General features: G+C 70.4%; 39 protein-coding genes and 7 pseudogenes (1 of these 46 running past the window's edge). 23 read left to right on the forward strand and 23 right to left on the reverse strand.

Annotation, left to right across the window (positions count from 1 at the left end; genetic code table 11):
- The 3 genes and pseudogenes from ACWDYF_RS34455 to ACWDYF_RS34465 all read left to right on the forward strand — a co-directional run.
- Positions 1-1620, forward strand: a pseudogene (locus ACWDYF_RS34455) (hypothetical protein); the annotation flags it as partial.
- A gap of 10 nt (positions 1621-1630) precedes the next feature.
- Complete coding sequence (locus ACWDYF_RS34460; protein WP_389473504.1) at positions 1631-2482, forward strand: immunity 49 family protein; 852 nt, start codon at positions 1631-1633, stop codon at positions 2480-2482.
- Positions 2483-2607: 125 nt separating this feature from the next.
- Positions 2608-3552, forward strand: a complete 945-nt coding sequence (locus ACWDYF_RS34465; protein WP_389473506.1) for an immunity 49 family protein — start codon at positions 2608-2610, stop codon at positions 3550-3552.
- Positions 3553-3576: 24 nt separating this feature from the next.
- On the opposite strand, the gene ACWDYF_RS34470 is transcribed toward ACWDYF_RS34465, so the two are convergent.
- The gene (locus tag ACWDYF_RS34470; protein ID WP_389473508.1) at positions 3577-4797 is read right to left on the reverse strand and encodes an MFS transporter; all 1221 of its coding nucleotides are present in this window, start codon (positions 4795-4797) and stop codon (positions 3577-3579) included.
- A gap of 186 nt (positions 4798-4983) precedes the next feature.
- Positions 4984-5226, reverse strand: a complete 243-nt coding sequence (locus ACWDYF_RS34475) for a hypothetical protein (RefSeq protein ID WP_064535011.1) — start codon at positions 5224-5226, stop codon at positions 4984-4986.
- Positions 5227-5469: 243 nt separating this feature from the next.
- Here ACWDYF_RS34475 and ACWDYF_RS34480 point away from each other — a divergent pair, with 243 nt between their 5' ends.
- Entirely contained in the window at positions 5470-6129 is a 660-nt protein-coding gene (locus tag ACWDYF_RS34480; RefSeq protein ID WP_381738275.1) for a zinc ribbon domain-containing protein, read from the forward strand.
- Between the two features lie 79 nt (positions 6130-6208).
- Here ACWDYF_RS34480 and ACWDYF_RS34485 read toward each other — a convergent pair whose 3' ends face one another.
- From ACWDYF_RS34485 to ACWDYF_RS34510, 6 genes and pseudogenes are all read right to left on the reverse strand, one after another.
- Positions 6209-8989 (reverse strand): SpoIIE family protein phosphatase, encoded by a 2781-nt coding sequence (locus tag ACWDYF_RS34485; RefSeq protein ID WP_389473511.1) that lies wholly within the window; start codon positions 8987-8989, stop codon positions 6209-6211.
- 447 nt (positions 8990-9436) lie between these two features.
- Positions 9437-9870: pseudogene (locus ACWDYF_RS34490) on the reverse strand (ATP-binding protein); the annotation flags it as partial.
- Positions 9871-9989: 119 nt separating this feature from the next.
- Positions 9990-10391, reverse strand: a complete 402-nt coding sequence (locus ACWDYF_RS34495; protein ID WP_018565195.1) for an NUDIX hydrolase — start codon at positions 10389-10391, stop codon at positions 9990-9992.
- A 370-nt stretch (positions 10392-10761) separates the two neighbouring features.
- On the reverse strand, positions 10762-10935 hold the full coding sequence (locus tag ACWDYF_RS34500; RefSeq protein WP_018565194.1) for an SPOR domain-containing protein: 174 nt from the start codon (positions 10933-10935) through the stop codon (positions 10762-10764).
- Positions 10936-11422: 487 nt separating this feature from the next.
- On the reverse strand, positions 11423-12175 hold the full coding sequence (locus ACWDYF_RS34505; RefSeq protein WP_018565193.1) for a GntR family transcriptional regulator: 753 nt from the start codon (positions 12173-12175) through the stop codon (positions 11423-11425).
- Between the two features lie 328 nt (positions 12176-12503).
- Positions 12504-14057 carry an AMP-binding protein gene (locus ACWDYF_RS34510; RefSeq protein ID WP_389473514.1) on the reverse strand — a complete coding sequence of 518 codons (1554 nt, stop codon included), beginning with the start codon at positions 14055-14057 and terminating at the stop codon, positions 12504-12506.
- A gap of 243 nt (positions 14058-14300) precedes the next feature.
- Between ACWDYF_RS34510 and ACWDYF_RS34515 the strand changes: the two genes are divergently transcribed.
- Positions 14301-15407 (forward strand): pyridoxal-phosphate dependent enzyme, encoded by a 1107-nt coding sequence (locus ACWDYF_RS34515; protein WP_037888045.1) that lies wholly within the window; start codon positions 14301-14303, stop codon positions 15405-15407.
- A gap of 183 nt (positions 15408-15590) precedes the next feature.
- Here the strand turns inward: ACWDYF_RS34515 and ACWDYF_RS34520 are convergent, their stop codons facing one another.
- Positions 15591-16415 (reverse strand): DUF4232 domain-containing protein, encoded by an 825-nt coding sequence (locus ACWDYF_RS34520; RefSeq protein ID WP_389473516.1) that lies wholly within the window; start codon positions 16413-16415, stop codon positions 15591-15593.
- A gap of 101 nt (positions 16416-16516) precedes the next feature.
- Positions 16517-19609, reverse strand: coding sequence for an AfsR/SARP family transcriptional regulator (locus ACWDYF_RS34525; protein ID WP_389473518.1), 3093 nt, complete (start codon positions 19607-19609; stop codon positions 16517-16519).
- A 341-nt stretch (positions 19610-19950) separates the two neighbouring features.
- Here ACWDYF_RS34525 and ACWDYF_RS34530 point away from each other — a divergent pair, with 341 nt between their 5' ends.
- On the forward strand, positions 19951-20670 hold the full coding sequence (locus tag ACWDYF_RS34530; protein WP_381738287.1) for a S1 family peptidase: 720 nt from the start codon (positions 19951-19953) through the stop codon (positions 20668-20670).
- 99 nt (positions 20671-20769) lie between these two features.
- Here ACWDYF_RS34530 and ACWDYF_RS34535 read toward each other — a convergent pair whose 3' ends face one another.
- The gene (locus tag ACWDYF_RS34535; RefSeq protein WP_389473521.1) at positions 20770-22980 is read right to left on the reverse strand and encodes a DEAD/DEAH box helicase; all 2211 of its coding nucleotides are present in this window, start codon (positions 22978-22980) and stop codon (positions 20770-20772) included.
- 339 nt (positions 22981-23319) lie between these two features.
- On the opposite strand from ACWDYF_RS34535, the gene ACWDYF_RS34540 reads away from it, so the two are divergent.
- The 4 genes from ACWDYF_RS34540 to ACWDYF_RS34555 all read left to right on the forward strand — a co-directional run bounded on the left by ACWDYF_RS34540 (position 23320) and on the right by ACWDYF_RS34555 (position 29096).
- Positions 23320-24564 carry a helix-turn-helix domain-containing protein gene (locus ACWDYF_RS34540; protein ID WP_389473523.1) on the forward strand — a complete coding sequence of 415 codons (1245 nt, stop codon included), beginning with the start codon at positions 23320-23322 and terminating at the stop codon, positions 24562-24564.
- 310 nt (positions 24565-24874) lie between these two features.
- A complete protein-coding gene (locus tag ACWDYF_RS34545; RefSeq protein WP_389473525.1) occupies positions 24875-25669 on the forward strand; it encodes a toll/interleukin-1 receptor domain-containing protein in 795 nt (264 codons plus the stop codon).
- The gene (locus ACWDYF_RS34550) at positions 25666-27663 is read left to right on the forward strand and encodes a hypothetical protein (RefSeq protein WP_389473527.1); all 1998 of its coding nucleotides are present in this window, start codon (positions 25666-25668) and stop codon (positions 27661-27663) included. The genes ACWDYF_RS34545 and ACWDYF_RS34550 overlap by 4 nt, the downstream gene beginning before the upstream one ends.
- On the forward strand, positions 27660-29096 hold the full coding sequence (locus ACWDYF_RS34555; protein WP_389473529.1) for a hypothetical protein: 1437 nt from the start codon (positions 27660-27662) through the stop codon (positions 29094-29096). The genes ACWDYF_RS34550 and ACWDYF_RS34555 overlap by 4 nt, the downstream gene beginning before the upstream one ends.
- Before the next feature lie 419 nt (positions 29097-29515).
- Here the strand turns inward: ACWDYF_RS34555 and ACWDYF_RS34560 are convergent, their stop codons facing one another.
- Positions 29516-30172 carry a hypothetical protein gene (locus tag ACWDYF_RS34560; RefSeq protein WP_389473531.1) on the reverse strand — a complete coding sequence of 219 codons (657 nt, stop codon included), beginning with the start codon at positions 30170-30172 and terminating at the stop codon, positions 29516-29518.
- A gap of 537 nt (positions 30173-30709) precedes the next feature.
- Between ACWDYF_RS34560 and ACWDYF_RS34565 the strand changes: the two genes are divergently transcribed.
- From ACWDYF_RS34565 to ACWDYF_RS34590, 6 genes and pseudogenes are all read left to right on the forward strand, one after another.
- Positions 30710-31090: a CPCC family cysteine-rich protein gene (locus ACWDYF_RS34565; RefSeq protein ID WP_389473533.1), complete on the forward strand. Its 381-nt coding sequence runs from the start codon at positions 30710-30712 to the stop codon at positions 31088-31090.
- Positions 31087-31818 carry a HEAT repeat domain-containing protein gene (locus ACWDYF_RS34570; RefSeq protein ID WP_389473535.1) on the forward strand — a complete coding sequence of 244 codons (732 nt, stop codon included), beginning with the start codon at positions 31087-31089 and terminating at the stop codon, positions 31816-31818. Before ACWDYF_RS34565 ends, ACWDYF_RS34570 begins: the two co-directional genes overlap by 4 nt.
- 3 nt (positions 31819-31821) lie before the next feature.
- Positions 31822-32454 carry a DUF6000 family protein gene (locus tag ACWDYF_RS34575; protein WP_389473537.1) on the forward strand — a complete coding sequence of 211 codons (633 nt, stop codon included), beginning with the start codon at positions 31822-31824 and terminating at the stop codon, positions 32452-32454.
- A 224-nt stretch (positions 32455-32678) separates the two neighbouring features.
- Positions 32679-34094, forward strand: coding sequence for an AAA family ATPase (locus ACWDYF_RS34580; RefSeq protein ID WP_389473539.1), 1416 nt, complete (start codon positions 32679-32681; stop codon positions 34092-34094).
- Positions 34091-34723: a hypothetical protein gene (locus ACWDYF_RS34585; RefSeq protein ID WP_389473541.1), complete on the forward strand. Its 633-nt coding sequence runs from the start codon at positions 34091-34093 to the stop codon at positions 34721-34723. The genes ACWDYF_RS34580 and ACWDYF_RS34585 overlap by 4 nt, the downstream gene beginning before the upstream one ends.
- A 33-nt stretch (positions 34724-34756) precedes the next feature.
- Positions 34757-35547 (forward strand): annotated as a pseudogene (locus tag ACWDYF_RS34590) (transposase family protein); the annotation flags it as partial.
- 61 nt (positions 35548-35608) lie between these two features.
- On the opposite strand, the pseudogene ACWDYF_RS34595 reads toward ACWDYF_RS34590, so the two are convergent.
- Positions 35609-35834 (reverse strand): annotated as a pseudogene (locus tag ACWDYF_RS34595) (hypothetical protein); the annotation flags it as partial.
- Between the two features lie 762 nt (positions 35835-36596).
- Here ACWDYF_RS34595 and ACWDYF_RS34600 point away from each other — a divergent pair.
- Entirely contained in the window at positions 36597-37433 is an 837-nt protein-coding gene (locus tag ACWDYF_RS34600) for a DUF4158 domain-containing protein (RefSeq protein ID WP_389473544.1), read from the forward strand.
- 40 nt (positions 37434-37473) lie between these two features.
- Here ACWDYF_RS34600 and ACWDYF_RS34605 read toward each other — a convergent pair whose 3' ends face one another.
- The 6 genes from ACWDYF_RS34605 to ACWDYF_RS34630 all read right to left on the reverse strand — a co-directional run bounded on the left by ACWDYF_RS34605 (position 37474) and on the right by ACWDYF_RS34630 (position 46721).
- Positions 37474-38184 carry a M48 family metallopeptidase gene (locus ACWDYF_RS34605; RefSeq protein ID WP_389473547.1) on the reverse strand — a complete coding sequence of 237 codons (711 nt, stop codon included), beginning with the start codon at positions 38182-38184 and terminating at the stop codon, positions 37474-37476.
- Positions 38177-41533, reverse strand: a complete 3357-nt coding sequence (locus tag ACWDYF_RS34610; protein WP_389473549.1) for a type I restriction endonuclease subunit R — start codon at positions 41531-41533, stop codon at positions 38177-38179. Before ACWDYF_RS34610 ends, ACWDYF_RS34605 begins: the two co-directional genes overlap by 8 nt.
- A gap of 66 nt (positions 41534-41599) precedes the next feature.
- Positions 41600-42874, reverse strand: a complete 1275-nt coding sequence (locus tag ACWDYF_RS34615) for a restriction endonuclease subunit S (RefSeq protein ID WP_389473551.1) — start codon at positions 42872-42874, stop codon at positions 41600-41602.
- Complete coding sequence (locus ACWDYF_RS34620) at positions 42867-45326, reverse strand: type I restriction-modification system subunit M (RefSeq protein ID WP_389473553.1); 2460 nt, start codon at positions 45324-45326, stop codon at positions 42867-42869. The genes ACWDYF_RS34615 and ACWDYF_RS34620 overlap by 8 nt, the downstream gene beginning before the upstream one ends.
- A gap of 73 nt (positions 45327-45399) precedes the next feature.
- Positions 45400-46071 (reverse strand): restriction endonuclease subunit S, encoded by a 672-nt coding sequence (locus ACWDYF_RS34625; RefSeq protein WP_389473555.1) that lies wholly within the window; start codon positions 46069-46071, stop codon positions 45400-45402.
- The gene (locus ACWDYF_RS34630; RefSeq protein ID WP_389473557.1) at positions 46068-46721 is read right to left on the reverse strand and encodes a hypothetical protein; all 654 of its coding nucleotides are present in this window, start codon (positions 46719-46721) and stop codon (positions 46068-46070) included. The genes ACWDYF_RS34625 and ACWDYF_RS34630 overlap by 4 nt, the downstream gene beginning before the upstream one ends.
- 577 nt (positions 46722-47298) lie before the next feature.
- Here ACWDYF_RS34630 and ACWDYF_RS34635 point away from each other — a divergent pair.
- The 3 genes and pseudogenes from ACWDYF_RS34635 (at position 47299) to ACWDYF_RS34645 (ending at position 50859) form a co-directional block, all read left to right on the forward strand.
- Positions 47299-47430: a hypothetical protein gene (locus ACWDYF_RS34635; RefSeq protein ID WP_389473559.1), complete on the forward strand. Its 132-nt coding sequence runs from the start codon at positions 47299-47301 to the stop codon at positions 47428-47430.
- A 342-nt stretch (positions 47431-47772) separates the two neighbouring features.
- Positions 47773-48718 (forward strand): annotated as a pseudogene (brxD, locus tag ACWDYF_RS34640) (BREX system ATP-binding protein BrxD).
- Positions 48715-50859: pseudogene (locus ACWDYF_RS34645) on the forward strand (DEAD/DEAH box helicase). Before brxD ends, ACWDYF_RS34645 begins: the two co-directional pseudogenes overlap by 4 nt.
- 313 nt (positions 50860-51172) lie before the next feature.
- Here ACWDYF_RS34645 and ACWDYF_RS34650 read toward each other — a convergent pair.
- Positions 51173-51445 carry a hypothetical protein gene (locus tag ACWDYF_RS34650; RefSeq protein WP_389473561.1) on the reverse strand — a complete coding sequence of 91 codons (273 nt, stop codon included), beginning with the start codon at positions 51443-51445 and terminating at the stop codon, positions 51173-51175.
- Positions 51446-51513: 68 nt separating this feature from the next.
- Between ACWDYF_RS34650 and ACWDYF_RS34655 the strand changes: the two are divergent.
- Positions 51514-51960, forward strand: a pseudogene (locus ACWDYF_RS34655) (DUF6177 family protein); the annotation flags it as partial.
- Between the two features lie 604 nt (positions 51961-52564).
- Here ACWDYF_RS34655 and ychF read toward each other — a convergent pair.
- Positions 52565-53653, reverse strand: a complete 1089-nt coding sequence (gene ychF, locus ACWDYF_RS34660; RefSeq protein WP_018565182.1) for a redox-regulated ATPase YchF — start codon at positions 53651-53653, stop codon at positions 52565-52567.
- Between the two features lie 176 nt (positions 53654-53829).
- Between ychF and ACWDYF_RS34665 the strand changes: the two genes are divergently transcribed.
- Positions 53830-54516, forward strand: coding sequence for a DUF6542 domain-containing protein (locus tag ACWDYF_RS34665; protein WP_389473564.1), 687 nt, complete (start codon positions 53830-53832; stop codon positions 54514-54516).
- 59 nt (positions 54517-54575) lie between these two features.
- Here the strand turns inward: ACWDYF_RS34665 and ppgK are convergent, their stop codons facing one another.
- Positions 54576-55328 carry a polyphosphate--glucose phosphotransferase gene (gene ppgK / locus ACWDYF_RS34670; protein WP_018565180.1) on the reverse strand — a complete coding sequence of 251 codons (753 nt, stop codon included), beginning with the start codon at positions 55326-55328 and terminating at the stop codon, positions 54576-54578.
- A gap of 73 nt (positions 55329-55401) precedes the next feature.
- On the reverse strand, positions 55402-56418 hold the full coding sequence (locus ACWDYF_RS34675) for a 4-hydroxy-3-methylbut-2-enyl diphosphate reductase (protein WP_389473566.1): 1017 nt from the start codon (positions 56416-56418) through the stop codon (positions 55402-55404).
- A gap of 146 nt (positions 56419-56564) precedes the next feature.
- Between ACWDYF_RS34675 and xseA the strand changes: the two genes are divergently transcribed.
- Positions 56565-57671, forward strand: partial view of an exodeoxyribonuclease VII large subunit gene (xseA, locus tag ACWDYF_RS34680; RefSeq protein ID WP_389473568.1) — the 5' portion only. 162 nt of this gene lie beyond the right edge of the window; 1107 of the gene's 1269 nt are visible here — the first part of the coding sequence; the start codon lies at positions 56565-56567; its stop codon lies beyond the right edge, outside the window.

Below are 57671 nucleotides of genomic sequence, written 5' to 3' on the forward strand. Positions count from 1 at the left end.
GCCACGAAACTGCCGAACGGCACCTTCAAGCTCCCCGACGACGTCCCCGTCGTCCACGACGGCGCCCACCCCCTGCCCGCCCCCGACCACACCGGCCCCCTCTACGGACACCCCGACGGCCACATCGTCGACGGCAACGGCAAGATCCTCATCCACGCCGACGAACTCCACAAACCCCCCACCGCAGCGGGAACGGGCCCGGCAGACTCCGGCCTGCCCCACACCCCCAACCCCACCCGCGAACCCGCCCTCGTCGGCACGGCTCCCCACACCGCCACAGAAACCGCCGCCCACACCGGCGACCACCTCCACCTCGGCAACAGCCTCGACACCCACCTCGGCGACCTCGGCCGCACCGGCGACGACCTGGCTCCCCCGCACCACGGGGACACCACCCCGGACCACACCCCCGGCGGCCACGCGGGCGACCACATGCCCCGCAACGAACTCGACAACCCGCTCCACAACGGCCACGACCACACACCGGCCACGGGCGGCGGCCACCACCCCGAGAACTCGTCCGCCACCGAACACAGCGAAGGCAGCGGAGGTTCGGACGGCCACGGCACAGGCGGCGGCCACCACGAGCCCCCATCGACCGGCGACCTCCACCCCACCGGCCCCGGTCACGATGTGTTCGACCACTCCGGCGCCGCCGACGAGAACGCGGCCCGGGACGCGGCACACCACCCGGACGAGGCCGCCCGGCACCGCGCCGAGTATGAAGCGGCCCGGGAGAAGCCGGCGGACGAGCGGACGCCCGGCGAACGGGCGGCTGTCACGCGTGAACACGTCCGCTTGGCCAACGAGGACCCGGTCTGGCGCGCGGAACACTACGACAAGTGGGGCCTCGGCAAGCGCAACGACTCCTTGGAAATGGTCGACGGCCAGCTCCTCCCGAAGCTCGTGGAAAAGCCGGGTGGCGGCTGGATGGCCGCCGATCAGCTTCCCTACGCGAACCCCGAGAAGTACCACCTCGACAACCTCGTGAGAGGCCGGGACACCGTCGACCCGCATGACTTGAAGCATCTCGACGAAGTCGCAGCGAAGCGTCGGGCAGGAATGGACCTGACCCATGCGGAGAAGGCATTCCACAACGATCCGTCGGATATCACCGCTCAGGCCCTCGATGATGCGCAGAGACACTTCGACCTGACTGTAGGTGAGGGTGTCTCCAACAACACCAAGCTCGGTGAGGCGCTGGGCGAGGAGGCCGCACGCCGGCACATGCTGCTGCAAAAGGAGTTCGAAGGCGCTCACGAAATAACCGATCTCCCTGACACGCCCAACGGCTCCAAGAGATTCGATCAGCTCTGGCGCGACAAGGACGGAAATCTCGTCATCGTCGAGGCGAAGGGACCTGCCGGGACGCTGGATTGGCGCCAGGGAAACGGTTTGCACGATGCGAGCACCATGGTGAAGCAGGGCACCATCGAGTACGTACGCACAATTGTGGCCGACATGACGGAGCGCGCCACCACTTCGCCGCTCGACAGGAAGTACGCCAAGGAAATATCAAAGGCCATCAAGAACAAGACCTTGCGGTACGTACTCGTCCAAGCCACCGAGAACACCGGTCAGTATGCTGGAGCCAAGCTCAGGCACTTCAAGATCTTCTGAGGAGAGCGCGTTGGCCTCTGTCATCACCCGTCCGCCACTGCCCACAGGGAACGCGGAAGAGGGCATCGCCATGCTCCAGGAGGACACGCAGGAGCTGGTCGACGGTCTTGCGGAGGACCCGACCGATCTGGGCGAGGCCCAGCAGACCGCACTGATTCTGGCCATGTCGCGCTGCCTGCTGGATCCACGGGCGTCGAGCTTCCCCACATGGGACGCCTGGGTGACCGCGATGCAGCTCGGCTCCGCCGTGTTCGCCGCCGCCACGACGACCGAGGACGTTGTCCGGTGCCGCATCGCGCACGAGGAGCGCACGCTCAAGGCCACGGGAGCGCAGTGGTATGTGACCCCTGGTTCCTGGATCAATGCCTTCTACCTGGCCGTGGTCTGCCGGGAGAAGGAGCGGATCACCGCACTGTGCCAGGTGCCCCTGTCCCTGCTGCGCGAGAACGGCGCACGCTTCGAGGAGCACCATTACGCCTGGATCGAAACCCTTCAGACCTACTGGCTCGGCGGCCAGGACCTGGTCCAGAAGCTGGTCACCGCGGTCGACGCCACCGACCCCCAGGTGGTCGCCGATCCGGAAACTGTGAACAGGCTGCTGTACCCGCCGATGGAGATGTTCCACCGTTTCGTCCGCGGCGATCGCGAGGGTTTCAACCTTGCTCTCACCCAAGCCCTTCAGTGGCACAAGGAGTACTGGAGCGAGGAGAGCCGGGCCACCCAAGCATCGGGTTTCGTCGCCCTCGCTCCCCTCGCTGTCGCCTGCATCGCGCACGACGGCGGCATTCCGATCGAGGTCGAGTCCGAGTACCTGCCGCTCGCCCTCCTCGGACGGAACTGGTGCGGCGAATTCCCCACCTGATCCACGCGTCGGCACAACGCTCGTCGGCGCCGAGCTGCGGGCGGCGACCGAGCCACCGCGCGCGCTCCGCTCGCCCGAGCGTTCGCGCGACTCCATCCGCCGACCGACGAAGGGAATCCGACGCGATGGCCGAAGACGGCACCTGGCGGAAGCCGCCCTGTCCCCGTGGCGGTGAAGGCAACGCCCGCGTGGAGATCCCGGCCCGCCCCACCCGCATCGACCGCCATGAGTTCCGTACCGACAACGCGACGGAACTCATGGCACCGGTCATCAAGAACACCGCGGACATCCTCGACGGCATCGAGACCTCCGAGGACGACCGCTACGACGCCCTGCCCAGTGCCCTCACCCTCGCGAAGTGGCGGTGCCTGACCGATCCGCGGGCCGCCGAGTTCCCGAGCTGGGAGGCGTGGGTCACCGCGATGCAGGTCGGCAGCGCGCTGTTCGCCTCCGGTACGGCGGAGGAGGGCCCCGTGCCGTGCCGGATCGGCAGCAGGGGCGAGGCCAAGCAGCTCCCCGCGACCGGGCCACAGGACTATCTGCACGCCGGGAACTGGCTGACCTCCTTCTACCTCGCGGTGATCTGCCGGGAGAACGACCGGGTCGACCGGCTCGCCCGCGTACCGGTCTCCTTCCTGCGCGCGTCGGGCGCGGAGTTCGACGAGTACATCTATGCCTGGGTGGAGACCCTCCAGCACCTCTGGTTCGGCCGCCGGGCCGTCTGGGACACCCTCATCACCGCGGTCGACGGGACGGACCCGCAACGGGCCCCGATCGCCGGCCCCGAGCTGATGCTGAAGATCCTCTACCCGCCGCTCGACCTGTTCCAGCGCTATCTGCGCCGCGAGCCCGAGCAGTTCAACACGGCCCTGACCGACGCCCTGACCTGGCACAAGGAGTACTGGACGGCCAACGAGGCCCGTACCCTGAGCGGCGAAGGGCTCGTCGCCCTCGCTCCGCTCGCCATCGCGTGCATGGCCTACGACGCCGACATGCCCGTCGAGGCCGAGTCCGAGTACCTCCCCCGGGCCCTGCTGAGGCGGTCCTGGGTCGGGGAGTACGACACCTGAGTCGTCTGTGTCGGTGCTTCGGATTCAGCCGCGCCGCCGGGTGCGGGTCGCTCCCGCTGTCCCCGCCGCCAGAGATGCCAGGGCCGCCAGCGCCGCCGTGCAGCCGCCCAGCAGCATGAGTGTGGAGGCGGAGGTGCGGTCGAGGGTGGCTCCGCCGGTCAGGGCGCCCAGGGAGAGCGTCGCCTGGAAGGAGGCGGTGAAGAGGACCGATGCCGCCTCCGGGGTGTCCGGGGCGCTCTCGGCGAAGCAGCTCCGGGAGGCGACGGGGACGGCTCCGTAGGCGATGCCCCAGGTCAGGAGGAGGAGCACGGCGCCCGTTTCGCCGTGACCCAGGAGCGGCAGCAGGAGGGTCGACGCGGCGATCAGGGCGGCCGCGGTGCCGAGGACGGCACGGGGGTGCCGGGGTGCCCACGCGCCGCCGAGGAAGTTGCCGAGGATGCCGGCCGCCCCGTAGAGCAGCAGGAACGCGGTGACCGTGCCGTCGGCGGCACGGGTGACCTGGTGCAGGAACGGGGTCACGTAGGTGTAGGCGCCGAAGTGGGCCAGGACGACGAGGAAGGTCAGCAGGAGCGCGCGCCGGGTGCCGGTGCCGCGGAGCAGGCCGCCGAGGACGCGCAGCCGGGTCGCCCGGACCGGCGGGAGCGGCGGCAGGAGCAGGAGCAGCATCGCCAGGACGCCGCCGGACAGGACGCCCAGGGCCGTGAAGGCCGTCCGCCATCCGAAGAGGTCTCCGACGAGGGTGCCCAGGGGCACGCCGAGGACGGATCCCAGCGGGACGGCGGAGAAGATCACGGCGGTCGCCCTGCCCGCCGAGGCGGGCGGCACGAGCCGTTCCGCCAGTCCCGCCCCGATCGACCAGAAGCCGCCGATCGTGATCCCGACCATGATCCGGGAGACCAGCACGAGCCAGTAGTCGGGTGCCGCGGCGGCGAGGAAGTTCGCCAGGGCCAACAGGAGCGTGAAGGCGCAGAGCATCAGCCGCCGGTCGAGGCGTGCCGTGGCCGCGGTGACCAGCGGGGCGGCGAGCGCGGCCAGGAAGCCGGGCATGGTCATCGTCAGCCCGGCCGTGCCGTCCGAGACGGTGAAGCCGGCTCCGATCGAGGTCAGCAGGCCGATCGGCAGGATCTCGGTGGTGACGACGGCGAAGAGGCCGAGCGTCACAGCGATCACGGCCGGCCACCCCGGCAGCGGGGATCCGGGGGCCGCGGGGCGGCTGTCGGCCGGGGTGGTGGTGGTTGCCGGCATGGTGGGTGTCCCGTCCTGTGGAGGCAGCGTGATACGCCATCAGTCCAGCAGTGCTCGGGAAGGGGTGCTGGCAGCTCTGCGACAGCACCGTCCCTCTCACCCCGTCCTCCTCACCCCGTCGCCCTCACCCCGTCGCCCTCGTCGTCACTGTCGCGTTCCTGCCCGACGCCGGGCACATGGCGTGGGTCAGGGCTGCCAGGAGTCCGCGGGCGGGGCCGACGGAACCGCGGGGGCGGGGGTGTACGTGTCCCGGTCCGCGGGGCGGGCGAACGGCCCGGCGTGTTCGTGCATGAGCAGCAGCACCACACCGGCGACGAGCAGCGAGAGGACGATCAGGGCCATGCCGACAGGGTTGTCCGGGTTGTACTCGTAGCGGTTCGTGCCGAACTTGCTTCGTCTGAAGACGGGTTCGTCGTCGTCGAAAGGCATCGTCGGACCCTACCCCGGTCGTCTCGTACCCCGGTCGTCTCGTACCCCGGTCGTCTCGTACCCCGGTCGTCTCGTACCCCGGGCACTCCTGACACCCGCCCCCGCGCCGTATGGGAAAGTGTTCTGCGCCCATGCCCTGCTGAGAGCCATGGGCGCCGTCGCGGTCACGCCAAGGGGGGTGTCGGCCGGGGCGGGAGACGGCCGGGCGGGGGCCCGGCCGCAGGACGGCCGGAAAGGGCTGCCATGAGCGACGAGATCTACTTCAGCAACAACTACCGCGACCTGTGCGAGGAGCGCGGCACGGGCGCCGGATTCCAGTTCGAGTTCAGCTGCCAGCGCTGCTACGACACCTGGCGCTCGCCCTTCGAGGCCTACGCGGGCGGCAGAGCGGCCAGTTGGGTCGACAAGGGGGTCAGCGCCGCGTGGGGGCTGGTCGGACGTACCGGAAGCAGCGTGTCCAGCGCCGTCGAGGGGCTGGCGGGCGCGGGCTACGGCAAGTCGCGCGACGCCGCGTTCCAGCGGGCGATATCCACCGCCGAGGACCACTTCAACCGGTGCCCGCGCTGTACGCACTACGTCTGCGACCGCTGCTGGAACGCCGGGCAGGGCATCTGTCTCCAGTGCGCCCCCGACACGGCCGCCGAGGCGCTCGCCGCGCAGCGCCGCGGGCTCAACGACGCGGTCAGCGACCGTGCCTACGCCGCCGGTCAGCAGGCGGCTCAGCGCTTCGACGTGAACACGCCCCGGCAACTGGTGTGTCCGCAGTGCCGTACCGAGACCCACGGCTCCCCGTTCTGTCCCGGCTGCGGCCTGCGCATGGCGCAGCCGGACACCTGCGGCTCGTGCAGCGGCGAGCTGCCCGCGTCGGCGGCCTTCTGCCCGACCTGCGGCACCCGGCGCTGACCGGAGCGTTCCCGGCCGGGCGCGCGGTGCCGCGCCCGGCCACCGGGCCGGGCCCGCCCGGAAGAGGGGCAGAAGAGCATCAGAAGAGGCTCAGCAGCGCTTCCGCCGGATCGGTGAGGGGCGTGTCGCCGTCCGGGAGCGGGAGTTCGAACCAGACGGTCTTGCCGCGGGGCGTGCGGCGGGAGCCCCAGGCCGCGCTGAGCAGGCCGACGAGCTGGAGGCCGCGGCCGCCCTCGTCGGTGTCGCGGGCGCGGCGGCGGCGCGGCTGGACGAGGCCGGAGTCCCAGACCTCGCAGACCAGGGTGCGGTCCAGCAGCAGCCGCAGCCGGATCTCGCCCTCGCCGTACCGCAGCGCGTTGGTGACCAGTTCGCTGACCAGCAGTTCGGTGGTGTCGACCAGCGGCTCCAGGTCCCAGGCGAGGAGCTGGGTGCGGGCGTACTCGCGGGCGCGGCCGACGCTGCGCGGCTCGCGGGGCAGCGTCCAGTCGCCCACGGACTCGGCGGGCAGGCCCTGGACGCGGGCCATGAGCAGGGCGATGTCGTCCTCGCCGTGGTGGCTGCCGAGCGTGTGGAGGACGTGGTCGCAGACGTCCTCCAGGGGGAGGTTCGGGTCGGTGAGCGCGCCGACGAACGCCTGGAGGCCCTCGTCCAGCGGGTGATCGCGGGACTCGACCAGGCCGTCCGTGTAGAGGGCCAGCAGGGCGCCCTCGGGGAGTTCGACCTCCACCTCCTCGAAGGGCTCGCCGCCGACGCCGAGCGGCAGGCCGGGCGGTACGTCGAGCATGAGCGCCTGCTCACCCGGTTCGACCAGGACCGGCGGCAGATGGCCCGCGTTGGCGAACGTGCAGCGGCGCGTGACGGAGTCGTAGACCGCGTAGACGCAGGTCGCGAGGTAGACCTCGGAGAGGTCGGCCTCGCGGGGGCGGCGGGCCGCGCGGGTGGCCTGCTGGATCCCGCCGGGTGCGCCGAGGCCGCGGGCGATCTCGTCGAGCTGGGAGAGCACCTCGGCCGGTTCGAGGTCGAGCAGCGCCAGGGTGCGTACGGCGGTGCGCAGTTCGCCCATGGCGACGGCGGCGCGCAGCCCGCGGCCCATCACGTCGCCGACGACGAGCGCGGTGCGGTGGCCGGGCAGTTCGATGACGTCGAACCAGTCGCCGCCGACCTCGCTGGGCCGGCCGGTGGCCGCGTTGCCGGGCAGATAGCGGCAGGCGATGTCCAGGCCGGACGCCTCCGGGTCGCCGGGCGGCAGCAGGGAGCGCTGGAGTATGAGCGCGCGTTCGTGCTCGCGCCGGTAGAGGCGGGCGTTGTCGATGCAGACGGCGGCGCGCGCGGCGAGTTCCACGGCGAGGTCGCGGTCGCGGTCCCCGAACGGCTCGCTGCCCTTGGTCCGGGAGAACTGCGCGAGTCCTACGACGGTGTCGTGGGCGACCATCGGGACAGCCAGCGTGGAGTGCACCAGGCCGCCGTCCTCGCCGGGCACGACCTGCGGGCGGGCCGTGCGCAGGGCGTGCGCGCAGCGCGAGTTGAAGGCGTAGTGGTGGACGGCGCCCAGTTCGACGGGCGCGCCGGTGGCGGACAGCGGGGCGCCGGAGACCGCGCTGGCGAACGCGACCCGGCGCAGTTCGGCGCTCCCGTCGGCGAGTCCGGGCGGGGTCTCGTCGCCGGCCAGCAGGCCCTGGTACAGGTCGACGGTGGCGAGGTCGCAGAAGCCGGGGACGACGACGTCGAGGAGTTCGCGGGCGGTGGTCTCCAGGTCGAGGGAGTTGCCGATGCGGGCACCGGCCTCGTTGAGGAGGGCGAGATTGCGCCGGGCCGCGGCGGCCTCGCGGGCGGCGGCCCGGCGGGCGGTGATGTCGGTGCCGAGCCAGGCGATGCCGATGGGGCGTCCGCTGCCGCTGTGCACGCGGTAGAGGTTGATGGACCAGTGGCGGCGCTGGTCCGAGCCGGGGACGAAGCCGGTGACGTGCATGTCCGTGATGGACTCGCCGCTCGCCAGGACCCGGCGCAGGGTGGCGGAGACGCGGTCGGCCTCGGCCCGGGGCAGATAGTCGTGGACGCCCTTGCCGCGGTGGTCGTCGGGGCTGCCGCCGAAGGTGGCGGCGAAGCGCTGGTTGGCGCGGCGGATCCGCAGGTCGGGGTCGAGCAGCAGGAAACCGAACGGGGATTGACCGAAAATCGCCTGCGAGGCGGCGAGGTCGGTCTCGATGCTGCGCAGGGTGCGGACGTCGACGACGATACAGACGGCGGCCTTGTCGCCCTCGGCGGTGCGGGTCGGCATGACGTACACCTCGGCGAGGCCGCGCGTGACACGCGGCCGGTGCGCGCCGCGTGCGCCGTCGGCGCCTCCCGCCCCGCGTGCGCCGCGCGCGCCCCCGGTCCCGATCGCGCTCTCGGTCCCGACCTCGGTCCCGCTCTCGGCCCCCAGCTCGGTGAACGCGCCGTGTTCCGTACGGGAGCGGGGCGCGTCACCGGCCGGTTCGGGCAGGCGGAACGGGACGACCCCGGTCCACTCCCGGCCGTCGAGGATCTCGGCCATCTTGCGCTGGCCCTGCTCGCGCAGATCGGAGTCGATGAACGCCTCGATGGGGTCCATCCCCACGGCGCGTTCGGCCGGGATGCCGAACAACTGCTCGGCGCGCAGGCTCCACTGGTCGACGTGCCCGTCGGGGCCGATGGAGAAGGACGCCACCTTGATGTAGTCGTAGATGGAGCCGGGCGGACTGCTCTGCCACATCGCGTCCACGGGCGGCACACCCTCGACCCCCGCGGGTCCCGCGACGGCCCCGCCGCCCGCGGTCCCCGTCCTCGCGCCGTCCGACGGGTCCTCGGACTCCGTGGCCTTCGCTGGTATCTCGCTCACGCGAACCGTCCCCTCCAGCTCACCGCGTCCGGCACCGGTCACCGGGGGCGGCTGCCCGCAGTATCCAGCACTACGGCGCCGCACAACACGGTGTTCACGATCACAGGAGCATCCCGATGCATTCTGGTCCGGCCCGATCCTTCCTGTGACAACACAACCTGTCTTCTAACCAGGCAACACCCCGTCGAACCCCTCTGCGGACAACCGCCGCACACGAGTGCCGGCGAGGGGCGTCCCGGATGACCCGCTCCGCATCCGTCGTCACCCTTCGTCACGGGCGAACGTCACCGGGCCGTTCGGACCGCCGGGGCGGCCGGGGTGGCCGGGGTGGCCGGAGCCGCTGGTGTGATCGGCGTGACCGGTGTGGTTCGAGCGGCCGGACGGGGCCGATCCGTTCCGCTCCGGTGAGACGCCGTCACCGGCCGGTGCGGCCGGGTCGTGCGCCCGCACCGCCAGTTCGAACCAGACCGTCTTGCCCGACCGGTGCGGCCGGGTGCCCCAGCGGCGGGAGGAGGCCGCGACCAGTTGCAGACCACGCCCGCTCTCGTCGTCGGGGTGGGCGCGGCGTTCGCGGGGCGGGTCCGGGAGCGGGTCGGAGACCTCGACCAGCAGCACGTGAGGCAGCCCCGCCGGACGCACCAGCCGCAGCCCGATGGGGCCGTGCGCGTGCCGCAGCGAGTTGGTGACCAGTTCGCTCACCAGCAGGGCCGCGGTGTCGCCGACACTGTCCAGGGCCCAGGTGCGCAGCTGGCCGCGGACGGCGGCACGGGCCGTGCGCACCGCGCCGGGCTCCGCCGAGAAGGTCCACTCGGCGCAGTCGCCTTCGGAGTCGGTCACGCCGATCACTTCCCGGGCCAGCGAGCCCCCATGTCCGGTTTCATGGGGTTAATGGGCACATACCCGGTATCCAGCGGCCAGTACCGCACTTCCGGGAGCGGTACCCGCCCGGCCGCCCGGAAGCCCGGCCCGCCCCCTCCCGCCTCGCTCGCCGAGCACCGGCTCACCTCAATTCGCCACCGGCCCTGAGGTCGTCGAAGAGCAGCTGGTCGACCGGCGGGACCAGCGGGCGGTCCGCGTACGAGAACCAGGCCATCTCCTCGATCTCGCTGCTCACCGCCAACCTCCCCTGATAGTCAGCGGTGTAGCAGCTCATACGCACCACGGCACCGCCGGGCAGCTCGGGCACCTCGGCCTCGTACGTGCCCACGTGCAGCGCGCTCGCCGGGTCGAGGAGCACGGTCAGCTCCTCCTCGATCTCACGGAGCAGGGTCTCCAGATCACTCTCCGCGCCCTCGCGCTTGCCGCCGGGGATGTAGAAGACGTCCTTTCCCCGGGGCCTGGCGCAGAGAATCCTGCCGTTCTCCACGCGCACCCACGCCACCGTGTCGATCAGGACCGTCATCACTCCGCCTTCGCCGTCCGGAACCCGCGTCAGGCAGGACCCTACGAGACCGGCACCCGTCACGAGACCGGGGCCCGTCACGAGACCGGAGCCGGTACCGGCTCTCCGTCGCACCGGAAGAAGCTCGCCGGAGCGCCGCGGAAGGTCCGCCGACGGCCGAGCAGCAGAGGAAATCGCGGCGGGAACAGCGGAGGAAGCAAGGGAAGTTGAGGACGCCGAGGACACCGAGGAAGCCGAGGCGGGGACAGAGAGGCGAGAGCGAGGAGAGAAGTGCGGTGCGGGCCTGTGCGCCGGGGCACGCCGGGGCGCGCTCTTCACCGGCGCCCGCTCCGGAGCCGCCCGCAGTCGTGTCCCGGGACGCTGCTTCGGCTCAGCGCTCTTCGAGGCGCTCGACCCAGTAGAGCTGCTGGTGGCCGTGGCTCTGGAGGCTGCCGACGGTCTCCTCGGCCTCGTCGCGAGTGGCGTATCTGCCCACGCGGTAGCGGTTGCCGTTGTCGTCCTGCCGGACGACCAGCCAGGGAAGAGTGACCGTACTGTCGTTCATCCCGCCCCCACTGCTCCTTTCCGCCCGGCGCGTGCTCCGCGCGCGCCCGACCGCGTCCGGCTTACGGCCTTCTGCCGTGCCTCCGCCTGCCGCGGAAACCGCAGCTCGCATATGCCCGAGCCTACGCCCAACCTTCACTCAGCGGATACGGGTTTTCACAAAGAGGTATGCAACCGGCCAATCCGCAGGGGGCGCACGGGGACGAACGCGCCGCACGCGGACATGAGGGGCGCACGGTCGCAAGCCTCGCGCCGTCGGCCGGTGCGCGCGGCGACGACCTGCGAGAACGGCCGGAATCCAGCGCCGTGGGGGCAGGGCGCACACCTCGCGGGCAGGCCGGGACGGAGGCACACGCCGACCGGACCGCACCAGGGGGCGCGCACCACCCCGCCCGCGCCGCGCCGCACGCCGGTGACGTGAGCGCGCCGGTGATGCCGCAGAGGCGGCAGAGACGGCAGAGACGGCAGAGACGGGCAGAGGCAGGCTGTTACTTCACGGGCAGGTGGTACGACACCCGGTAGCGGTCGGCGGGGATCACCACGTCGGCCGTCTCCACGGCGCGGCCGGAGGCGTAGAAGGTGCGCTGGACGACCACGACGACATGGCCGGGGACGCCGCCGAGGGTGAGCAGTTCCTCGGCGAGGCCGGGGCGGGCGCCGACCTCCTCGGTGACGTTGTCCACGACGATGTCGATGGCGCGCATGCGCTCGACGACGCCCATGCCGCCGAGCGGGCCCTCCTCGGGGAGCATGACCGGGGTGCGGCCGGTGAGGGCGAGCGGTTCCCAGGAGGTGGAGAGCATCATCGGCTCGCCCGCGTCCCGGAACACGTACCTGGTGCGCATCACGCGGTCGCCGGGCTTGATGCCGAGCCGGTCGGCGATCGCGCCGCCCGCCTCCGCCTGCGCGCTGCTCGACTCCCAGGTGCCGCGCGCGTCGGCGGCCGCCTGCTCCTGCCGGAACGGGGTGGCGCCGCCGGCCGGGCGGTAGCCGGAGCGGGCGACCCGGCGCGGCGCGGGCCGCTCGCGCACATACGTCCCCGAGCCGGAGCGGCCCTCGACCAGGCCCTCGGCCATCAGCACCTTGCGCGCTTCCAGGGCGACCGTGTCCGAGACGCCGTACTCCTCGCGGATCCTGGCCTGGGAGGGCAGCCGGGTGTGCGGGGGCAGCAGACCGTCGACGATCTTCTTGCGGAGGTCGCCCGCGACGCGCAGATACGCCGGCTGCTCACCGAAAGTCACTGGCCACTCCCATCAGGTTGCACAGACAGCAACAGGGTGGCAACCGTAGGTTGTGACTTGCAAGTCGAGGCCAAGGAATCACCCGAAGTGATGAGTTGTGGGGTCGGGGGGCTTTACGCAGGCACTTTCTCCCCGGTATGGGAACCGCCGTACGGGGGCTCCGCACCGCGTGTCTCAGCCGTCCCCCCGACCGCACACCGGTCCTCGACGGCGCACCCGGCAGCCCGGACCACAGCCTTGCGCTCGGTGACGGCCACCGGGCGCAAGGGCAGAGGCCAGGGGCAGAGGGCACCGACGGCGGGCGCGTCGGCCGTGTCCGGGCCGGGATCTAGCCGCGGGACGCCAGCAGTGCCGCGCGCAGCGCCTTCTTGTCGGTCTTGCCGACGGTCGTCCGGGGCAGGGAATCGGCGACCGAGTAGGAGGCAGGCGTGTAGAGGGTGCCGAGGGCGTCGGTGATCGCGCGGGTCAGCCCGGGGAGGTCCGGAGTGCCGGCCGGATCCTCGGGCACCAGGACGACGTGCACGGTCTCCTGGTCGTCGGCGCCCGGCAGACCGACGGTGGCGGCCTCCCGGACGCCGGGCTGCGCGGCGAGGAAGTCGTCGAGGAGACGGGAGTAGACGTTGTCGGCCGTGGCGCCGGTCACGATGATGTCCCGCGCCCGGTCGACCAGGTACAGATAGCCGTTCTCGTCCGCGCGCGCGATGTCCCCGCTGCGGAACCAGCCCTCGTCGTCGAGCACCTCGGCGGTACGCTCCGGGTCCTGCCAGTAGCCCTCCATGACCGTGTCGCTGCGCACGTACAGCTCACCGGGGTGCCCCACCGGCACCGGCTTGCCGTCCTCGTCGCGCAGCTCCACCTCGACACCGGGCCCCGGGCGGCCGCAACTGGTCAGCGACTCGGGGCGGCCGGGGTCGTGCTCCTGCGAGGTGAGCTGGGTGACGAGCGCGTTCTCCGAGGCGCCGTAGATCTGGTCCAGTACTGGCCCGAAACGTTCGATCGCCTGTTCAAGGCGCGCGGGGGAAGCCGCCGCTCCGGTGTAGTGGAGTGTCGTCAGGGCGGGGAAACGGCCGGGTACGCAGTCCGGGTGGTCGAGCAGCTCGTACAGCATGGGCGTCACCACGATCACCCGGGTGACGCGCTCGCGCTCCATCATCGACAGGGCCGTACCGGCGTCGAAGGACCTCAGCAGCACGACGGTGTGGCCGCTCAGGAGGCCCACCAGGAAGGTGCCGTGGCCGCTGGTGTGCGTCACCAGCGTGCAGACCAGCAGTACGAGGCCGTCCGACGCGTCATCGGCGTACGCGCTCGCGGCCCGCACATAGGTGTCGTAGTAGCCGCTGCGGTGGACGACGAGCTTGGGCAGCCCGGTGGTGCCGCCCGTGTAGAGGAGCGTGGCGACGCTCCCCCCGTCGGCGGCCTCGTCCGGCGACAGGCCCGTACGGCCGGATGCCGACGCCAGGAAGTCCTCCGCGGTGGAGGACGGGCCGACGCCGAGGAGGTGCGGGATGCCGACCCGGCCCGCGATCTGCCGGGTCCGCTGCGCGAACACCGGGTCGAACAGCAGCATCTTGACGTCCGCGCGCCGGACGAGCGCTTCGAGTTCGCCGTTGCCCGGCTCCGGCGGCACGAAGACCAGCCGGCAGCCGGTGAAGTGGACGGCCAGCTGGAGCAGCAGCGCCTCCGGGGAGTTCTCCACGAACAACGCGACGCCGTCCCCCTCGGCCAGTCCCCTGCTCCGCAGAGCCGCGGCGAAGCGCAGCACCGTGGCGGCGGCCTCGGCGCCGCTGATCCTCCGCTCCCCGGCGACGATCGCGTCACCGTCGCCCCTCGCGGACAGCCGTCGCAGCACCGAGACCGTGTAGTTCTCGCCGACAGTGACCATGCTTCCCCGTCCCCTTCATACGTGTCATACGTGTCGCACGTGTCGCACGTGAGTTGTGCGAGTTGTGTGAGTTCGCCTCTCGGGGTGCGCCCGCCTCCGGCCGACCGCCCTTCACCAACCGTGGACGGGCGGGGAAAAGTTCACCGGGGTGGTGCGCGGACCGCCGGATCCGGCCTCGGCGGGCCCGCCGGGATCGGGGCCCGGCTCCCGGCCGATCGGCCGCACAGGCCCTAACCTGCCCCCATGAGCCCTCTGCCGGACCGCTACTGCCCCACCGACGGCGTCCGGGTGCCCAGTGACTCGCTCGCCTGGTGCTGCCCGTCCTGCCACGGCCCGCTGGATCTCGACTTCGCGCCCACCCCGGCGCCGCTGAAGTCGCTGAGCGGCCGGGTGAACTCGCTGTGGCGGTACGCGGAGACGCTGCCGCTGGCCCAGCCGACGGTGTCCCTGGGCGAGGGCCGTACGCCGCTGGTGACCCTGACGGACGAGGTGTCGGCGAAGCTGGACTACCTGATGCCCACGCTGTCCTTCAAGGACCGGGGCGCGGTGCTGCTGGCCCAGCTGGCGCAGCGCGTCGGACCGACCCGGGTGGTCGCGGACAGCAGCGGCAACGCGGGCACGTCGGTCGCCGCGTACTGCGCCCGCGCCCGCCTGCCCTGCACGGTGTACGTCCCGCTGGGCACGTCCGCGAAGAAGCTGGAGCAGATCGAGGCGCACGGCGCCCGCCCGGAGGTGGTCGACGGCGACCGGGAGGCGGCGGGCGCGGCGGCCCGGCGGGCGGCGGACGAGCCGGGCACGTTCTACGCCTCGCACGTCTACAACCCGTACTTCCTGCACGGCACCAAGACCTACGTCCACGAGCTGTGGGAGGACCTGGGCGGCCGGCTGCCCGACGTGCTCGTCCTGCCCGTGGGCAACGGCACCCTGCTGCTGGGCGCGGCGCTGGCGATCGCCGAGCTGCACGGCGCGGGCCTGCTGGACCGGCGTCCGGCGCTGTGGGCGGTGCAGGCGGCGGCGGTGGCACCGCTCGCGCACGCCTGGCAGGAGGGCGCGGACGGACTCGTCGGCGACACCACCCTCTCCCCCACGTACGCCGAGGGCATCGCCATCCCCCGGCCGCCGCGCGCCCGGCAGATCCTGCGCGCGGTACGCGGTTCGGGCGGCACCTTCCTGACCGTCTCGGAGGACCGGATCCGGCACGCGCAGCTCGACCTGGCCTCACAGGGGCTGTACGTCGAGTCGACGAGCGCGGTGTGCTGGGCGGCCGTGCGCGAGGGCGCGCTCGGCGGCAGGTCGGCGGTGGTGCCGCTGTGCGGGGCGGGCCTGAAGTCGGGCCTGGCGCGGGCCTGAGACCGGGCCCCGTCCGGGCATGGCCCTCACCCCGGCCGCAGCGGCGCCCGCTCATGCCGTTCGTACGCATATGTGCAGATACGTACGCCACGAGGGCCCGGTGCGACCCGGCCGGACGGCGGGGGTCGTACCGGGCCCTCGTGCCCGCGTGCCCTCGGGCCCGCGGGGGTGCCGACGGGCGGCTCAGAACTCGTCGGCGCCGTTGCGCAGCTCGTAGGTCCAGTAGCCGGTCTTGGCGGCCGCCACGTCGACCGCGAGGCCGCCGGACGGGGCATGCACGCCGATGCTGCCCTCGGCGGGGCCGTCGGCGGCGAAGAAGTTCACGTCGAACTCGTTGAAGACCTTGTTGTCCTCGTGCACGCCGCCGTTCGCGATCCGGACGTTGGCGTACGCCGCCTGGCCGGGCTCCAGGACGACGGGGACCAGCGACTTGCTCTTGGCGACGGCCGGGATGTCCTTGGCGGTCTGGATGGGGCCGAAGGCGAGCAGCGGGTACTTCAGCAGGTGGCAGGTGCGGGAGGACTTGTTGGTCGCGGTGAGCATGATGTGCTCGGTGGGCGTCTCGTCGGCCTTCTCCATCGTGACCTTCATGTCGCTGAAGGTGCAGGCGGGGGCGTTCGCGCCGGACTTGCCGGAACCGGAACCGGAACCGGAGCCCGAACCGGCGCCGGTGCCGGAGCCCGAGCCCGAGCCGCCCTTGTTCTTGGCGGCGGCGTCGGAGGCGTTCCCGGAGTTCGAGGAGCCGGACTTGCCGGAACCGGAGGCCGAGGAGGACGAGGAGGACGAGCCGGAGCCGGCCGTCCCGGAGGCGCCGGAGGTCGCGGCGGCGGTGGCGGAGTCCGTGGCCTGCTGCGAGGCCGCGGCCTTCCCCTCGTCCTTGGTGCCGTCGCCGCTGCCGCAGGCGGTCAGGCCCAGGGAGAGGGCGGCGAAGGCGGCGACGGCCAGGACGGTGTGCTTGCGGTGGTTGCGCATGGTGGGTTCTCCCCCGAGGCGGTGTGAAGCTGACATGGACGGCACCTGTGTCCCCGGACGTCCCGGTGCCCGGTGTCCCGCGCTCGGTGCCATGTACACAGCTTCGGCGTCCGCGCTGCCGTCCTGCTTACGTCCCGCTAACGCTTCGCTGCCAGCAGGGAGAGCAGCCGCGTCGCGCGCTCCGAGCCCTGGGTGAACCCGGCCGCCTCGGACGCCGCCGCCGCCTGCCGGAACTCGTCCGCGGCCTCGGCGGTCCGGCCCAGCCCGGCCAGGGCCTCGCCACGCAGGATCCGCAGCTGCGCCCGGCCGACGACGGCGTGCGGCGAGACCAGGTCGGTGGCGCGCAGGGTGTGGGCGAGGGCGGCCTCGTGGGCGCCGGTGCGCAGGCAGTACTGGGCCAGGTGCTGGAGGGCCAGCACCTGGGTGGCGGGGTGGCAGGTGCTGTCGGCGAGGGCGACCGCGCGGGTCATCAGCTCCCCGGCCCGCAGGCTGTCCCCGGTGGCGTCCAGGGCGGCGGCGAGGTTGACGCAGGCGATGGCCTCGCTGATGGCGTCGCCCGCGCGGGCGGCCAGCTCGGGTGCCGACTCCAGGTGGACCAGGGCCTCGGCGTCCCGGCCCTCCTCGTGCAGGATCCAGCCGAGCAGGGCCCGGGTCCGCGACTGCGCGTCCAGGTCGCCCTCGTGCTCGGCGGAGGCGAGTCCGGCCTCCAGCAGCGGGGTCCAGCCGTCGGTGATCCGCCACAGCATCAGCGGCCACTGCACCAGGGCGAGCCGCCAGGCCCGGTCGTGCAGGCCGAGGGCGGCGGCCGCGGCCACGGCGCCCTCCAGCGCGGGGCGCTCGGCCGCGTACCAGGCGAGGGCGGCGGACCGGTCGTCGAACTCCCGGGTGGCGGCGGGGCGGCGGGCATCGGCGGGCAGCGCGTAGCAGGGCTGGGACCCGGGTTCGGCGGCCGCGTCGGCGGCGAGCCCGGTGAACAGGTAGTGGTCCAGCAGGCGGCGCAGGCCCTCGGGGTCGGCCTGCGGGGCGAGGTGGCGGGCGTAGAGGTGGACCAGGTCGTGCGGGGTCCAGCGGCCGGGGACGGACTCGGTGAGCAGATGGGCGGCGGCGAGCCGGTCCAGATCGGCACCGGCCTGGGCGGGGGTGGTCCCGGCGAGCGCGCTGGCGGCGAACCGGTCCAGGTCGGAGCCGGTGTGCAGGCCGATGGCGCGGAACATGCGGGCGGCGGGCTCGGGCAGTTGCTGCACGGTGAGGTGCAGGGCTGCGGAGACGCCGGTGTCCTCGACGTCGAGCAGGGCGAGGCGGCCGTGCTCGTCGGCGAGTTCGTGGGCCATCGCGCCCAGCGTCCACTGGGGGCGTTGGGCGAGCCGGGCGGCGGTGACGCGCAGGGCGAGCGGCAGCCCGTCGCAGAGCCCGGCCAGCCGCGCGGCGGCCTCGGGTTCGGCGGCGATCCGGTCCTCGCCGAGCACGCTGGCGAGCAGCGCCTCGGCGTCGGCGGCCGGGAGGTGGGCGAGCGGCAGCGGCCGGGCGGCGTCGGAGGCGATGAGGCCGCCGAGCCGGTCCCGGCTGGTGACCAGCGTGACGCAGTGGTCGCCGCCGGGGAGCAGCGGTCTGACCTGCTCGGAGGAGCGGGCGTTGTCGAGGACGACGAGCAGCCTGCGGCCGTCGGTGAGGGTGCGGAACAGCGCGCCGCGCGCGGCGGTGGTCTCGGGCACGCGCTGCGGGGCGACGCCCAGGGCCAGCAGGAACTCCCGCAGCACCGTTCCGGCGTCGGGCGCCGGGGTGTCGCTGAAGCCGCGCAGATCGGCGAAGAGCCGCCCGTCGGGGAAGGCGGCGCCGTGCTGGTGGGCCCAGTGCAGGGCGAACGCGGTCTTGCCGACCCCGGCGGCCCCGGTGATCAGGCAGACGGGCGCGTCGGTGGCGGTGACGGCCCGGCCGAGCGCGGCCAGTTCCCGGTCCCGGCCGGTGAAGCCGCGCGGCGGCCGGGGCAGCAACTGCGGTACGGGCGGATCGGCGTGCGGCGGGGCGAGGTGGCCTGCGGCCGGGAGGGACTGGGGGGTGGCGTACTGGGGGTGGGGGACGTACGGCGGTGCGGACGGGGACCCGGACGGGAGGCCGGACGGTGGTCCGGGCGGGGAGGTGGGCTGCGGGAGGGAATCGGCGGGCGGGGCGGGCGGGGCGGTCACGGTGGCTGCGGTGGCTGGCCCGGAGGCCGGTCCGGAGGCCGGTCCGGCGGTGTGTCCGTCGACCGGTTCGGCGGCCGGTCCCGCGGTCGGCGGGGTGGCGGCCCCGGTGGCCGCTCCGGCGGTGGCTCCCTCGGCGCCCGCGGCTTCGGCGGCGCCCGGGGCGGGAGCGGCGGCGGTACCGGCCGAAGTGCCCGCCGTGGACCCTGCCCCGGCTCCCGCCGTGGATCCTGCCGCGGATCCCGCCGCAGATCCCGCCGCGGGCCCGGTGGCCGGTTCCGCGGCCGTACGGGCGGGCAGCGGCGCGGGGTCGGCGGCGCGCAGCAGGACGGCGTAGGCCTCGGTGAGCGCGTCGCCGGGGTCCACGCCGAGTTCGTCGGCGAGCAGCCGCCGGGTGCGGTGGTACCAGTTGATCGCGTCGGACTGCCGTCCCGAGCGGCCCAGGGCCAGCATCAGGGCGGCGGCCAGCGACTCCCGCAGCGGATGCGCGACGGCCTCGGTGCGCAGTACGGCGGCCGCCCTGCCGTGCTCGCCGAGCTGCCCGTACGCCTCGGCCAGCGCCTCCACCGAGGCGAGCCGCAGGTCTTCGAGACCGCCGGCCGCCGCCTCCAGCGGACCGCTGCGCACCGTGCCGGTCAGGGCGGGGCCCTGCCAGCAGGCGAGCGCCTCGCGCAGCATGCGTACGGTGTCGGCGGGCCGGCGCTGCACGCGGGAGAGGGCGACCAGTTCCTCGAAGCGGTGGGCGTCCACCAGGGACTCCGGCATCTGGAGCTCGTAGGCCGCGCCCTGGGTGGTCAGCTCGACGCCGTACTCGCGGGCGCCGTGGTCGGCGAGCAGGGCGCGCAGCCGCGAGACGTGCCCTTGCAGGACCGTCTTGAAGTGGGTGGGCGGTTCGTCCTCCCACAGCGCGGCCGTGAGCTGGTCGACGCTGACCGCGGTGTTGGGCCGCAGCAGGAGCATGGCCAGCAGACTGCACCGTTTCACGGGACCGGGGGCGAAGTCTCCGTTCTCCGTCACCACGGCGACGGATCCGAGCAGCCGGAACTCCACCCTGTGTACCTCCTGATCCGCGGCCCCGTCCCGTGCCGAGGATACGTGGGAAGCCCGCCCGTACCGTCCCCCACCTGCCGATCCCGGGCACGGGATCGGACGGGCGGCGGCGCCCCGCCGCTCCGCGTTCCCCGGCGGGCGGCCCGACCGCGGCCATATCACCGCGTTATGGCCGGATGGGAGTACCCGAGCGGCTCTCCCGTCCGGAAGGGTGTGTCATGCCCACGCCGACAATTGCCTCCGGGCGGCGTACGGCGCGGGCCCGGCCCACAAGGCCGTCGTCACCTGCTTCCCCACCCGCCCGCACACGTCCACCGACGTGTCCTCCGGATCGAGGAATCTTGCGCATATCCCGACTCGCGCCCGCACTCGCCGCAGCCGCCGTCTCCGTCCTGGCCCTGCTCGCCCCCACGGCGAGCGCCGCCCCGGCCGCGCCCCCCACCACCACCGCCCCGCAGCCCATCATCGGCGGCGGCTACGCCTCCAGCGGCCCCTGGGCGGCCCGGCTGTACGCCAACGGCCAGGAGAGCTGTTCGGCCACGATCATCGCGCCGACCTGGATCCTCACGGCCAAGCACTGCGTCTCCGGCGGCTCGCTGTCGTTCCGCGTCGGCAGCCTGGACCAGTACAGCGGCGGCACCACGGCCAACGGCGTGCAGATCTACACCCACAGCGCCGATCTGGCCCTGGTCCGCCTGGACCGCTCGGTGTCCACCACGTACGCCACCCTCGGCCAGCCCGGCACGGTACGCGTCGGCCAGAGCGTCCAGGTCTACGGCTGGGGCGCCACGTCCCAGTGCGGCTCCGAGATCAACTGCCAGTCCCGCTACCTCAAGGTCGCCAATGTGACCGTGAGCGGCGGCTGCACCGACGCCTACGGCGGCTCGGCGATCTGCGCCTCCCGCGGCAACGGCATCACCGCCGGCGGCGACTCCGGCGGCCCCATGATGGCCGGCGGCGTCCAGGTCGGCGTCGCCTCCACCAGCGACCGCCAGTCCACCACGGCGTACGCCAACGTCACGGCGTACCGGTCGTGGATCCAGTCGATCGCGGGGGTCTGAGGGCCCGTCGGCGACACGTTCGGCCCGGCGCCGGGCCCCTTCCCGTCGTCCGTACGGGGCCCGGCGCCGGGCGCATGACCGCGGCGCTCCGGCGACTGCCTACGCCCGGCCGCTGCCGCCGCTGCCGGTGACCGGCTCCTGCTCCAGGCCCAGACGCTCCTGTTCCTCCTCGACGATCCGGCGGGCCAGCTCCGTGTCGGACACGTCGACGGCGTCCGGCGTGGCCTCGGCCACGGCGCTGCGGCGGGCGTAGGCGTCGAACAGGCGGGACTTGCGCTCCAGCATCCGCACCAGGCGTTCGTCGACGCCGCCGGTGGCCAGGAGCCGGTGCACGCGGACCGGCCTGACCTGGCCCATGCGGTGGGCCCGAGCCACCGCCTGGTGCTCGACGGTCGGCTTGATCTGGGGTTCGCACAGGACGACGACGGAGGCGGCTTGCAGGTTGAGGCCGACGCCCGCCGCCTGGATCTGCGCGAGGAGCACCGCCGGGCCGGTCGCGGCGGCGAAGTCGTCGACGATCCGCTGCCGCCGGCCGGCCGGGACGCTCCCGGTCAGCGGACCGGACAGCGGACCGGACAGCGGACCGGACAGCGGTGCGCCGCCGGTGTCGGCGAGCGCCTGCTCCACCACGGCCAGCACATCCTTGAAGTGGGAGAAGACGACGGTCTTCTGCCCGTTCGCCGCGGCCTCGTGCACGATCTCCCGCAGCCGTTCCAGCTTGGCCGACTTCTCGGGGCGCAGATACGCGGCCCGGCGCATCGCCATGAAGTTCCCGGCGCGCACGGCCTCGCGGTACGCCTCCTGGTCCGACGCGCTCAGATCCTCCCACTCGTCGGTGTGCTGGAGGCTGGGCAGTTCCGTGAGCACGTCCTCCTGGTTGCGCCGCAGGTAGACCGGCGCGACGGCCTTGCGGAAGGCGACCGATCCGGCCAGCGCGTCGCCCTCGCCCAGGGAGTCCGCGAGGCGCGGTTCGAGCATGCCGACCAGGTTGCGGAACTCCGCGACCCGGTTCTCCATCGGTGTCCCGGTCATCAGCAGCGCGCGCTCGCACCGCCCGGCCCACAGGGCGACCGCCTGCGAGCGCTTGGCCCGCGGGTTCTTCACACTGTGCGCCTCGTCCACGACGAGCAGGGCGACCGTGTCCCCATCGGGCGCGGGAAAGCCGCGCAGGGCGTCGAACGTGGTCACCCCGACCCCGCCGCGCGCCTGCCAGTCGGCGAACGCCTCGCGCCGGTCGGGGCCGTGCAGCACCCGGACGGCGAGGGTGCTGCGGGCCTCGATCTCCCGCGTCCAGTTCACCAGGACGCTCGCCGGGCAGACCACCATGAAGTGGTCCCGCCCCTCGGCGGCCAGATGGGCCAGCACGGCGATCGCCTGCACGGTCTTCCCGAGCCCCATCTCGTCACCGAGGACCACCTTGCGCTGCGCGAGCACGAACCGGGCGCCGAACGCCTGGTAGCCGCGCAGGGACACCCGTCGGCGGGAGTCGTCCAGGGGCTGGTTCCGAACCCGTTCGACGACCTCCTCCGGCAGGAAGCCCTCGGCGGCGGCCGCGTCGGGCTGCCGCCCGGAGACCTCGGCGAGCAGGCTGTAGTACTCGGCGGAGCGCAGTTCGAAATCGGCCCAGGCCGCGAGGTCGGCCGGGGGCCGCAGCAGATCCACCGAGGTCTGCGCGAACAGCTCCGCGAGCCCCGCCTGCTCCGCCTCCTCCACCCGCGCCCGCACCTCGGCGACCGCGGCCAGCGCACGGGCCCGCTTCTCCCGGCCCGCCAGCACCATGCGCAGCCGTCCGCCGACGGGCCGCGCGTCGGCCAGCAGCGGCCCGAGCCGCTCCGCGAGGGCGGCGGCCCGGTCGACGGCGCGCCGCGCGTCCGGCCCGGCCTCCACCAGGACGTGCAGCGCCATGACCAGCGCCGTGGTGCCCGGCTCCGGCCGGTCCACGTCGATGCGGACGGCCACGGTCTCGTGCACGGCCTCTGCCAGCCGGTGCGCGGCGGCCAGGATCTGGTCGACCGTACGCTGCCCGACACCCGGGATCTGCCGCAGCCGGTAGGGCCCCGCCCCCAGCACCCGCCCCACCGTCCCGAAGCCGCTCCGCTCGACCCCGCCCAGCCTCAGCCGCCCCTCGGTGACGTCCTGGAGCCGCGCGACGGGGATGGCCTCCAGCTCCCGCTCCACGAGGGCGTCGTGCAGCGGCCGCAACGCCTCCCGCACGGCCGCCACGGCCCGCCCGTACTCCGCGACGACCCCCTGCGCGGCCTCCCCCAGCCGCACCCCCCGCCCCACGACCTCCCGCTCCCGCCGCCCCACCCGCCCCGCCCCTTTCTCCCGACGTGCCGCATCCTCCCACCGCACACCGTCACACCGGCCCGCGGATCCGCCCGCCCGGGAAAAGGCGGGACCCTCGCTTCGTCCGGACACGGCCGGGAGCAGCCGGAGGGCAACAGAAGCCGGAAGAGGCAACAGGCCCCCCCGAACCCCGATTCCCGACGCGCGCCTCGCGTCAAACTCGCTCTCGGCTGCAATGCGAACCAGTGCCATCACGACGGGTGTTCACCGTCGGGTCTTCGTACGACCAGTGAAAGTCGAACGGAATTTCCCCGTGAGGGCGCAGGACTCTCACGGCCACTGCTCCAGGGGAGGCTCTTGATGAGTACGGCTCTACCGTTCGGCCCGGAACTTCGCCGTTTACGACTGGAAGCAGGGCTCACACTGACCGAGTTCGCCGTGGCACTCAACTACGACAAGGGATACCTCAGCAAGGTCGAGCGGGGGGAGCGAGCCGCGTCCCCCGAACTGGCCCGCCGGTGCGACGCGTTCCTCGGTGCGAACGGTGCGCTGCAACGCCTGGGCAGCGGCCCCGGGACCGACCCGGACGGCGCCACCGGCTCCCCCGCCGCACCGGGCGGCCGTCGTGTGGGACGCCGGACCGTCCTCGCCACGGGTACGGGGTCGCTGATCGACCTCGGCCTGCAACTCGGCGGACAGGCGTCCTCCACCGCCGCGCCCCTCCTTCCGTCCTTCCGCATACAGTTCGACCAGTTGCGCAAGCTCGGCCAGTCCACCGCACCGAAGGCGCTGCTCCCGCTGCTGGAGACGCAGACGCGCATGGTCGCCGCACTGGCCGCCGACACCCCGTCCGCCACCCGTGCCCCCGCGCTCCGGCTCGCGTCCCGGTTCGCGGAGTTCACCGGCTGGATGGCGCAGGAGGCCGGGGACGACGACGCGGCGCTCGGCTGGACCGGTGAGGCCGCCGAACTGGCGCGCGCCGGGGGCGATCCGTACCTCGGTTCCTACGCGCTCGTGCGACGCGCCCTGGTCACGCTCTACGGCGGGGACGCAGCGGGCACCGTCGCTCTGGCGCGCCGGGCCCAGAGCGGCAGGCTCCCGCCGCGCATCCGTGGGCTGGCGGCCCAGCGGGAGGCACAGGGACACGCGCTCGTCGGCGACGAACGCGGCTGCCTCCGCAGTCTCGACCGGGCACGGGAGCTGCTGGGCGACGACGCCCGCGACGGCACCGAACCCGTGATCGGCACCACCCATGTGAGCGACCCCGCGGCGATGACGACCGGCTGGTGCCTGCACGACCTCGGCCGCCCCAGGGCCGCCGCCGAGGTCCTCGACCGGGAGTGCCGCCGCCTCCCGCCGCACGCGCTGCGCACCCGCGCCCGCTACGGCTTCCGCCGGTCCCTGGCGCACGCCGCCTCCGGAGAGGTCGAGCACGCGTGCGCCATCGCCGGGGAACTCCTGGCGGTGATGCCGGCCGTGCCCTCGGCAACGGTCAACAGCGACGTCCGCCGTCTCGCACGGGAGCTCTCCCGGTTCAGGAACAACCAGGCCGTACGCGATCTGCAACCGGCACTGGCACGGGTGCTCGCCCCCGCGCACAGCTGACCCGGGCTCCTCCCTCACCGGCCCCGGCTCGAAGCGGACCGGCCCGGCCCGGCCGGTCACCCCCGGCCCCGGGGGGGATCGCACACTCGCCTGCGGGACCTCTGCTCCCCGTCCACCGCGTCGCCGCGCGCCCGGCTTCTCCGGGCTGCCCTCGACCGGTGACGCACGGGGTGACGCGCCTCCACGCGTACGCACTCCTGTGGACGCGTCATGCCGTCACGCGGTCGCCGTTTCGCGGCCCGGACGGACAACCAGGGCTCAGCTGCCCGTCCATCCCGTTCCGCGCATGTGTCTCACGAAAGGAATCTTCATGCCCGACGTCTTCGTCAACTACCGCACAGGCGACGAGGAATCCGCCGCGACCATGATCGCCCGGGAGCTCGTCCGGCGCTTCGGCCGCGAGCGGGTCTTCTTCGCCAGCAACTCGATCGAGCCCGGACACCGCTTCCCGGCGGAGCTGGTCAGGGCGGTGGAGGAGTGCGAGGCGCTGCTCGCCGTGATCGGTCCGCGCTGGGCCGAGGTGCACAGGGCCGACGGCCGCCCCGCCCTCGAAGCCGATCAGGACTGGACCCGCCGTGAGATCCAGACCGCGCTCGACCGCGGGATCCTGGTGATCCCGGTCCTCGTCGGAAAGGCCACGCGGATCGACCGCGCCGTCCTCCCCGGCAAGCTCGTGGAACTGGCGGACCGCCAGTACAAGCGGTTCGACCACCGCAACGCCGAGTCGGACCTGGCCGCGCTCGGCGACGCCCTCGCCCGGCTGCTGCCCGACCTGGGCGCGGTGGACCACGACGCCCGTCCGGCGCGGGAGCGGACCGAGGCGAAGTCCCGCAAGAAGCAGGACCGCGACACCGGACAGACCAGAATGCGCACGCGCGATGTCGAGCAGCGGGTGCGCGGCGGCATCGGGAACCTCAACGGAGATCTGTCCGGCACCTTCGTCAACGAGCCCCGGGGACCGCTGAACACCGGCCGCGGCCACCAGTACAACGCCCCGCGCTTCGAGGGCGACAACACCGGGGTCCAGTTCACGGCGGGCGACAACAGCGGGACCGTCCACCAGCGCTTCGAGCGCGACCGCCGACACTCGGACGGCGAACGATGACCGAGCAGGAACGCGTCACCGTCAACGATCCGCGTGGCCCGGTCAACAACGGCGCGGGACACCAGTACGTCTTCTACGGCGGCGTGGACTGGATGGTCCGCCGGGGGGTGGAGTCCCTCCGGATCGTCCCCGAGGACCGGTTGCGCCTGGCCGACCGCTTCGTCCCCCCGGGGCACTACCGCGACGCCGCCGAACGCCTGGAGAAGCCCGGGTCGGTGGTGCTGCTGGAGGCCCGGCCCGGCACCGGCCGTCACGCCGCGGCGATCATGCTGCTGCACGAGCTCGGCAGGGACAGGGACGGGGACGGGGACGGGGACGGGGACGCCGACGAGGAATCGGTCCGGTTCGACGAACTCTCCGCCCTGGGCAACGACGAGGGCGGGGCGCCTGCCCCCTTCGGGGAAGGGGACCGCTTCCTCCTCGACCTCTCACCGATCGCCGACGAGGAGCTGTACGCCAAGGCCCAGCGCCGCGTGGCCGTGTACCGGTCACAGGTGCAGGAGGCGGGCGCCCACATGGTCGCCGTCCTGCCATGGGGCATGGAGCACGCCCGTCTGCCGGACCTCGAACCGCTCACCGTGGAACTGGAGCGCCCCCGGGGCATCAGCGTCCTCACCCGGTACCTCCGCATGGACCGGATGCCCTTCCGGCCCGCCGACCTGCGAGGCGCCGGGCTCCAGCCGCTGTACGACCGCTCACCCATGCGGGAACTGGCGCGGCTCGCGGGACTGGTGAGGACCGCCAAGAACAGCGGGCGGTTCGGCACCGACTTCGCGGGCTGGCTCGACCAGGCGCTGCACGCGGTGACCGACCGGGCCGGTGAGGTGGGCCGCCAGGTGGCCGCGGTCTCCAGCGCGCCCGAGCGGGGCCTGCTGCTCGCGGCGGCGGTGTTCGAGGGGGCCCGCGCCGACACCGTCCACACCGTGTGGCGCGGTCTGATGAGGACGGTGGGGCACGAGGAAGAGACGACCATCGAGCTGGCATGGACGGACTTCGGGCAGCACCTGACGGCGCTCGGCATCGAACGTGACGCGGACGGACGGCTCCGCTTCGGACAGCTGGCCTATGCCGAAGCGGTGCGGACGTACTTCTGGGCGAACTTCCCCGGGATGCGCGACGCGCTCAGGGACTGGATCGGCCATGCCGCCGGGCTCCCCGAACTGACCACCGACGACCGGATGAACGTCGTCGTCCGCTTCGGCGAGCGGTCCCTTGCCGTCGGACGGCCCGACCATCTCTTCGACCTCGTGGTCCGCTGGGCGGACGGTGCGACCGGCACCTCCTGCGATCAGCGCGCCCTGGCGGCCCTCGAACTCGGCCTCAGCCATGTGACATTCGGCGGCTGGTTCCGCAGCCGGATGTACCAGTGCCTGCGGTCCGGCCTCTCGCAGGGACTCACCCGCGTCCTGACCGCCGCCTGCGTCCAGAGTCTCGCCGCCACGCACCCGGACCAGGCGATCGTGCGGCTCCACCACCTCGCCGTACGGCAGGGAGAGGCGGCGCGCGAGGCCCGTGCGGCACTGCTCGGCCTGGCCGGCCGCGAGCACCGGCTCTACCGGCTGCTGATCGACCGCCTGCGGGAGCGGGTGCGCCGGGAGCCGCGTGGGGCCGAGCCCCATCTCCGGCTGCTCACCGAGCTGTCGGGAAGCGACCGGGCCCCGGACCCGCCACCGTGGCCGTCCCTGTTCCTGGGCTGGGAGGCGGTCTTCTCCCAGCCGCCGACAGACCTCTGGAATCCGCTGGTGACCAGCTGGCTGAGCACCGTGGCGGATGACAGTACGCGGGAGATGGCGCTGGACGTGATGGTCAGGGCGACGCACGGGGACGCAACCGCCCTGCACCGCCTCTACGCCATCGCCTACGGCTGGGCCGGATCCGCGCGCCACCCGTCCCGGGCAGCCGTCGCCGCCCTCTTCTGGCGGCACATCGACCGTGCGCAGTACGCCCGTACGGAGCCGGACACCGGACCACAGACCACGGAAGAGGAACGATGAGACACCGCTTTTTCAGCCTGCTGTTCGTCGCTCTCTGCGGCCTCGCCCCCGCGGCGCTCGGCAGTCTCCTGCACTGGTCGGCCTGGCTGTGGGGCTTCATGTGCATGGTCACGGCGTCGGGTTCGCTGCTGCTGGTGATGACGGTCCTCAGCAGCGGCCGCACCCCGGCGGTTCCGTACGACCCCGCCCCGCCCGAGCCGCCCGCGGCACCGGTCGAGCAGCCGTACCAGGAGACACGGGTGATCGACGCCGCACTGCCGAGCGCGGTGGACGGCTATGACTTCCTCTTCTCCGCCACGGTGTGGTGGCGGCCGGTGCCCGACCCCAGCGGCTGGTCCGACGGCGCTTCCCCGGCCCTCGCGGTCTCCGCGGTCATCAGCCGGGCCATGGAGATCGTCCACCGCGAGGAGCCCGGCAGGGCCAACTTCGCACGGTACGTCCTGGAGGGGGAGCTGAGCGTCCCGCTCCAGGACCTGAGCGGCCGGGTGGAGGCCCGGACAGCCGATGTGACCCTGGCCCTCGCACCCGCCGACCGCGACCGCCTACAGAAGCTGAGGGACCTGCGCAAGGACGAGGAGGTCTGGGAATACGAGCGTCAGCACGAACGCAACAAGCGGCGCTACCTCGGTGACGACGTGCTCCGGAGCACGGGCAGCGCGGTCGTGTGGTGGCTGGCCCGGCACGAGGACGACATCGAGAAGGCCGTCGACATGATCGGCCCGCTCGCCCAGATCACGGCGGCGGCCAACAACGAGGAGGTGCCCGAGCTCTTCCGCGACCTGCTCGTCCCGCCCGTGGACGCACGGACCGAGGCGACCGTCGGGGGCCCGCTGTGGAGTGACCCCGGCCAGGGCGGAGCGGCGTTCGACCGCGAGCGGGAAGTAGGAGTTCCGGAGCGGCTGCTCCTGCTGCTGGAGGCGGTGGGCCTCAAGCCGGACATGGACGAGTACACGGTGCTGGTGCACCGCGTGGTGCGAAGCCTGGAGGCGGCCGGGCTCCACGAGGCCGCCGAGGAGATCAGGCGGACCGTCCTCCCGGCACCCGACGCGGGCGACGAGGAAGACCCGGACGGCACCTCCCCGGACGATCCCTCGAGCGGCCCCACGAACGGAGACGACGGCACCTCGGGCCCCTGGTTCCGGCCCTACCCGGGTCCGGGCGGCGCACCCTTCACCGAGGGCGCCACGCCCCCGCCCCCGGACACCTTCGTGCCGGGCCCGCCGCCGAGCGACACGCACGTACGCCACGAGAACCGGCAGCACCCGAGCGACACCACCACAACGTCCCCGTACTTCTGGGAAACCACCCACACCCCCCACCGCCCCACCGCGCCCCAACCGCAGGACGAGTACGGCGAGTACGGCGAGTACGGCGAGTACGGCGAGTACGGCGAGTACGGCAAGGACGGCAAGGACGGCGAGCTGATCCGATAGCCGACCGGCTCCCGGGACATCATCCCGGAACCGGGGAACGGCAAGGGGGCCCGACTCCTCGGAGACGGGCCCCTTCTGAACGGCTCGTCCGGCTCGGCGCGCCGAACCACCGAGCTGATGGTGAAGTAATCCACGGCGCCCCGCCGGGAACTGCAACAAGACTGCGCGGGTGAGCCACTCCTCCCACGACGGGGACCAGTTCCGCCGGCCGACCCCGGCAGGCGGGACGAGGAAGGACCCGGGCCGCCCGCGCTACCGCAACCTGAAATGCGGTCGCGCCCTGCGACCGGGGTGGCCACACGCCGAACACTTCATCCAACCCGGCGGTCTCCGGGACCGGTGGATCAACGTTCTGCCCCACCTGCACGAAGCCCCTGCCCATCCCCTCACCGAACTGCGCAGCCGGATGGGAGCCCGGCTCACGACCGTACTGTGCTGTCCGAGCGCCACGTGGTGAGCCGAGGGTGCCCCGGCAGTTCGGCGCGGCCGGTGGCCCACAGCAGGGTGAGCCAGGGATCCGCACCGCCCGGAGCCTCGGGGAACAGACGGGCGAGCACCCGGGAGCAGAGAGCGGAGGGCGGGGTCCAGTCGAGCCCGAGGCCCTCGGCCACATCGTGCAGGTGCACCAGCGTTTCCTGTAGCCCCAACGCCGCGAAGCCTTCGGGGTCCGACACCCCCGCGGCATGGTGGGCGCGGACCTGGGGCGGCGTCGTACGCACCATGGCGGCCAGCAGCGCGCCACACGCCTCCAGCACTTGCAGCAGGCCGGCCGGACCCGCGTCACGGTCCGCGTGGACGAAGACCACAGGTCCTTCCGGCCTCTTCCGGCTCAACGCGAAAGGCACATGGGTGTCCAGCGGCGGGCTCTGCGGCCCCAGTTGGACGGCGTAGTAGAAGAGGTCGTCGGCGAGGTGCTCGACGGTCTCCCAGCAGTCCCACTCCAGCGAACCAGCCTTCTCGTCCCACCCCTCCGGGGGTACGTCCCGCAGGACGCCCACGGCGAGCCGCACGGCAAGGTCGACGTCGTCCGCGGTGACGGGAGACGGGATTGAACCCTTTTCGACTGATCGAGACATGACAGCACCGTATCGCGGGAGAAGAAGGATCGTTCAGAGAGGACCGCCCTCCCTACTGCCGACACTGCCGACGCGTCCCGCCTCGCCCGAGGCGACGACGAGGGCGACATCCCCTCGCACAGACCAGCGCGAAGACAGTTGCGACGGACCGGGGCCTCATCCCGTCCGTCGCAACCGCCCCCGCGGAGCACCGGCTCCACCACCCCAGCCTGCCGACCAAGCACGGCGAGTCCGGGGCGACGGCCTCGCCGAGCACCTCGCCCACACCGACCCGGCCACGACGCCGGACGCCCACACCCGCCCGCGGCCCGACCGGGCGCAGCCGCTCCGCCACAGGTCAGGGGGCCTTCCGCGGTACGGATCAGACGTTGAAGCGGAATGCCTGAGGGCTGATCCTGACCTGGGAATCCTCGTTAGTGTGCGTTGGCTCCCGACAGCCGTTTTCGGGTGTCCTGCGGACTGGCTGCGGACTGCCCGGGGGATCCGAGGCGGTGAAATCCCTGGCACACCGGCGGGGTCTGCAAGGAGACTGCGCAGGTGAGCGACTCCTACCCCTGCACGTGCTGCGGGCACCGCGTACTGGGCGAGATGCCCGGCTCGTACGAGACCTGCCCCATCTGCTTCTGGGAGGATGACGGGGCCCAGTTCCGCTGGCCGACCATGGCTGGAGGGGCGGACAAGGCCTCTCTGGCCAAGACTCCGCGGAACTACCAGGACTTCGGCGCCTGCGACCAGCACGGCCGCCGGTACATCCGCCCGCCGGCCGAGGATGAGCCGCTCAACCCCGTCTGGCGCCCCATCGACCTGACACGCGGCTCGTTCGAGGACCGGGCAGCCGAGGACCGCGCTCCGTGGCCCGACGACCACTCGGTGCTCTGCTGGTGGCTTCCCGCCTTCTGGCGGCGCAATCACCCATGACCACTCACATCGAGAGACTCATCCAGCAGCTCGATGACTCGACCGGCCCGTCGTACAACGCCCGCGCGGAACTGATCGGTATCGGCTCCGACGCCATCCCCGCCCTCATCGACGGGCTGCCCTCCCTCGGCGGCTTCGGGCAGTTGACCGCCGTCGAGGTCTTCGAAGAGGTGGCGGATCCACGCTGCGGCCCCGCTCTGATCACCCTTCTGAGCAGCGACGACTCCACCGTCCGGGAATGGGCGGCGATGGCCTTGGCGAGCCTGAAGACCGACGGCGTGGTCGAGCCCGTGCGCCGCGCCTACCTCGCCTGCCTGGAACGGGCGACGCCACCGGACTGGAGCGAGCCGGAAGGCATCCGCTGGGCTCTGACCGAACTCGGCGCCCGCACCCCCGTCGTCCCACCGCTGACTGCCCACCTACGAGCCACCGCTGCAGACAACGCTCCTGGCTGGCCCTCGGCCCGCTTCACCGAGATCATCAACGACCTGGCCGACCACGCTCAGGTGATCCTCTACTCCCAGTTCTGGCGAGTGGACGCCGGCCGCACGTACGGCGTCTCCGACACTGGCCTGGACTGGGAACTGGACTGGACCGCACCCTGGGAGCACCTGGTTGAAGAGTCCTGCACGTGGTCCCTGCTGGAAGCCTCCGAAGCCCCCGCCGACGACAACATCTTCGTCGCCCCCACCTGGATCGACCGTACCGACCTGTACCCGGAGAGGTGACCGATGCCGTCCGAGCACCCCGAGAAGATCGGCTACGGCCATGTGGTCGAGAGCTACGTGACGAGGACGTACGGGGGGCTCCCGCGCTATCTCGTACTGAACGGCGGGCGGTTCCTGGGCCCCCGGTGGTGGCACACCCCCCGCTTCACCCGACACCTGCTGAATGATGCCGCCGCGATCACCGACGAGGAACTGGAAGCTCTCCTCGGGTACGAATGGCGCTCGCGCCTCACCGCCGCCTGGCTGCTCGGCGTCGACCGCCGCGAACGGTTCCGGGCACGCATCGGCGACCTGCTCCTGGCCAGCGAGGTCTGCTACTCCGGCAGCGCCTACTGCTTCGCCCTGGCCCGCTTCGGCACCCACGCCGACGCCGAGATCCTCACCGCCTACCTCGACCACTACCTCCCCCGCACCGACCTCCGTTACGACCAGCCAGCCGCGCTCGGCGCCCTCCTCCGCCTCGACGCTCACCTCGGCACCCACCACGCCGACCGCTTCACCCACCCCGACGGCCTCTGGGACCAATGGGTCAACGCCCTGACCCACCTCCGCGACCACCCCGCTTACACCCCCGCCGAACTTCGCCGCTGGACGGACCTCCAATGCGACTTCGCCAACGGCTGGACCCGCATGTAGTTGGGATATGGGCCGCCAACTGGGGGCTGCCCACATCCCAACCGTGCAGGTGGCGAAGACGAGCGTGAGGAAGTCTTCGGAGGCTTCGACGGCCCAGGCACCATGGAGGATGCGAGCAGCGAGCCCTGACCAAGAGTTGAGAAGGACCACCAGCGTACACACCGGGAGACGCCTTCCTCGCTAGTAGTCTTAATGGATCCGCCCGGCGAGCCTCCGGAGACAGCATGCTGACCCGCCTCGAAGTCCACGGGTTCAAGAACCTTCTGGACCTATCCATCGACTTCGGCCCCTTCACCTGCATCGCAGGGGAAAATGGCACTGGCAAGTCGAATGTTTTTGATGCCATCCAGTTCCTCTCCCTACTCGCCGACCAATCGATGATGGAGGCGGCCCAGGAGGTCCGGGGCGTACACGGTGAGCGCCATGGTGACCCTCGTGACCTGTTCTGGAAGGGCTTCGCGACTGGTCGTCACCGGATGCGGTTCGCCGCCGAGATGATCGTCCCTCTCCACACTCAGGACGACTTCGGCCGGGCCGCCAAGGCCACAACGACGTTTCTGCGATATGAGCTTGAAGTCGGATACCAGGAACCGTCCGGCCTGGACCGTTTCGGCCGTCTCACCCTCCTCCACGAGACGCTAAGCCACATCACCAAGGGCAAGGCCGCCCGGCACCTTTTCTTCCCCCACAGCGCGAAGGAGTTCCGCAATACGGTCATTCAGGGCCACCGCAGCGGCGCCCCCTTCATCTCGACGACCACTGAATCCGACGAATCGGTCGTCAAAATCCACCAGGACGGTGGCAGCCGGGGTCAGCCCAAGCCAGCCGCAGCGTCCCGGGCGCCCGCAACCGTTGTCTCCACTATCACCAGCAGCGATGACCCAACCATCCTCGCTGCTCGCCGTGAAATGCAGTCCTGGCGACGACTCGCTCTGGAGCCATCGGCTCTGCGTAGGTCCGATCGGTATGTCGACCCGCAGGTGATGGGCGCCGACGGCTCCCACCTGCCCGCGACGCTCTTCCGGGTGGCCCACGACACTCCGGGGGCGGATCCAAGCCAGGTCTACGCCAGGGTAGCGGGGCGACTCTCGGACCTGACAGGAATCCATATCCGCGATCTGGATGTCGATCAGGACGAGGTCCGGCAACTCCTTACAGTCAACGTGCGTGAGGTGGCTGGCATTATCCTGCCTGCCCGCAGTCTTTCTGAGGGAACCCTGCGCTTCCTGGCCCTGTGCGTCCTTCTCGAGGACGCGTCCGTGCGTGGCCTGATCTGTATGGAGGAGCCCGAGAACGGTATCCATCCCGCCAACCTCAACGCCATGGTTGCCCTTGTCCAAGACCTCGCCGTCGACCCGTCGGAAAAACCTGGCCCGGATAATCCGTTCCGACAGGTGCTGATCAACACACACTCGCCGGGGGTCGTGCAGCTCGTCAGTCGTGACGACCTCTTGTTCGCCGACACCACGATCCACAAGGCGGAAGATGGCTCCCTGAATCGGGTACTTCGTTTGCGTCCGCTGGCCGAGACGTGGCGCGCCACAAAGGCAGGCACCGACTTCGTGACTAAGGCGGATGTCCTGCCGTACCTCACCACACCCGTCGGAGCGCAGCTCACGCTTGACTGGGGGGCCGCGTGACCACTCGTATTCTCTTCATCGGCGAGGGCAGCAGCGACAACGGCCTAGTACGGCACGTCGAATCCTTTGCCGCGCGCAAGGGAATTGACGCTTCGATAACCGTTCCCGACTTCGGTCTGCTTCGGCCGCCGCCTGGCCATTCCGTCCGGGATAAGTTGCAGGCAGCCCGTAAGCTCCACGGGACCTACGACTTGGTAGTGGTACAACGAGATGCCGACCGGGGTCCCGCCCACGGCCGCAGGGATGAAATCGCGGAGGCAGTACACACTGAGTGGCCCGGCCTCCAGCACGTCGCCGTGGTGCCTGTCCGCATGCTGGAAGCGTGGCTGCTTCTCGATGAGGCCTGTTTGCGCCAGGTCGCCGAAAACCCGCGCGGCCGCGTCAGCCTTGATCTCCCTAAGGGCACTGCGGCGGAAAGGGTTGCCGACCCCAAGCAGCTCCTCAAGGACTCGCTCGCGCGGGCAAGCGAGTACAAAGGGCGTCGCCTCGTCCAGTTCCAGAAGCGTTTCTCGCAGCACCGGCTGCGCATGCTCGAACTACTGGATCCCGAGGGGCCGGTGGCTTGCCTTCCGTCGTGGCAGCATTTCGCCGAAGACCTCAACGAAGCATTCGATTCTCTCGGTCAATGACCCACTCAGCTAAAGGGTGTTGAAGAAGGCTTGATGGCGGGCATTTTCCCCTGCGTGAGTGGGGTGTTGAGGGCTGAGCCCGGTGTGGGTGGAGACGTTCACCGGGTTGCGGACGGGGCGTTTTGAGAAGCTGCTTCGGGTGGTGCGGGAGCGGGGCGGCAACGGCCCCGGTGGTGGCCGACCGTGGTGTCTTCCGCTGGCCGAGCGGGTGCTGCTCATAGCCGTCCACTACCGGCACGAACCTCACCATGCGCCAGCTCGCGCCGCTCTTCGGCTGCTCACCTGCCACCGTCTGCCGAGTCATCCAGCGCCCGCGCCCCCTGCTCGCGCTGGAGCCGGCGCCCCGGCCACTACCGGGCACCGACCGGCTGTGGACCGTGGACAGCACCCTGACCCCAGTCCGTGACCGTAAGGTCGCAGCCTCCTCACGCAACTACCGGTTCTCGGCGAACGTACAGGTCATCCTCGATGCCGGCACCCGCCTGGTGGTGGCCTCGGCCCGGCCGGCACCCGGCAGCAAGGCAGACGCACACGTCTGGCGCGAGTCGGACCTGCCGGCCGTGGCGGCGGGCACGACAGTGATCGCGGACGGCGCATACCCGGGCACCGGGCTGATCGTCCCGCACCGCAGACGAGCCGGACGTCCCCTCCTGCGCGGCCAGGAGGAAGACAACGCCGAACACCGGCGCGTCCGGACCCGTGCCGAGCACAGCTTCGCCCGGATGAAGAACTGGAAGATCCTCCGCGACTGCCGCCAAAGGGCCGACGGCCTCCACCATGTCGTCCAGGCCGTCTCCACCATGCACAACCACGCCCTGACAGGGCGAAAACAGCACGTCAGCTACCACTCAACCCTGCCCACCACCAACCTTCTGCAACACCCTTTAGGTACTGACCTACCCGCCCCGACGGGGGGGGTGCCGTTCAACCAGTGCGAGATGGCCGACTAGTTCGTCTGAAGGAGTTCGCCGTTCTCGGCGGCAATGCTCCGCACGTCACTGGCGAGAACCTCGTAGGTGCAGTCGACCGCCGCGATGACGTCACGCAGACGGGAGTTGGCTCCTTCTGCGCCACCACGATCGCCCCCACCTCGGAGCTGTGAGCTGTGTATACCGCATTGACTGCCGTCCACCGTACCCACTGAGCGTGACCACCGGTTCACTTCTCAGCAGCCGCCTGGAACAGCACGACCGTGATCCACAGCTCCCTCCTTGGTCCGGGCGGCACCTCGAAGTTCCGTACGCCCACGCCAGACTTGGGCGTTCCTGTGTCCTCGTCCGGACGCACGCCGCAGACCCTGCGCGAACCGCGAAGGCCGCCTAACCCGCTCCGCCACAGGTCAGACGGCCTTCCGCCGTACGGATCAGACGTTGAACCGGAACATCGGCCCCAGATTTTTGACTTGCGGAAACGACCGAGAGTCGATGCGGATCCAGCCAGGATCCAGCCACCGAATACGGCCGGGCGGCGACCGGGATTTCACGCTGGATCCTCGGGGTTGCGAGGGGTGCCGGATGCTCCGTCTGAGGTGCGGTGGCCGCGACGCGCCGTAGCGCGGTTCCTGTCCGAGAAGCGACAACGGACACCCCGGCAATTGCATCGATCTTCGACACAGCCCCGGGCGATTCCGCACCCGACTACAGCGGCGGATGGTCGGCTCTCGACCGGCCACCACCACTGCCGATCGCACGGCTGGCTGGCCGAGGTGCAGGCGAGACGGCTGTGGATGGACATCACCGCCTTGCGCAGCAGCACCGACCACCCTCGCGGGCGTTGCGGCACAACCGGGAGGCGAGCTATAGCTCGGCCCGAGCCTCGGTGGGGCGGCCGAGCCGGACCGCTACTTCACCCTCACCCCGGCCGAGCCCAGAACGTGCTCGGCGCCGCCGTACAGCTGTCCACGCTGCCCTGGCTAGGCTTCGTTCCCGACGACGTGTCCTCGGCGCCTGTTGCGGCGGTGGGGCGTCTGGCCCGGCAGCTCGGGCTGGTCGTGGCGGATCTGGAGGGCTACGGCGAGCGCGAGCAGACCCGCACCGACCACCTGCGGGAGATCGCCGAGTATCTGGGGTGGAAGCCGGCGAAAGTAATGGAGCACCAGGCGCTGGACGACTTTCTGCTGGCCCGCGCTATGGAGCATGATTCCCCGTCGTTGTTGTTCGGCCTGGGCTGCGAGTATCTGCGCTCGGCGAAGGTGGTCCGGCCGGGTGTGGTCACCCTGCTGGAGAAGGTCGCCGCCGGCCGCCAGGCGGCCAAGCAGGAGACCCAGGCCCGCGTGGGCCCACTTGCTGACGGACCAGCGCGCGCAGGGTCTGGACGGGCTGCTGGTCTTCGACGCGTAGCTGCGCTCGTCCCGGCTGCACTGGCTGGGTACTGGACCGATACAGGCGTCACCCAACAGCGTGGGCAGGGAGGTCGAGAAGCTGAAGTCCTGCGCTGCCTGGACGCCCACACTCTGGGCCTGTCCGCGCTGCCCCGCCGAGCGCCGCCGCCACCTGACCCAGATCGGGCGCCGGCTGACCAGACCGTGGACGGGAGGGGATCCGGCGCGGACGGTGACGAGGCGGAGGTGGTGTGGCGTACGCAGTGGGTCATGCACTGTAGGGCGCCCGAGGAGGACCGGCCGTCTGGTGCTGACGGTAGAAATGGAGCATCTACGCCCTGGAATTCTCACGAGAGGCAAGATGCTGTGAACGATCACGAAATTTCGTGATCGTTCACAGAATCCCATCGCAGAAGGCGGGGGCCCCTTGTCAAGGGAGCCAGATACCTGCTCCCCATTCATCCAGCTTCTGGCGCCGTGACTCGAAGTCGGGCAGCACCTGGCGGACACTCAGCCAGAACTCGGGGGAGTGATTGGCGTGGCGAAGGTGGGCGAGCTCGTGGACAAGTACGTAGTCGACCAGAGGTGCGGGGAGCTGCATCACTGCCCAGTGGATGTTGATGGCGCCGTTGGTGGAGCAGGATCCCCACCGGTAGCCGAGGGTGCGCACGACGAGATCCGTCATCGGTGCCTTCATCCGCTCGGCCCATGGCTTCGCCCGCGCGGGCAGCCATTGCTGTCCACGTTCCGCGTACCAAGTGATCAACTCATCTGCCGCACAGGGACGTCGGTCTTCGCGCAGCCTCAGTCGGCCGTCTACCAGAGCCACGGGGCGAGTGGCCTCCCGGACCGTCTTGAGGCGGTAGCTTTTTCCGAGGTAGTGGAAGCCTTCGCCGTCGCGGAAGCGTCGGTCGGGGCGTTCGGCGGCCTCGTCTCGCCGCTCGGCTACTTTGGTGTGAAGCCAAGTCGCGCGGGAGCGCAGGAGCTTCTCCAGGGCAGTTCGGTCGACGTCTGGTGGGACGGCCGCGACGATGGTCGCGTCGCGTTCCACCGTGACCCTGACGCTTCGCCGCCCGGGTACGGTCACCACCTCGATGGCCAGGCCGCCGATGTTCAGCGGCTCAGCCGGGGCTTCAGGCATGACGGCAGCTCAGTTCATTCTGGTTGTGGTGCACGATGTCGCGCAGTGCGCCGGCCAGGTTGTCGGCCTCGGGCCCGGTGTGGCTGTTCAGCACAAGCAGCATCCAGATCTCGCGCTGGAAGTCGTGCTGGGCTGCGGCGTTGGTCCAAAAGGCGTGCTTGACGCTGTGGCGCAGGGCGAGCTCCACGGTCTGGTGGGCCAGGGTCACGAACTCGGCTCGCAGGTCGTCGTCGATGACCCCGTCGGTGATGACCGTGGTCAGTTGCTGATAGAGGGCTTGTTCCAGACGGGTGAGGCTGCGGACGTCGTCGGGCAGGCCGGAATCCGCGCCTTCCGATGTGCCTGTCATCTCCTGGGCGAGCGCGTCGAATGCCTTCAACTGCTCGTCCCAGTCGGTCGCGTACTTCCTGAGGATGCCCTCCAGCCGCTCGCGCAGCCTCTTGAACTCGACGGGGTTCTCACCGAAGTGCAGCTCGATATGGTTACGGATGGCGTGCTTCATCATCGAAGCCTTGGCCCGGGCGCCGGGCAGCTGTTCCACCTTCGTACGGAAGTCGTCGGAGGTCAGGCGCGTCGGCTCTATCATCCGTTCCACGCCGAGCGCCTTGACGTGTTCGTCGATCAACTCGGCGACCTTGCGTCCGTACGCAGCAGGGTCGAAGGCGTCGGTCTCCTCACCGAAACGCTGCTTGGCGAGTTTCGCGACGAAGAGGAACAGCCGGGCGGCGGGCTGGTAGGGACGGGCCTCTTCCCGCGGCATGATCAGGTTCAGGGTGGCGAGGAATTCTCTCAGCAGACGCCGGAATTCGATGCGCCGCGGCTCGTCGTCCAGAGAGCTGACGAGGTCGTGTACGGCGGCCGTGTCGTCCGGGTCGACCAGGTCCTTGGTCAGCTGGAAGTGGTGGCGCAGCGCCGCGCACTGCCGCTCTAGCTTGTTCTCCTCCTCCTTGAAGTCGATCCGGGGCACGCCCTCCTGCTCGTCGGCTGCATAGGCGGCCATCGCCTCAAGGAGTGCCTTGGAGACACCGGCGTAGTCCACGATGTATCCGGCCGTCTTGGCCTCGGCCGTCCGGTTCACCCGGGCCACCGCCTGCAGCAGTTCGGCCTCGCGCATCCTGCGGTCCAGATACATGACCTGTTCGCGGGGCGCGTCGAACCCAGTGAGCAGCATGGTCCGTACGATCAGAAAGGCGACCGGCTTGGAGGCGGGCGTCAAATCCGACGGCCGGGGAAACGGGCTGCGGAATGACTTGATCGCCCTCTTCTGGGCGCTCTCGTCTGTCCACGCGCGCCAGGACTTGTCGTCCACCTCTGCGTCTGCGGAGATGACAGGCACGAAGTCGATTGCCTTGAGCAGGGCCAGCTGGGCGTGGGCCGCGACCAGGAGCCGCTGACGCGCGGTCCGTTCTTCCTCTGGTTTCTGCAGCCACTTGTCCAGGACCTGCGGAGAAGTCTTCTCGACCTCGGCGACCAGCTCCGTCCTAGCGTTGAGCAGTGCCTCGCGGTAGAGCACCGCGATCCCCCGGGAGTAGGCCACCACCTGGGCCTTGAAGCCCTCCTTCATGGCACCCTCGACGTAGTGCCGAAGCATGTGCCTGGCCTTGCGCTGGATCATGTCGTCCGCGCTCAGTACGGCTGCCGACGTCGCGTACCTCTGCTGGAGTTCGTCGTACTGCTCGTCGGTGAGCTCGGGGAACTCTTCCTCAAGCTTTTCGTCCAGACTTTCGGCTTCGGTCACCGCGCCCTTGGCGATGTGACCTTCGTAGAAGATCGGGACGATCGCCCCGTCGTTCTCGGCGTCCTCGATGCGGTACTTGTCGATGAACTCGCCGAAGGTCGTGCTGGTCAGCTTCTTGCGGTTCATGATGATCGGTGTGCCGGTGAAGCCGATCCTGGCCGAGTTGGGCAGTGACTCCATGAGGTTCTGGTGCAGGTCCGAGCCATGCGAACGGTGCGCCTCGTCGACCAGGATGAGGATGCCCTCGTCGCTGTTGACCAGGCCCCAGCCCGGCGTCCGGTCGTGGGCAAGAGAGTCGGTCTTCTTCTTGCGGGCCTTGTCGGTGTCGAGTTGCTTCTGGATCATCACGAAGACCAGTCCTGCCCCATGCCGCCCGAGCACCGTCGGTACATCGGACGCGCGTGTGACGACGTCGGGCTTCTCCCCCGTGAGGGCCGCGGTCTCCGCGAGCTGCTCCTGCAGCTGCTTGCGGTCTGTGACCACGACCACCTTGATGTGTTCCAGGCCGGGGGTCGAACGCAGCTTGCGCACCAGGAACACCATCGTCAGGGACTTACCCGAGCCCTGGGTGTGCCAGACGATGCCGCCGCGCTTGTCCTCCCTGCCGTGTACGGCCTTCGTCTCACCACGCACCAGCCGGGCAACCGCCTTATGGACAGCCCGGTACTGCTGATAGCGGGGAGCGATCTTAACCCGGGCGGTGCGCCCTTCTGCGATCTCCACGTCCTGGAAGACGACGAAGTTCTTGACGATGTCGAGGAGGCGAGCGGGATGCAGCACGCCGGCCGTGAGAACCTTCTGCGCGTCGAAGAGGACGTCGTCCGGGTTATAGCTGCGCGAGGTGATCTCCTCCGCTTCGAGGGGGTACGGATCACGCCACACCACGTAGTCCTGCAGACGCGCGGTGAAGGTGCCCAGCAGCGCCTTGTCCCCCGTGCTGGCTACCGTCAACTGGACTGTCCGGAAGAGCAGTTCACTGCCTCGCGGTGCACCACCGTTGCTCGTCTGATTCGCGTAGCGGCGCAGCTGCTGGACGGCTCGCTTTATCTCACCACCGACGGCGGCGAGCTTCTTACACTCGATGACCACCAACGGGATGCCGTTCACGAACAACACCAAGTCGGCGACCATCACCTCGCCCTGGCTGCCGGGAATGGCCATGCGGAACTGGGAGACCGCCAGGAAGTCGTTGTTCTCCGGCCTCTCCCAGTCGATGAACCTGACGGTCTGGCGCCGGCCGCCGTCCCAGTCCGCGAACCCTGGCACGTCGACGCCGTTCAACAGCGCGTGCGTCGCGGTCTCGTTGGCCGCCACTAGGCCGCCGCCAGCGCTGGCCGCACCCCGGGTGAGCGCGGAGATGGCCTGAGCGGCCCGCATGTCGTCCACCCACGGAGTCCCATCCGGCCGCCGGTTCACCTTGCGCAAGCGGCGGCGGAGAATCTCCTCCAGCACCGCTTGATCAAAGGTGCGGCGACGCACGGCCGACTCCCCCTCCGGCTGCAACTCCGCGTCCGCGGTACCCCGAACGTGCCGCCACCCCATGCTGGGGTGCGTGAGCTGGTCGATCAGCGGCTTCTCAACGTAGCGGTACTCGGGGCCGGACTCGGACATATTGAGCTAACTCCTTCGGAGAGAAAAGCCAGTTAACTGTTGGGATGAACAAAATAAGCGCGCCCTTTAGGCGGCGCTCTGCCCATCGAACCGCACCCGCCCCGCGGCGAGGTCTCCCAAGACGGACTTTTTGAACAGCTCAAGTCTCCGGATCAAACCCAACCCCTGGTTCACCCGTTGTGAGATATCCGAAACGATCTCGGCGATTCGGCGCTGCTCATCCAGCTCTGGAATCGGCACCAGGAACTTCTCCACATCCCCCTTGGTGATGTTCGCGTCCTTGCGCGTACTTACGCCTACGCTGCGCCAGCGAATCCGCCCCTGCTGCAAGGCCGCCATCAGATATGCAGGAAGGACTCGATCAACATCCTTTACTTCAAGTGCGCAGACTGCCTGGTTTACAGCGGCGGGAACTCCCAGAAGAGCAGTTCGACCGATCTGCGCCCACCCCCCGTACATCGCTACAAGAACTGTCGACTTTGGATATACTCGCAAATTGAGGTTGCGCAAGGCCGATGCCGTCACCTGCTCGTCAGTAGACCACAGGATTCCCTCATTCAGATCCAGTGTCTTTACCCACGAAGTACCGGAACGCGAGTAGTATAGATCCGCTTCCGAGCGTGGCGGGGTAGTCCCAGATCCCACGCTGCAAATATCGGAAATACTCGCAACGCCCCAGGGTTCTGGCAGTTCCCCGAGAGGACTTTGGCGCAGTTCTCGATCGGAAAGGAGTCCACTTTTAAATAGAAGCTCGATCGAGCCGCGCTGAATAGACTCTTCCTTCTTCAGGAGAGCACGAGTCGCCGTGATCTGCGCATCGACCTCGTCAAGGATCTCAGCGATCCGCTGCTGCTCTACCGGCGGCGGGAGTTTCACCGTCAGGTTGAAGAAGTCCTCGACCCCTACATTCAAGAGCCCGTGATTGCGTACACCTTCCTTGGCGATCCATTGAATATCGTCATCGAGTACGCCCGCATTGAAGTAGTGCTGCAGGAAGGACGAGTGGACGACCGTAGGATCCGGGCGGAAACAGATATACAGCGGGGAGACCACACCAGCGTCGTAGCGCTCGAGGCTTCGCACCACCCCTACGGGCCATCCATCTGAGTAGCTCTTGTTGTAGGCAAAATCGCCTTTGCTCAGCAGGTAGTACTGCGACAAGTCCGCACTGGCCACCCTGCGATTGAAGAACTCTTCCTGGCTCACGAGTCCGTGTGCGGCAGAGATGGTGAGCACGTTGGCGTTGCCCATGGTGTTCCGCGTCGCCACCCGTGCTGCGATGTCACGGAGCTTGACTGTACGCCATTCGGCGAGCGGCGCGTTCACGTCGGTGTCACGCATATCCCAGCTCCTCCAGGTACCCTCGCAGCCGCTTTGCAGATACTTCCCGCTCCCGTTCGAGGTCTTCCAGCGTTACCGCATACTTGTCGCCCCAGTTCCGGAACGCGGCTACCAGGCCGCGCCGGTCGGATGCAACAAAGCGGTCCATGCGAGCACATAGGTCTGCTTTCAGAAAGCCGAGCACGATGGCCTGTGCCTGCGCGTGGGTTAGTTTGGCCGCCGCTGCCTTCAACTCCTTAACGAAGGCTGCCTTCAGTTCGGCCAGCTCCTTCTTGGCTTCTGTCTGCTGCTTCTTGAGGGCCCGCAGCTCCTTGGGTGGCAGGACCTTCGAGAGGTCGAGTTCCTCTTCGTCGTCCTCGTCGGCGCCCTTGGTCTTCTTGGGTGGGGAGCCCGCCTTGACCTTGGCGTCGAGTTCCGCGGCGAGTGCTTCGGCTGACTCGAGTCGCTCGACGTATGCCGGGATGAGTTCCGGCACGAGGCGGTGTTCGCGTGCCTTGCGCTGAGCTGCCCGTACCCGTGCCTTCGTCTTGGCGTCTGCATCAGCCGGCGGTTCGGCGAAGGCGGAGTCGATGCTGGCGACCCAGCGGTCCACCACCCCCTTAAAGCCGGTGAGTGCCAGGCTGCGCAGGTCGTTGCGGGTGTCGAACCACCAGGCAGCGATGGTGCCCGACAGCTGGTAGTGGTCCAGCAGCTTCACCGGTTCCAAGACCTGGGTGAAGGTGGTGAGAAGTTCCTGGCGAGTGGACCACAGCTGCTGGTGTTCGGGGAGCTCGTCCAACCGGCCTCGGTGTTCCTCCCACCACTTGTTGAACGCTTCCGCGAGATCGACTTCCCGGCCTGCCGCGAGGTCGGAGATGCGGGCGCTTGTCGCGTCGTATCCCTCGTCGAGGAAGTCGTAGTAGTCCTCGTCCCGTTCTTGGAAGAGCTGCTTGCCCGCGTCGATCCCGAAGGCGTCGAACTGGGCTTCCCGTGCGGCGACTTCCGCCTTCGGGATGCCGCCGTGGAGGTGGGCGCGTACGTCCTGCGGTTCGGGGGCGGGGGTGTTGTCGACGTAGCGACGGATGTTGAGGTTGTAGTCGTTGTCCGCGAGCTCCTGATAGGGAACGACGCGGGCGAAGCCGTCGATTTCCTTCCATCCCTTGTAGGCGGAGACGATCTTCTCTGCGTGCTGGGCTTCCAGGAGGTTCTGCGTGCGGCCTGCGGTGATCTCGCGCTCAGCGTTGATGAACAGCACTCCGTCGCGGCGTCCTGCGGGAGCACCCTCGCGTCCGCGCAGGATGAGGATGCAGGCCGGGATGCCGGTGCCGTAGAAGACGTTGGGGCCAATGCCGATGACGGCTTCCAGTCGGCCTTCCTCGATCATCCGCTGGCGGATCTCCTTCTCCACACCACCGCGGAACAGCACGCCGTGGGGCATGACAGAGGCCGCGATGCCGTCCGGCTCCAACACGGCGAGGCAGTGCTGGATGAACATGAGGTCGGCCTTCTTGCCGGACTCCGGACACCAGCCGTAGGCCATGCGCTCGGGATACTCCATTCCCTCCTTGCGGTAGTTCTGCGCGAAGGGCGGGTTGGTGAGGATCCGGTCGAAGCGCTGGAGTTCGCCGTTCTGCGTATGCATTGGCTTGGCGAGGGTGTCGCCGTGGTGGATCACGCCATCGGCAACGCCGTGCAGCAGCAGGTTCATGCGGGCCATGGCCCAGGCGCTGCCGTTGTCCTCCTGTCCGTAGACCGAGAGGTGGGCGGCGTCACCGCCGTGCTCTTGCACGTACTCCTTGCTGAGGATCAGCATTCCGCCGGATCCGCAGCACGGATCGTACACCGAGTGCCCTTCCTGGGGCTTGACCAGACGGGCCATCATGCGGATCACGGAGCGCGGGGTGTAGAACTGGCCGCCCTTCTTTCCGCCCTCGTCGGCGAACTCGCCGATGAGGTACTCGTAGGCGTGTCCGAGCAGATCGGGGAACTCGAAGTCGTCGTTGCTGAGCCGGTACTGGTTGAAGTGGTCGATCAGCGCTTGGAGTACGGGCTTGCTCAGCTTGGTGTTGCCGCTGGCGGGACGCTTGAAGTCGATATACTCCAACACTCCGTCGAGCGCCTGGTGATTGTGGCTCTCCAGCTGAGCGAGGGCGACGTTCAGCGCCTCGGCGGGATCCTTGCGCGAGTCACGCATGACCGTCGCCCAACGAGCCGCGTCCGGAACGAAGAACTCGTGTGACGCGTATGCGTTGCGGGTCTCGGCCAGCTGCTTCGCACGCTGCTCGTCCATGCCGGCCGCACGGAACTTCTCGATGGCCTTGGCGTGTGCCACATCGAACTGGTCGGAGGCGCGCTTAAGGAACAGCAGCCCGAAGATGTAGTCCTGGTACTGGGCGGCGTCCATCTTGCCGCGCAGGATGTCCGCCGCGGCATACAGATGCCGTTCAAGCTGCGGCAATGTCAGCTGGGCCACTCGCGCTTCTCCTCATGTGGTGTTCCGTATGGCATACGTGGCATGTGTGCCGCCGCCCCAGGGTAGGGGCGGCCTACGACATTCGACTCGTTCGTCGTGTTCTGCCCGGCCTGCGCCCGGCAGCGGTGACCGCCGGCCCTATCCCACGTTCGCCCGGGACGTCGCCGCCAAGCATCTGGCTGAGCAGAGCGGGCCTGAGCGCTTCAAGTCGGTGCAGCAGCTGACGCTGGACCCTCAACTGCACGTCCACTTCCCCGAGCGCCTGGGCGATCAGGCGCTGTTCCTCGGGCGTGGGAAGCGCCACGGGGAGGTCCGCGAGCACATCGACCGTGATCGTGGCCACCGTGCCCTGATGGGTACGGGCCAGCATCTGATCCACTACCGGCGGGTGGGCAAGGTAGGCCGCCAGGTACGCGGGGTGCACGGCATGCTTGTCGGGCCGCAGCCTCATGCACGAGGAGTGGTAGATCCAGCCACTCTCCGGTTCGCCTATCAGTGCGACCCGGCCGACTGCGCCCTGGCGTACCACCACGAGATCTCCGGGGAGCAGGCGGTACCTCGCCAGCCCCTCCTCAATGCGCGGCAACGACCGAACGTGGGAGGCATCCACCCGCTGCCCTGCCGTTATGTCAGCGGGCGAAAGTACAGGGGTCCCCTCCACACCTTCGGCAAGGTCGACGAACATATCACTCGACGGACTGGCGGTGATCTGGCACAGATCACCCAGCCGGTAGTCCGCCCTCATGCCGGACCACCACCGATCCGCGGGCAGCGCCCGGGCATCCCCGCCAGCAACTCGGGAATGACCGCATCCGTCTGCGCCACCCACCGCGCCGCGGACTCCGACACGTACCCGAGTGCCGTGATCACCGATGCCCGGTCCGCAGCCAGATGCCGACCGGAAACGGGCTCCTGATGCGCCACCTTGTTCCGCAGCTCCCTGAGGTAGTTGAGACGCGCGTGCAGCGGCTGCCGCTTCCCTCGGTAGCCGGGGAAGCCAGGGGCCATCGGGCGCCACAGCTGCGTCTCGTAGTCCCGACCACGGCCGAGCAGTGCAACCCAGAAGCCGAGCGTGAGTTCGCGCTGCACCCCGGCCGGCGTCCAGGGCACCCCGGCGTCGAGCAACCGGCCCTCCGCCTGCTCGATCTTCTTCCGGGATACGTCCGTGAGCTGCAGACCGGTCGCCCGCCACCAGTCCTCACGACCGTAGCGAGCGGTCAGGCGTTCCGTCATCGCCCGGCGCAGCGCGTTCTCCAAGTGCCGAAGGATCTCGTACAGCGCCTTGGATATCTGCGTCTCCCAATCGAACCAGACCAGCGCATGGCGGCACTCGGACGAGCACAGCGCCCCGGCCGGGGCGTACCGTTCAGCGTCGAGCGTCTTGATCAGATGCACTTCGTCAGTGGTAGCGCAGGTCATTGACGGATCCCCCCGATGGGCCGGCATTGCACAACAGCAAACAGGACGTTATGGTGGCTGACGTAAGCCCCGGTGTGTGCCTCTGCTAGCAAGCGCCCCGGGGCATAGCTCTGCCCTGAGCACTACAGCAGGAGGCTCGGGCGCCACTTCGCCCTCACCAGCCGAAGGTAACCGTACCACGCTCAAGTACATGGCAGAACCTATCCGGGTATTGAGATACACGGCAACCATCCACGGCACGGTCGAGAAGGGCAGTGCCCGCCAAGCCCCGCAGGGCCGGTCCTCCTCGTTTCAGGTCGTGGAGGAGGCCGCTCCAGCGGGCGTGCCGGATCCAAGGGGCACGGGACAGAACCCGCCGAGCCAACCAGTGGGCGCAGATCCACCGGACCAACGCTCCCCGAGACAGTCGCACCGCGCCGCCCTGCCGCGAGCGTCGTCATCCGTCCCCGCACGATCGCCGCAACTCATCCGACCCGGGTCTTGGGCAGCCGCCTAGACATCGTCACAACCAGCGAATCTCCGCAGGTCATAGCCGGTGCGGCACGACCAGCCCTTGCGTGCGGCTTCCGCCGGGGGCCGCACCGGCAACCGGCGGCCCCGGCCCGGCCGCCGGGCCACCCACAAGTGGCTCACCGGCTCCGTCAAGCACGGCCCCGAGCAGGTCATCGCCTCCGCTTTCGACTAGGCCGAAGCCTGGGATCCCGAACACCGGCGCGACTGGATCGTCCTGGTCGACGGCGCCTGCCATCAACTCGACCTGATCCAGGCCGAAGCCATCCACCGTGGCATAAAGATCCATATCGTGCTGGACATCGTGCACGTCCTGGAGAGGCTCTGGGCCGCAGCCCGCTGCTTCCACGCCCCCGCCGACTGGGCGCCGAGGACTGGGGCGCCGCCCACGCCGCCCGCCTCCTGAACGATGCCACCGCCGACACCGTCACCGCCCTGAACACCCAGGCCGACCACCACGATCTGACCTGCGAGCAGCGCACCTGCATTGACAAGGCTGTCCGCTACCTGGTAAATAATGCCGATTTACCCAGGCTCCGGAACTGGTTCTACGCCCTGGAGGAGGAGGCGCTCGCCGGAGGCGACATGGCGGAATGACGACGAGGAGGCGCTCGCGCCCGCCTTCGACGGGGTCCTGGAACAGCGGCTGGCCGCCGTCGCCCGCATCACTCCCGCCTACCGGCGGGCCGTGGCGGTCGGCGACAGCGCCGCCGCCGAAACCCTGATCGCCTGGCTCGGCGGGCAGAGGTCGGTGGCCGCCGCCGCGAAACGCGCCGCCGGAATCCGCGGCGACCTCGACCACTTCGCCGCCCTCGGCTTCCTCCAGGGCCTGCTCACCGTGTTGCGGGACTGCGGACACCCCGGGCTCCTGCTCGTCCTCGACGAAGTGGAGACACTGCAGCGGGTGCGCGGCGACGTACGGGAGAAGTCCCTCAACGCCCTGCGCCAGCTCCTCGACGAGATCGACACCGGGCGCTTCCCCGGCCTGTTCCTCGTCATCACCGGCACCCCCGCCTTCTACGACGGGCAGCAGGGCGTACAGCGCCTGGCGCCCCTCGCCCAGCGCCTCGCCACCGACGCGCGACGCGCGCTTCGACTCCCCGCGGGCCGTGCAGCTGCGGCTGCCGGGCTTCGGCCTCGCCTCGCTCGACGAACTGGGGCGCAAGGTGCGCGACATCTACTCGGCCGACGCCCGCCACCCTGAGCGACTGGCCACGCGCACGGACGGCGCCTACCTCGACGAGCTGGCCCGAGCCGTCACCAGAGCACTCGGCGGCAAGGTCGGCATCGCGCCGCGCCTGTATCTGCGCAAGCTGGTCGCCGACGTCCTGGACCGCATCGACGAGTTCGAGGACTTCGACCCTCGCTGGCACTACTCCCTAACCCTGCACACGGGCGAACTCCGCGACACAGAGCTCAACGCGGCAAGCAGCGCGGCGGACATCCCTCTGGAGCTGCCGTGAGCCACCGGACGTCCGGCCAGGGCGGTGATGAAGGGGGCGCGCCCGACGCCTTCGATCTGCTCGACCCCGTCCTCGGACACCACATCGTCAACACCCTCAGCTCGCACACCCTGCGTCCCCTCCAGACGGAGGCCGTCGCCCCGCTCATCGCCGGCGAGGACGCCGTCCTGCTGGCATCCACCGCGGGCGGCAAGACCGAAGCGGCCATCTTCCCCGTGCTGACCCGAATGAACCGGCGCGGCTGGAAGAGCACCAGCGTGCTGTACGTGTGCCCGCTCAAGGCCCTGCTCAACAACCTGCCCCCGCGCCTGGAGACGTACGCGGGCTGGCTGGGCCGCAGTACCGACCTGTGGCACGGCGACGTCACCACCTCGCGCCGCCGCCGACTGCTCGTCGAACGCCCCGACATCCTGCTGACCACACCCGAGTCTCTGGAGTCCATGCTGGTCAGCACTCCCAGCGCTCCTTCTTCAGCGGCCTGCGCTCCGTCGTCATCGACGAGGTCCACGCCTTCGCCGGGGACGATCGCGGCTGGCACCTGCTGGCCGTCCTCGAACGCCTGGCACGCATCGCGGACCGTCCCCTCCAGCGCATCGGCCTGTCCGCGACCATCGGCAACCCCGCCGAGCTGCTGGACTGGCTCCAGGGCTCCGGGCACGGACGACGGCCCGGCCGCGTCATCGTCCCCGACGCACGGCTGCTGCCTCCACCGGCAGCAGCCACACAGCCGGCCGGAGAGATCGAACTCGACTACGTCGGCTCCGTCGCCAACGGCGCCACCGTCATCGCCGCTCTTCACCGCGGCGAGAAACGCCTCGTCTTCTGCGAGAGCAGGCGCACCGTCGAGGAGCTGGGCGAGCAGCCGCACCTGCGCGGCGTCACAACCTTCCTCTCGCACGCCTCACTGTCCGTGGACGAACGCAGGCGGGCCGAAGCAGCGTTCGCGGAGGGACGAGACTGTGTGATCGTCTCGACGAGCACGCTGGAACTCGGCATCGACGTAGGCGACCTGGACCGGGTCATTCAGCTCGACGCCCCCCCGTACCGTCGCCGCCTTCCTCCAGCGGCTGGGTCGCACAGGACGCCGTCCCGGCAGCAGCCGCAACTGCCTCTTCCTCGCGCTGGACGACGCAGGACTCCTCGGCTCGGCGGCCCTGCTGCTGCAGTGGTCGCGCAACTGGGTGGAGCCCGTCACCCCGCCGCCCGAGCCACGCCATCTCGTCGCCCAGCAGCTACTGGCCCTGTGTCTACAAGAACACCGGGTCGGCGAGAACCTGTGGCAGCAGTGGTGGGGCGGCATCGGCCCCTTCGGCCCCGGAGCGGCACCTGTCGTCCGGCACCTGGTCGAACAGGGCTACCTCGACCAGGACGAGGGCCTGCTGTTCATCGACCCGGAGGCCGAAAACCGTTATGGGCACCGCCATTTCATGAATTTGACGGCCGTCTTCACCGCCCCGCCCGAGTTCACCGTCCTAAACGGCCGCAACGACCCCGACCTGCTCACCGAAGAGGTCCAGGGGCCCCGCCGGCTCCTGCTGGCCGGACGCAGCTGGCAGGTGACCCATATCGACTTCAGCCGCCGCCGCTGCTTCGTCACCCCGGTCGACGAGGGCGGACGAGCACGGTGGGCAGGCTTCGGTACCGAGCGGATCCTCTCCTTCGAGCTGACCCGCGCCGCACGCGACGTCCTCCTCGGCCAGGACCCGCCCGTGCGCCTCACCGGGCGGGCCGCGGCATGCCTCGCTCAGGCCAGGGAGGAGCACCTGGACACGGTGCACCCCAGGGGTACCGTCATCGCCCGCCGCCCCGACGGGCACGTCCGGTGGTGGACCTGGGCCTGCCACCGCGCCAACGCCACGCTGCTGCCCGCCGTGTCACCCCACCGGCGTGCCCATCCCCACTGGATCCGGCTGCGGGACGACCTCACTCGCACGCAGTGGGCGAACGCCATGGCGCAGGCAGAGGAAGACCTGCGCCTGCCCGAGATCGATGGACGCGCTGTGCACGGCCTGAAGTTCGCCGAGGCACTGCCCGTCAGGCTCGCCGAGGCGACGCTGGCCGCCCGCACTGTGGACGAGGCGGGTGCCCGCTTCACGCTTGCAGAGCCGGTCCGGTTCGCCATACTTCAGGCCGAACCCTGAGTGCGGCCGCCCGGTCGACCGAGCACGGCGGCGTGAGAAACACCACGAGCGATGACCACGTGCCCGCCCTCACTCAGCGACGGCATCGCGCCGCGAGGGGTGACGATCTTCTTGTCCGTGACCAGGCGGGCAAGACGGTGCTCAACCTCCATCCGTTTTCGCCAAGCCCGAGGCAAGTAGCCCTTGAGCAGCTCGGATGGCGGTCCTCTCGGCAGGGCGCGCTCTCCGCTCAGACCCCACACCACCCAGCACAGGCGAGGTCAGCCGACGCCAAGGCCCAGCCACCGGATACGGCCGGTCGGCGACCGGGATTTCACACTGGATCCTCGGGGTTGTGCGGGGTCCCCGATGCTTCGTCTGACGGTACGGTGGCCATGCTGTCGGGCCGTAGCGCGGTCTGCATGATCGTGCGGCAGCGGTCCCAGGACGCAGGGACGAGGTGCCCGTACACATCGACGGTGGTCTTGATGGAGCGGTGTCCGAGCCAGCGGGAGACTTCATGGATCGGGCTGCCGTCGGGCTTGGTGATACCCGCCTCGGTCAGGACCTTGCGGAAGTGGTAGGCGTAGGTGGTGGCGGTGGGCATCGTGTTCTTGCCGCGCTCGCGCGGGCCAGTCCCAGCCCACCTGGGCCGTCGCCGTCGGCACCCCCGACCACCCCGCGATCGCCGCCTTCCGCATCGCTCACACGCAAGAGGGCGTAGAGGAGCACATCACCCTGGCTCTCGGCTACGCCGCCGACGAGCGAGCACCGATCGAACTGCTGCCCCAGCTCGCCGAGTCCCTCGCGGCCAGACACAACCTCGCCACAATGATCAGCGAACTGCGTGCAGCGCGCGCGGACCTGACCACTCCGGCCCACTACGAACCACCGCCGATCCCGATCTCCCTCACCCTCGGCCCCGACACCGTGGTCGAACTCGGCATCACCCATGTCCGCAACGCCCTGCCGGACCACACCCCCACCCAACTCGGCCCGGCCACTCGCCCCGCCCTGCACTACCCGCTCGGCGACGGCACCGACCCCGCCGCCTGGCAACGCCTGCGACACATCAACGAACACCTGAAACGTGGAAGCGGGGCAGCTGCCCGACCGTCCTGAACAGCCGCCGCTCAACCGGACCCAGCGGCCCGCCTCCGCTGCATGCGGGTGTTACTCACTTCGATCTGTCAGGGTGGAGGTATGCGGATGGGGCGGGCTGACCGCTGTGGAACGCCGGCACCGGGAGACGTCTGCCAGGGACTCGAACCTGCGACCACTGCCAACTGTCTACCGGTTCAGCCGGACAACGGTCTGGATCACGAGCTGGCCACCGAAATTCCCTGTTCCCATGTTCTGGGTCCCCCGCCCGGGACCCGAACCGGCGACCAGGCGCGCCCGCGGGATCGCCATGCGTCCGGCCAGCCTGCCCGTGCGGGCGACGACAGGGCCGTTCGTCCCATCCAGGCCCCCAGGGGGCAATCACCCGAAACGCTCGGCCCACGCGGGCATACGCGCCACCCCTTCGAACTGACTCCTGGTTCAGCTACGTCCAGCCGCGATCCAGCCGGCGTGCAGAGAACGACGGATGACGACAGGTGACGTAGCGTCAGGTCATCCAGCGGAAATCCAGCCACAGGCACACGAACGGGGTCGACTCGAATCCGGACCAACCCCGCCTGACCTGGTGATTTGCTAATTCGCCGGATCCACGGCAATGCGTGGCCTACACATTGAACCGGAACTCCACCACATCCCCGTCCTGCATCACATACTCCTTGCCCTCCATGCGGGCCTTGCCCTTGGCTCGGGCCTCGGCCACCGAGCCGGTTTCGAGGAGGTCGGTGAAGGAGATGACCTCGGCCTTGATGAAGCCCTTCTGGAAGTCGGTGTGGATGACACCGGCGGCCTCGGGGGCGGTGGCGCCCTTCTTGATGGTCCAGGCGCGGGATTCCTTGGGGCCGGCCGTCAGGTAGGTCTGGAGGCCGAGGGTGGTGAAGCCGACGCGGGCGAGGGTGGCGAGGCCCGGCTCGTGCTGGCCGACGGACTCCAGCAGCTCCAGGGCCTCCTCCTCGTCCAGCTCGGCGAGGTCCGCCTCCAGCTTGGCGTTGAGGAAGATCGCCTCGGCGGGGGCGACCAGGGCGCGCTGCTCGTTCTTGAAGTCCTCGTCGGTCAGCTCGTCCTCGTCGACGTTGAAGACGTAGAGGAACGGCTTGGTGGTGAGCAGGTGGAGGTCGTGCAGCAGCTCCGCGCGCTCGGTGCCCTGGAGGATGCCCTGGGAGAAGAGCGTGTCGCCCTTCTCCAGGATCGCCTGGGCCTCCTCGACGGCCTTCACCTTCGGGGCGACGTCCTTCTTGATCCGCGACTCCTTCTGGAGGCGGGGCAGGACCTTCTCGATGGTCTGGAGGTCGGCGAGGATCAGCTCGGTGTTGATCGTCTCGATGTCGTCCTTGGGCGAGACCTTGCCGTCCACGTGGACGACGTTCTCGTCCTTGAACGCGCGGATGACCTGGCAGATCGCGTCCGACTCGCGGATGTTCGCGAGGAACTTGTTGCCCAGGCCCTCGCCCTCGCTGGCACCGCGCACGATGCCGGCGATGTCGACGAAGTCGACGGTGGCCGGGAGGATCCGCTCCGACTTGAAGATCGAGGCGAGCTGGGCGAGGCGACCGTCCGGGACGCCCACGACACCGACGTTGGGCTCGATGGTGGCGAACGGGTAGTTGGCCGCGAGCACGTCGTTCTTGGTCAGGGCGTTGAACAGGGTCGACTTGCCGACGTTCGGCAGACCGACGATTCCGATCGTGAGCGACACGTTGCGACTTCCCGTACGTGAGGAGACTGGGGGCCAGGCGGCCGATCCACCAGTCTACGGCGTGCGGCGCCCCGCCCCTCGCGGCGGTTCGAACGCTTGGCCGGTGTCCCGTCCCGCCGGGCCGTGCGGCGTGTCAAACGGCCTATTCAACACATAAACAGACCTAGGTTGGACCAGTGGAGCAACCCAGGACGCGACCCCAGCAGCACGGACCGCGACGCGGCAGGCCGCCCCTGCCCGGACAAGGAGCCCGGGGCCGCCCCGGCGCTCCCCACCCGGAGCGGGCAGGAGGGCGCAGGCCCGGCCGGGCCGCGCGGGCGCCGCGGCCCGCCGCCGGGCCGGGCCTGCACGGCCCGGCCGCCCTCGTGCGACGGCTGCGGCAGTCGCCGAACCCCCGGCTGACCGGCCTCGGGGGCGGGCTCTTCTGCGGTGCGGCCATGCTCGTGCTCGGCTGCCTGGACGCACTGCTGCTGGGCGGTTCGCCGGCCGTCTACGGGGTGCTGTTCCTGCCCGTGTGCGTCCTCACCGCGTTCTGGACGCGTCCGGGCGACGTGCTGACCGCGCCCGTGGTGGCGCCCCTCGGCTTCACCGTGGGCCTACTGCCCGTGGCCGACGGCGGCAGCGGAGTCCTCGGCATGGTGACGGGTCTGGTGACCGGCCTCGCCACCCAGGCCCTGTGGCTGTACGGCGGCACGCTGCTCGCGGGGGTCGTCGCGCTCGTACGGCGCGGTGCCGCACGGGGGGCCGCGCGCGGTGCCTCCGCCGCCCCGGCCCGGTCCCGGCAGCGGCCCCGGCCGGTGCCCTCGTCCTCCCCGGTGTCACCGTCCGCGTCCGCCCGCGTGCGCGGCCGCACCCGCCGGTAGACCGGTGGGCTGCCTGTAGACCGGTGGGCCAGCGATGCCGCCGGGCCGGAGGGGAGCCGCTACGCCGCCCCGCTCTCCCCCGCCCGCATCGCCGCCCCCACGATGCCCGCGTTGTTCTGGAGGCGGGCCGGGACGATCTCCGCGCGGATGCCGTCCAGGTAGGGCAGGAACTTGTGGGACTTGCGGCTGACGCCGCCGCCGATGATGAACAGCTCGGGGGAGAAGAGCATCTCCACATGGGCGAGGTACGCCCGGACGCGGTGACCCCAGTGCTCCCAGGACAGGTCGTGGTCCTCCTTGGCCTTGCTGGAGGCCCGCTTCTCCGCCTCGTGGCCGTCCAGCTCCAGGTGGCCCAGCTCGGTGTTGGGGACGAGGACGCCGTCGACGAAGACCGCGCTGCCGATGCCGGTGCCGAAGGTCAGCAGGATCACCGTGCCCCTGCGGCCCTGGCCCGCGCCGAAGTGCATCTCGGCGACGCCCGCCGCGTCCGCGTCGTTGACCACCGTCACCGGGAGGCCGCCCAGCCGGTCGCCGAACAACGCGCGCGCGTCGGTGTCGATCCAGCTCTTGTCGACGTTGGCCGCCGTACGGACGGTGGCGCCGCCGGTGACCACGCCCGGGAACGTCAGGCCGACCGGGCCGGTCCAGCCGAAGTGGGCGACGACCTCCCGGACACCGTCGGCCACCCCGTCGGGCGTCGCCGGTCGCGGGGTGAGCACCTTGTGGCGCTCCTGGGCCAGGTCGCCCTTGTCCAGGTCCACCGGGGCGCCCTTGATCCCCGAACCGCCGATGTCCACACCGAAGATCTGCATGGCACCACGTTACGACGCGCCACCGACAGTCACGTGCCGCCCTGAGAGGCCCTGGACGGCCCTCAGTCCGCCCTCAGTCCTCCGACGCGCCCGAGCCGCCGCGCTCGGCCGCCAGGCTCGCCGCCTCCTCGCGCAGATCCCGGCGCAGCTCCTTGGGCAGCGAGAAGATGATCGACTCCTCGGCCGCCTTGACGATCTCCACGTCCTCGAAGCCGCGCGCGCCGAGCCATTCGAGCACCTGCTCGACCAGGACCTCCGGCACCGAGGCCCCCGAGGTCACACCGACCGTGCTCACGCCCTCCAGCCAGGACTCGTCGATCTCGTCGGCGAAGTCCACCAGATACGCCTGGTCCGCACCGGCGAGCTTGGCGACCTCCACCAGGCGCTTGGAGTTGGAGGAGTTGCGGGAGCCGACCACGATGACGAGATCCGCCTCGGCGCCCATCTGCTTGACGGCGAGCTGGCGGTTCTGCGTGGCGTAGCAGATGTCGTCGCTGGGCGGCGAGATGAGCTGCGGGAACTTCTCCTTGAGGGCGTCGACCGTCTCCATCGTCTCGTCGACGGAGAGCGTGGTCTGCGAGAGCCACACCACCCGCGACGGGTCGCGCACCTCGACCTTCGCCACGTCCTCGGGGCCGTCGACGAGCGTGATGTGGTCGGGGGCCTCGCCGGAGGTGCCGATGACCTCCTCGTGGCCCTCGTGGCCGATCAGGAGGATGTCGTAGTCCTCCTTGGCGAAGCGGACGGCTTCCTTGTGGACCTTGGTGACCAGGGGGCAGGTGGCGTCGATGGTGGCGAGCCGGCCGCGCGCGGCCTCCTCGTGCACGACGGGTGCCACGCCGTGCGCCGAGAACATCACGATGTTGCCCGGCGGCACCTCCTCCGTCCGCTCGACGAAGATCGCGCCCTTCTTCTCCAGGGTCTGCACGACGTACTTGTTGTGGACGATCTCGTGCCGGACGTACACCGGAGCCCCGTACTGCTCCAGGGCTTTCTCGACGGCGATCACGGCGCGGTCCACACCCGCGCAGTAGCCCCGGGGGGCGGCGAGCAGGACACGGCGGCCAGACGTAGCAGTCATGGCCCCCATCGTAAGGCCGTCCGTACCGCGCCGAAGATCCCGAGGGTGCGCGGCCCGGGAGCCGGGGCGGCGGGCGGCGGCCGGGGGGCGCGCGGACCGTCCCCGTGGCGCCGGTGATGCCGGCGGTGTCGGTGGTGACCGTTACGCTCGCGGGCATGGCTGTCTCCACGTCCCCCGGCGCTCCGCTGCCCGTCGGCGAGGTCTCCCGGCTCATCGGCGGCTGGATCGACCGGCTCGGCGCGGTGTGGGTCGAGGGGCAGATCACGCAGTTGGCGCGGCGGCCGGGCGCGGGCGTGGTCTTCCTGACGCTGCGCGACCCGTCGTACAACATCTCCGTCGGCGTGACCTGCTTCCGCGAGGTGTTCGACGCGGTCGCCGACGTCGTCGGGGAGGGCGCCCGGGTCGTCGTGCACGCCAAGCCCGAGTGGTACGCCCCGCGCGGGCAGCTCTCGCTGCGGGCCGCCGAGATACGGCCGGTCGGCGTCGGCGAGCTGCTGGCCCGCCTGGAGCAGCTGAAGAAGAGCCTCACGGCGGAGGGCCTCTTCGCGCCGGACCGCAAGAAGCCGCTGCCCTTCCTTCCGCAGTTGATCGGACTGGTGTGCGGCCGGGCCTCCGCCGCCGAGCGGGACGTCCTGGAGAACGCCCGGCACCGCTGGCCCGCCGTCCGCTTCGAGGTGCGCAACGTGCCCGTGCAGGGGGTGCACGCCGTCCCCCAGGTCGTGCAGGCCGTCAAGGAGCTGGACGCGCTCGACGAGGTCGATGTGATCATCGTGGCGCGCGGCGGCGGCAGCGTGGAGGATCTGCTGCCCTTCTCCGACGAGCAGCTCGTCCGCGCGGTCGCCGCCTGCCGTACGCCGGTCGTCTCCGCGATCGGCCACGAGCCGGACACTCCGCTGCTGGACTACGTCGCCGACCTGCGCGCCTCCACGCCCACCGACGCCGCCAAGAAGGTCGTGCCGGACGTCGGCGAGGAGGCCGAGCGGGTGCGGCAGTTGCGCGACCGGGCGCGCAGGTGCGTACAGGCGCACGTCGAGCGCGAGGAGCGCGGGCTCGCGCACGCGCTCGCGCGCCCGTGCATGGAGGATCCGCACCGCATGATCGACGAGCGGGCGGACCAGGTGGCCGCGCTGCTCGACCGGAGTCGGCGCACCCTGCGGCATCTGCTGGACCGCGCCGACTCCGAGCTGGCGCACACCCGCGCGCGCGTGGTGGCCCTCTCCCCCGCCGCCACGCTCCGGCGCGGGTACGCCGTGCTCCAGCGC

The organism is Streptomyces sp. NPDC003284, from assembly GCF_053589675.1.

Coding starts and splice junctions, on each gene's coding strand:
- ACWDYF_RS34465 (WP_389473506.1), top strand. CDS start 2,608: ATGGCCGAAGACGGCACCTGGCGGAAGCCGCCCTGTCCCCGTGGCGGT.
- ACWDYF_RS34470 (WP_389473508.1), bottom strand. CDS start 4,797: ATGCCGGCAACCACCACCACCCCGGCCGACAGCCGCCCCGCGGCCCCC.
- ACWDYF_RS34475 (WP_064535011.1), bottom strand. CDS start 5,226: ATGCCTTTCGACGACGACGAACCCGTCTTCAGACGAAGCAAGTTCGGC.
- ACWDYF_RS34480 (WP_381738275.1), top strand. CDS start 5,470: ATGAGCGACGAGATCTACTTCAGCAACAACTACCGCGACCTGTGCGAG.
- ACWDYF_RS34495 (WP_018565195.1), bottom strand. CDS start 10,391: ATGACGGTCCTGATCGACACGGTGGCGTGGGTGCGCGTGGAGAACGGC.
- ACWDYF_RS34500 (WP_018565194.1), bottom strand. CDS start 10,935: ATGAACGACAGTACGGTCACTCTTCCCTGGCTGGTCGTCCGGCAGGAC.
- ACWDYF_RS34510 (WP_389473514.1), bottom strand. CDS start 14,057: ATGGTCACTGTCGGCGAGAACTACACGGTCTCGGTGCTGCGACGGCTG.
- ACWDYF_RS34515 (WP_037888045.1), top strand. CDS start 14,301: ATGAGCCCTCTGCCGGACCGCTACTGCCCCACCGACGGCGTCCGGGTG.
- ACWDYF_RS34520 (WP_389473516.1), bottom strand. CDS start 16,415: ATGTCAGCTTCACACCGCCTCGGGGGAGAACCCACCATGCGCAACCAC.
- ACWDYF_RS34540 (WP_389473523.1), top strand. CDS start 23,320: ATGAGTACGGCTCTACCGTTCGGCCCGGAACTTCGCCGTTTACGACTG.
- ACWDYF_RS34545 (WP_389473525.1), top strand. CDS start 24,875: ATGCCCGACGTCTTCGTCAACTACCGCACAGGCGACGAGGAATCCGCC.
- ACWDYF_RS34550 (WP_389473527.1), top strand. CDS start 25,666: ATGACCGAGCAGGAACGCGTCACCGTCAACGATCCGCGTGGCCCGGTC.
- ACWDYF_RS34555 (WP_389473529.1), top strand. CDS start 27,660: ATGAGACACCGCTTTTTCAGCCTGCTGTTCGTCGCTCTCTGCGGCCTC.
- ACWDYF_RS34560 (WP_389473531.1), bottom strand. CDS start 30,172: ATGTCTCGATCAGTCGAAAAGGGTTCAATCCCGTCTCCCGTCACCGCG.
- ACWDYF_RS34570 (WP_389473535.1), top strand. CDS start 31,087: ATGACCACTCACATCGAGAGACTCATCCAGCAGCTCGATGACTCGACC.
- ACWDYF_RS34575 (WP_389473537.1), top strand. CDS start 31,822: ATGCCGTCCGAGCACCCCGAGAAGATCGGCTACGGCCATGTGGTCGAG.
- ACWDYF_RS34580 (WP_389473539.1), top strand. CDS start 32,679: ATGCTGACCCGCCTCGAAGTCCACGGGTTCAAGAACCTTCTGGACCTA.
- ACWDYF_RS34605 (WP_389473547.1), bottom strand. CDS start 38,184: ATGCCTGAAGCCCCGGCTGAGCCGCTGAACATCGGCGGCCTGGCCATC.
- ACWDYF_RS34610 (WP_389473549.1), bottom strand. CDS start 41,533: ATGTCCGAGTCCGGCCCCGAGTACCGCTACGTTGAGAAGCCGCTGATC.
- ACWDYF_RS34615 (WP_389473551.1), bottom strand. CDS start 42,874: ATGCGTGACACCGACGTGAACGCGCCGCTCGCCGAATGGCGTACAGTC.
- ACWDYF_RS34625 (WP_389473555.1), bottom strand. CDS start 46,071: ATGAGGGCGGACTACCGGCTGGGTGATCTGTGCCAGATCACCGCCAGT.
- ACWDYF_RS34650 (WP_389473561.1), bottom strand. CDS start 51,445: ATGCCCACCGCCACCACCTACGCCTACCACTTCCGCAAGGTCCTGACC.
- ppgK (WP_018565180.1), bottom strand. CDS start 55,328: ATGCAGATCTTCGGTGTGGACATCGGCGGTTCGGGGATCAAGGGCGCC.
- ACWDYF_RS34675 (WP_389473566.1), bottom strand. CDS start 56,418: ATGGGGGCCATGACTGCTACGTCTGGCCGCCGTGTCCTGCTCGCCGCC.